Annotated in this window: 43 protein-coding genes; 20 read left to right on the forward strand and 23 right to left on the reverse strand. The window is 45.7% G+C overall.

All coding sequences use genetic code 11. From position 1 onward, the window contains the following. Together QUB56_RS02280 and QUB56_RS02285 are read left to right on the forward strand one after the other, a co-directional pair. The coding region (locus tag QUB56_RS02280; RefSeq protein ID WP_332952797.1) for a HAMP domain-containing sensor histidine kinase at positions 1 to 472 on the forward strand (472 nt) is incomplete at its 5' end. A gap of 43 nt (positions 473 to 515) precedes the next feature. Continuing rightward, positions 516 to 2,045: an ATP-binding protein gene (locus tag QUB56_RS02285; RefSeq protein WP_332952800.1), complete on the forward strand. Its 1,530-nt coding sequence runs from the start codon at positions 516 to 518 to the stop codon at positions 2,043 to 2,045. Positions 2,046 to 2,330: 285 nt separating this feature from the next. Here QUB56_RS02285 and QUB56_RS02290 read toward each other — a convergent pair whose 3' ends face one another. The 7 genes from QUB56_RS02290 to QUB56_RS02320 all read right to left on the reverse strand — a co-directional run bounded on the left by QUB56_RS02290 (position 2,331) and on the right by QUB56_RS02320 (position 7,429). Then, a complete protein-coding gene (locus QUB56_RS02290) occupies positions 2,331 to 2,744 on the reverse strand; it encodes a nuclear transport factor 2 family protein (RefSeq protein WP_332952801.1) in 414 nt (137 codons plus the stop codon). A gap of 76 nt (positions 2,745 to 2,820) precedes the next feature. Next, entirely contained in the window at positions 2,821 to 3,702 is an 882-nt protein-coding gene (locus QUB56_RS02295; protein ID WP_332952803.1) for a Uma2 family endonuclease, read from the reverse strand. A gap of 74 nt (positions 3,703 to 3,776) precedes the next feature. Further along, complete coding sequence (locus QUB56_RS02300) at positions 3,777 to 4,772, reverse strand: AEC family transporter (protein WP_332952806.1); 996 nt, start codon at positions 4,770 to 4,772, stop codon at positions 3,777 to 3,779. Positions 4,773 to 4,967: 195 nt separating this feature from the next. Next, positions 4,968 to 5,261: a hypothetical protein gene (locus QUB56_RS02305; protein ID WP_332952808.1), complete on the reverse strand. Its 294-nt coding sequence runs from the start codon at positions 5,259 to 5,261 to the stop codon at positions 4,968 to 4,970. 3 nt (positions 5,262 to 5,264) lie between these two features. After that, positions 5,265 to 5,471 carry a glycogen debranching protein gene (locus QUB56_RS02310; RefSeq protein WP_332952809.1) on the reverse strand — a complete coding sequence of 69 codons (207 nt, stop codon included), beginning with the start codon at positions 5,469 to 5,471 and terminating at the stop codon, positions 5,265 to 5,267. Positions 5,472 to 5,694: 223 nt separating this feature from the next. Next, a complete protein-coding gene (locus QUB56_RS02315) occupies positions 5,695 to 6,180 on the reverse strand; it encodes a GNAT family N-acetyltransferase (protein WP_332952811.1) in 486 nt (161 codons plus the stop codon). Between the two features lie 175 nt (positions 6,181 to 6,355). Continuing rightward, positions 6,356 to 7,429 carry an RNA polymerase sigma factor, RpoD/SigA family gene (locus QUB56_RS02320; protein ID WP_332952812.1) on the reverse strand — a complete coding sequence of 358 codons (1,074 nt, stop codon included), beginning with the start codon at positions 7,427 to 7,429 and terminating at the stop codon, positions 6,356 to 6,358. Between the two features lie 293 nt (positions 7,430 to 7,722). Between QUB56_RS02320 and QUB56_RS02325 the strand changes: the two genes are divergently transcribed. Beyond that, positions 7,723 to 8,982 carry a transposase gene (locus QUB56_RS02325; protein ID WP_332952814.1) on the forward strand — a complete coding sequence of 420 codons (1,260 nt, stop codon included), beginning with the start codon at positions 7,723 to 7,725 and terminating at the stop codon, positions 8,980 to 8,982. A 57-nt stretch (positions 8,983 to 9,039) separates the two neighbouring features. On the opposite strand, the gene QUB56_RS02330 is transcribed toward QUB56_RS02325, so the two are convergent. The 3 genes from QUB56_RS02330 to patD form a co-directional block, all read right to left on the reverse strand. After that, positions 9,040 to 10,719 carry an ABC transporter ATP-binding protein gene (locus QUB56_RS02330; RefSeq protein ID WP_332952815.1) on the reverse strand — a complete coding sequence of 560 codons (1,680 nt, stop codon included), beginning with the start codon at positions 10,717 to 10,719 and terminating at the stop codon, positions 9,040 to 9,042. Between the two features lie 566 nt (positions 10,720 to 11,285). Further along, positions 11,286 to 11,870 (reverse strand): zf-TFIIB domain-containing protein, encoded by a 585-nt coding sequence (locus tag QUB56_RS02335; protein WP_332952818.1) that lies wholly within the window; start codon positions 11,868 to 11,870, stop codon positions 11,286 to 11,288. A 45-nt stretch (positions 11,871 to 11,915) separates the two neighbouring features. Then, positions 11,916 to 12,314, reverse strand: coding sequence for a heterocyst frequency control protein PatD (patD, locus tag QUB56_RS02340; protein WP_332952819.1), 399 nt, complete (start codon positions 12,312 to 12,314; stop codon positions 11,916 to 11,918). A 113-nt stretch (positions 12,315 to 12,427) separates the two neighbouring features. Here patD and QUB56_RS02345 point away from each other — a divergent pair, with 113 nt between their 5' ends. Together QUB56_RS02345 and QUB56_RS02350 are read left to right on the forward strand one after the other, a co-directional pair. Beyond that, the gene (locus tag QUB56_RS02345) at positions 12,428 to 12,679 is read left to right on the forward strand and encodes a hypothetical protein (protein WP_332952820.1); all 252 of its coding nucleotides are present in this window, start codon (positions 12,428 to 12,430) and stop codon (positions 12,677 to 12,679) included. Positions 12,680 to 12,767: 88 nt separating this feature from the next. After that, positions 12,768 to 15,041, forward strand: a complete 2,274-nt coding sequence (locus tag QUB56_RS02350; protein ID WP_332952821.1) for a bifunctional (p)ppGpp synthetase/guanosine-3',5'-bis(diphosphate) 3'-pyrophosphohydrolase — start codon at positions 12,768 to 12,770, stop codon at positions 15,039 to 15,041. A 98-nt stretch (positions 15,042 to 15,139) separates the two neighbouring features. Here the strand turns inward: QUB56_RS02350 and QUB56_RS02355 are convergent, their stop codons facing one another. The 3 genes from QUB56_RS02355 to QUB56_RS02365 all read right to left on the reverse strand — a co-directional run bounded on the left by QUB56_RS02355 (position 15,140) and on the right by QUB56_RS02365 (position 16,756). Further along, a complete protein-coding gene (locus tag QUB56_RS02355; RefSeq protein ID WP_332952822.1) occupies positions 15,140 to 15,496 on the reverse strand; it encodes a type II toxin-antitoxin system PemK/MazF family toxin in 357 nt (118 codons plus the stop codon). Continuing rightward, a complete protein-coding gene (locus tag QUB56_RS02360; protein WP_332952824.1) occupies positions 15,490 to 15,744 on the reverse strand; it encodes a hypothetical protein in 255 nt (84 codons plus the stop codon). Before QUB56_RS02360 ends, QUB56_RS02355 begins: the two co-directional genes overlap by 7 nt. Positions 15,745 to 15,835: 91 nt before the next feature. Beyond that, positions 15,836 to 16,756 carry a glycine betaine ABC transporter substrate-binding protein gene (locus tag QUB56_RS02365; RefSeq protein ID WP_332952827.1) on the reverse strand — a complete coding sequence of 307 codons (921 nt, stop codon included), beginning with the start codon at positions 16,754 to 16,756 and terminating at the stop codon, positions 15,836 to 15,838. Positions 16,757 to 17,080: 324 nt separating this feature from the next. Between QUB56_RS02365 and QUB56_RS02370 the strand changes: the two genes are divergently transcribed. From QUB56_RS02370 to QUB56_RS02380, 3 genes are all read left to right on the forward strand, one after another. Next, positions 17,081 to 18,448: an aldehyde dehydrogenase gene (locus tag QUB56_RS02370; protein ID WP_332952829.1), complete on the forward strand. Its 1,368-nt coding sequence runs from the start codon at positions 17,081 to 17,083 to the stop codon at positions 18,446 to 18,448. Between the two features lie 202 nt (positions 18,449 to 18,650). After that, on the forward strand, positions 18,651 to 18,971 hold the full coding sequence (locus QUB56_RS02375) for a nucleotidyltransferase domain-containing protein (RefSeq protein WP_332952831.1): 321 nt from the start codon (positions 18,651 to 18,653) through the stop codon (positions 18,969 to 18,971). After that, a complete protein-coding gene (locus tag QUB56_RS02380; RefSeq protein WP_332952832.1) occupies positions 18,968 to 19,360 on the forward strand; it encodes a HEPN domain-containing protein in 393 nt (130 codons plus the stop codon). The genes QUB56_RS02375 and QUB56_RS02380 overlap by 4 nt, the downstream gene beginning before the upstream one ends. A 130-nt stretch (positions 19,361 to 19,490) precedes the next feature. Here QUB56_RS02380 and QUB56_RS02385 read toward each other — a convergent pair whose 3' ends face one another. Next, entirely contained in the window at positions 19,491 to 22,301 is a 2,811-nt protein-coding gene (locus QUB56_RS02385; protein ID WP_332952834.1) for a tetratricopeptide repeat protein, read from the reverse strand. A 59-nt stretch (positions 22,302 to 22,360) separates the two neighbouring features. On the opposite strand from QUB56_RS02385, the gene QUB56_RS02390 reads away from it, so the two are divergent. Further along, positions 22,361 to 22,621, forward strand: coding sequence for a hypothetical protein (locus QUB56_RS02390; protein ID WP_332952835.1), 261 nt, complete (start codon positions 22,361 to 22,363; stop codon positions 22,619 to 22,621). A gap of 223 nt (positions 22,622 to 22,844) precedes the next feature. Then, positions 22,845 to 23,324, forward strand: coding sequence for a 4a-hydroxytetrahydrobiopterin dehydratase (locus QUB56_RS02395; RefSeq protein ID WP_332952836.1), 480 nt, complete (start codon positions 22,845 to 22,847; stop codon positions 23,322 to 23,324). A gap of 70 nt (positions 23,325 to 23,394) precedes the next feature. On the opposite strand, the gene QUB56_RS02400 is transcribed toward QUB56_RS02395, so the two are convergent. Then, the gene (locus tag QUB56_RS02400; protein WP_332952837.1) at positions 23,395 to 24,129 is read right to left on the reverse strand and encodes a response regulator transcription factor; all 735 of its coding nucleotides are present in this window, start codon (positions 24,127 to 24,129) and stop codon (positions 23,395 to 23,397) included. 227 nt (positions 24,130 to 24,356) lie between these two features. Here QUB56_RS02400 and QUB56_RS02405 point away from each other — a divergent pair, with 227 nt between their 5' ends. Both QUB56_RS02405 and QUB56_RS02410 read left to right on the forward strand, forming a co-directional pair. Next, positions 24,357 to 24,581 carry a hypothetical protein gene (locus tag QUB56_RS02405; RefSeq protein ID WP_332952839.1) on the forward strand — a complete coding sequence of 75 codons (225 nt, stop codon included), beginning with the start codon at positions 24,357 to 24,359 and terminating at the stop codon, positions 24,579 to 24,581. A gap of 144 nt (positions 24,582 to 24,725) precedes the next feature. Then, on the forward strand, positions 24,726 to 24,974 hold the full coding sequence (locus QUB56_RS02410) for a DUF6761 family protein (RefSeq protein ID WP_332952841.1): 249 nt from the start codon (positions 24,726 to 24,728) through the stop codon (positions 24,972 to 24,974). Between the two features lie 322 nt (positions 24,975 to 25,296). On the opposite strand, the gene grxD is transcribed toward QUB56_RS02410, so the two are convergent. From grxD to QUB56_RS02425, 3 genes are all read right to left on the reverse strand, one after another. Further along, entirely contained in the window at positions 25,297 to 25,620 is a 324-nt protein-coding gene (gene grxD, locus QUB56_RS02415) for a Grx4 family monothiol glutaredoxin (protein WP_332952843.1), read from the reverse strand. 201 nt (positions 25,621 to 25,821) lie between these two features. After that, on the reverse strand, positions 25,822 to 26,082 hold the full coding sequence (locus QUB56_RS02420; RefSeq protein WP_332952846.1) for a BolA family transcriptional regulator: 261 nt from the start codon (positions 26,080 to 26,082) through the stop codon (positions 25,822 to 25,824). A 42-nt stretch (positions 26,083 to 26,124) separates the two neighbouring features. After that, the gene (locus tag QUB56_RS02425; protein ID WP_332952847.1) at positions 26,125 to 26,748 is read right to left on the reverse strand and encodes a hypothetical protein; all 624 of its coding nucleotides are present in this window, start codon (positions 26,746 to 26,748) and stop codon (positions 26,125 to 26,127) included. 205 nt (positions 26,749 to 26,953) lie between these two features. On the opposite strand from QUB56_RS02425, the gene QUB56_RS02430 reads away from it, so the two are divergent. The 4 genes from QUB56_RS02430 (at position 26,954) to QUB56_RS02440 (ending at position 28,608) form a co-directional block, all read left to right on the forward strand. After that, positions 26,954 to 27,283, forward strand: a complete 330-nt coding sequence (locus QUB56_RS02430; RefSeq protein ID WP_332952849.1) for a type II toxin-antitoxin system HigB family toxin — start codon at positions 26,954 to 26,956, stop codon at positions 27,281 to 27,283. Between the two features lie 100 nt (positions 27,284 to 27,383). After that, a complete protein-coding gene (locus tag QUB56_RS02435; protein ID WP_332952854.1) occupies positions 27,384 to 27,782 on the forward strand; it encodes a transcriptional regulator in 399 nt (132 codons plus the stop codon). Between the two features lie 402 nt (positions 27,783 to 28,184). After that, positions 28,185 to 28,400, forward strand: coding sequence for a zinc ribbon domain-containing protein (locus tag QUB56_RS37080; RefSeq protein WP_445243299.1), 216 nt, complete (start codon positions 28,185 to 28,187; stop codon positions 28,398 to 28,400). A gap of 52 nt (positions 28,401 to 28,452) precedes the next feature. After that, positions 28,453 to 28,608, forward strand: coding sequence for a hypothetical protein (locus tag QUB56_RS02440; RefSeq protein WP_332953123.1), 156 nt, complete (start codon positions 28,453 to 28,455; stop codon positions 28,606 to 28,608). Positions 28,609 to 28,698: 90 nt separating this feature from the next. On the opposite strand, the gene QUB56_RS02445 is transcribed toward QUB56_RS02440, so the two are convergent. Together QUB56_RS02445 and QUB56_RS02450 are read right to left on the reverse strand one after the other, a co-directional pair. Then, the gene (locus QUB56_RS02445) at positions 28,699 to 29,430 is read right to left on the reverse strand and encodes a WecB/TagA/CpsF family glycosyltransferase (protein WP_445243301.1); all 732 of its coding nucleotides are present in this window, start codon (positions 29,428 to 29,430) and stop codon (positions 28,699 to 28,701) included. 200 nt (positions 29,431 to 29,630) lie between these two features. After that, a complete protein-coding gene (locus QUB56_RS02450; protein ID WP_332952857.1) occupies positions 29,631 to 29,768 on the reverse strand; it encodes a hypothetical protein in 138 nt (45 codons plus the stop codon). A 111-nt stretch (positions 29,769 to 29,879) separates the two neighbouring features. Here QUB56_RS02450 and QUB56_RS02455 point away from each other — a divergent pair, with 111 nt between their 5' ends. Together QUB56_RS02455 and QUB56_RS02460 are read left to right on the forward strand one after the other, a co-directional pair. Next, the gene (locus QUB56_RS02455) at positions 29,880 to 33,089 is read left to right on the forward strand and encodes a glycoside hydrolase family 15 protein (RefSeq protein WP_332952858.1); all 3,210 of its coding nucleotides are present in this window, start codon (positions 29,880 to 29,882) and stop codon (positions 33,087 to 33,089) included. A gap of 528 nt (positions 33,090 to 33,617) precedes the next feature. Continuing rightward, complete coding sequence (locus QUB56_RS02460) at positions 33,618 to 34,793, forward strand: DNA cytosine methyltransferase (RefSeq protein ID WP_332952859.1); 1,176 nt, start codon at positions 33,618 to 33,620, stop codon at positions 34,791 to 34,793. Positions 34,794 to 35,150: 357 nt separating this feature from the next. Here QUB56_RS02460 and hisB read toward each other — a convergent pair whose 3' ends face one another. Then, positions 35,151 to 35,789, reverse strand: coding sequence for an imidazoleglycerol-phosphate dehydratase HisB (gene hisB / locus QUB56_RS02465; protein WP_332953108.1), 639 nt, complete (start codon positions 35,787 to 35,789; stop codon positions 35,151 to 35,153). Between the two features lie 207 nt (positions 35,790 to 35,996). After that, entirely contained in the window at positions 35,997 to 36,773 is a 777-nt protein-coding gene (gene fabI, locus QUB56_RS02470; protein ID WP_332952860.1) for an enoyl-ACP reductase FabI, read from the reverse strand. Between the two features lie 329 nt (positions 36,774 to 37,102). On the opposite strand from fabI, the gene ntcA reads away from it, so the two are divergent. Next, entirely contained in the window at positions 37,103 to 37,768 is a 666-nt protein-coding gene (ntcA, locus tag QUB56_RS02475; protein WP_006634020.1) for a global nitrogen regulator NtcA, read from the forward strand. A gap of 77 nt (positions 37,769 to 37,845) precedes the next feature. After that, positions 37,846 to 39,534: a DUF3084 domain-containing protein gene (locus QUB56_RS02480; RefSeq protein ID WP_332952862.1), complete on the forward strand. Its 1,689-nt coding sequence runs from the start codon at positions 37,846 to 37,848 to the stop codon at positions 39,532 to 39,534. 427 nt (positions 39,535 to 39,961) lie between these two features. On the opposite strand, the gene QUB56_RS02485 is transcribed toward QUB56_RS02480, so the two are convergent. Next, on the reverse strand, positions 39,962 to 40,636 hold a 675-nt coding region (locus QUB56_RS02485; RefSeq protein ID WP_332952864.1), incomplete at its 5' end, for a hypothetical protein.

Genomic DNA, 40,636 nt, shown 5'->3' on the forward strand with positions numbered 1-40,636 from the left:
ACGACGAACTTTCCGAGTAAGAGATTATCTCAATGAAATTTTAATCCAATTAAAACCCAAATTGAGAAATAGCAAACATTCGATCGAAATTAAGGGAGACACCAAGATTGCTATAGATTCTTATCCAGGTGCTTTATCCCAAGTGGTCACAAATTTACTGATGAACTCTCTGATTCATGCTTACGAACCGGGCGAATCTGGTCAGCTCGTTTTTGATTGGCAACAAGATGGGGATCAACTTCGCTTGGAATATTCCGATGATGGTAAAGGCATTCCTCCAGAAAATTTAAGTAAAATTTTTGAGCCATTCTTTACTACCAAACGCGGTCAGGGGGGTAGCGGGTTGGGATTGCATATTGTCTACAATTTAGTTACCCAAAAACTTCAGGGTGAACTACAATGTAAAAGTGAGGTGGGAGTGGGAACGAAATTTATTATTACGTTACCCCTACAAATCGATTCACAACCGTAGTTTTCCAACTCAAAGCATCAGTAACAAATAAAGGTGAGCAACAATGGACAATATTTACGGTTTTTTAACTAAAGAATCATCTCACGAAATACTATTTGCTGAAGAATTTAACTCAGATGAGGAGTTATTTTTTGCCGATGAAGTATCTGAAGATACCCCGACTGAAAGCTGGAAAATTTTGATTGTAGATGATGAGCCTCAAGTTCACACAGCTACCGATATTGCCTTAAGAAAATTTGTTTGTGAAAATAAATCCTTAAAGTTTATTAGTGCTTATTCCGCTACTGAAGCTAGGCAGTTAATCCAAGAACATCCTGATGTGGCCATCATCCTGCTTGATGTCATCATGGAAACGGATGATGCTGGCTTAGAGTTTGTTAAATATGTCCGCGAAGTGTTAGGCAATCAGTTAGTGCGAATTATTTTACGCACGGGTCAACCCGGACAAGTACCAGAAAAAAGCATTATTATCAATTACGATATTAATGACTATAAAACTAAAACTGAATTAACGACATCAAAGCTATACACTACAGTGCTAACAGCTTTGAGAAGTTTTTGTCTAGGTCAGAAACTGCAGTCTGAAATAGAGCGGCGCGAACAAGTAGAGAAAGCACTCCGTATCAGTGAAGAACAAGAACGCCAAAAAGCTCTTGCCTTAGAGCATTTTGTCAAAGAACTGCAAGAAACACAACTCCAGCTAGTTCAAAGTGAAAAAATGTCTAGTCTCGGTCAATTGGTTGCAGGTGTCGCTCATGAAATTAACAATCCGGTTAACTTTATTTACGGCAACCTCTCCCACGCCCACGAGTATATTAAAGAACTCATCTATGTGTTGAGTCTTTACCAACGGTATTACCCGCAACCTGAAGCAGAAATTATTGATGAAATAGAAGATAGAGAGTTGCCATTTATCATAGATGATTTACCAAAATTGCTTGCTTCCATGCAGTTAGGCATCGAACGCATTCGCATTATTGTAGAGTCTCTGCGAAATTTTTCGCGCTTAGATGAAACAGAAATCAAATCAGTAGATATCCACGAAGGTATTAATAGCACTTTGATGATTTTACAGCATCGCCTCAAGGCTAAGTCAGATCGTCCTGCTATTAACGTGATTAAAGACTATGGCACCTTGCCACTTGTGACCTGTTATGCAGGTCAGCTTAATCAGGTGTTTATGAACCTTTTAGCGAATGCTATAGATGCTTTGGAAGAGCGGGAAAGTAGAGAAAAGGGTAAAGTTTTTCACCCCCAAATTTTGATTCGTACTGAATTCGTACCGGGCAATTCGCATGACAATATTAGCACTGATTCAGGCATTCGGGTCACAGTTGCTGATAATGGTATTGGCATGACTGAAAAAGTTCGTTCCAAACTTTTCACTCCCTTTTTTACTACTAAGCCAATCGGAAAAGGTACAGGCATGGGATTGTCAATCAGCCGAAAAATTCTGCTAGAAAAACACTGCGCTGAAATACAGTGTTTTTCTACGCCAGAGCAGGGAACGCAGTTTATTATTGAGATGCCGACTATCTGTACAGCAACCAATTTCGCGGTATCTATGGTCTAGGAAACTGATTGGGCCCAATTCATCATATAGCGGTTTTCAGTTGCAGGGGAGAAATCAGCAGTAATTCCGAAAGTTACGCTAGCGGGCCCAGACAAAAACTGAAGCCAAAATGGCTTAAAACCTAGATTGAGAAAGACTTTTACCTCGAATGGGTATGAATCTAATATTTACAATGGTTTCAGGCCTTTTTAGGTCATCGACCTCTTTCCGTTGCGAGGAGAGGTTTTGGACCGCTAAAAAGGTGAGAAAATGTCTAAGTTTCATTAAGTAACTCACAGATAAATCCTATCGAAACTTCCGTTCTGACTCTTGAATGGGAACATCATTAATGCTGGCTTCACGTCTTCGCATTAACCCATTTTCTGCAAATTCCCACTGTTCATTACCATAGGAACGATACCATTCGCCAGAATCATCGTGCCACTCATACTCGAAGCGAACAGAAATCCGATTGTCTGTAAAACTCCACAGTTCTTTCTGCAAACGGTAATCTAGTTCCTTTGCCCATTTTCGTCTTAAAAAAGCCTTGATTTGTTCCCGTCCGCTGAAGAATTCGGCACGGTTTCGCCACTGCGAATCTTCGGTATAAGCTAAGGCTACTCGTTCAGGATCGCGGGTATTCCAGGCATCTTCAGCAGCTTGGACTTTGGCTTTAGCTGTTTCCAAGGTAAAGGGCGGTAGAGGTGGTTTAGTTTCCATAAGCTTTGTTTTTTGTGACTATAAAGGGTAAGGTGCGGGATGCTCGCGCTACAGATAGAGTGTTGGGAATTTGATATCAATCCTCAGCATCGGGATCGATTCCCATTGCTCGCAGTCGCTCGGCTAATTGGGTGACTTTTCGCTCTGCTTGTTCGGCTCTTTCTCGTTTTTGTTCGGCTCTTTCTCGTTCTTGTTCGGCTCTTTCTCGTTCTTGTTCGGCTCTTTCTCGTTCTTGTGCGACTCTTTCCCGTTCTTGTTCGACTAGGGCCCGCTCAATTTCAACTTGTTCGGAGCCAGTTAACAGCAAATTCCCCTGCGAATCCCACCACCGCAGCCAAAGAAGTTCTTGATTTTGATAGCTTCCCTCCCACAGTCCCAATTCTACATCTAGTACAGGAATGGGATAGTGACCGCGTTCGTTTGGCTCCATCTTTCTATACACAAAATCTATTAGGTGATAGACTTCTAAATTGCCCGTTCTCATTTCATAAATGCCGTAGTAAGGAATGCGGATAATTCTCTCGTACACCCAAAACTTACCGGGTTTAGTTGTTGTACCGTCGGCCGCTACAGACAGCGGAGTACCATCGCGCTCTTCCTCTCCATTACCGCTAGCAAATTCTAAAGCAATGAACGGAGCCATGTGTTCGGGCCAAAGTACATAAGAACGGCGAAAACCGTCAAGTGTTGCGGGTACATTCGGGATGTAAAACCAATCTGGTGCTTCTGCACCTCGCTCTGGCGGGTCAGTTTCTCGCCAGTAAATGCCGCAATCTTGCCCGATCGCATATTGTCCGTCTGGATGCAGCCGCTCTACAACCGGCCCGATCGAATCTGTCAGAATGATGCTCTGGGGATGCTCCTGAAAATTTTTAACAAATGTACCGTCTTCGTCTGGCAATTGGGTATGGTCGGGGAATGCAGGAGGCAGACCAGTAGCAGTTATTGTCTCGTCCATCGTCTTTTCCGTGCAGTTATGGTTGATTGTACTGCGAAATTTTAGAGCAATTTGATTTGAAACTTTAGCTAATATTAGCTAAACCCAGCTAACCACAAGGGAAGCATCAGCAGCAAACCGACGGAAGTGAGGGCGATGCTGCTAGCTAACAAATCGCGATCGAGCTCGTAGACTTCTGCTAAAATCAGCACGGTAAGAGCTGTGGGCGTTCCCGACATCAATACCAACACCAACCTCGGATCGCCGCTCAATCCGAAATAACTAGCACCCAATCCGATCAGTACCGGCATAATTACCACTTTTAACAGCGACGGGATTAACCCGAGTTCAAAACTTTCCCATTTCTTAATAGACCTCAGCCGGATGCCAACCAGCAGCAAAGCACTGGCAATTACCGCCCAAACTGCCGCCTGCAATCCCGATTCGACTGTCTCGGGCAGGGGGATGTTTCTCGTAAAAAAACCTATTAAAAATGCCCACAGAGCGGGAACTGTCAGCACGTCCCGGAGCGGAGTCCACCAGTGATTTTTTTTCTCGGAATTCCCGAAATAGCTAGCAATAAATACACCGAAACAATAAGTTCCAATAACGTTGTTAGTGACGCTGTACAACACAGCCCAGTTGTTGTGATCGCTGCTGATGATAAAGGGGGTGATTGCTAATCCGACAAAGCCTGTATTCCCTAACATCGCTGCTAGGATAAAACTGCCTTGGCTCGATCGCTTCAGGGAATTAAAATTAAAAAGAAATAAATTAACCAGAGAATTTTTGCCCTGAAAAGATGGCTTTTTGATGTGGGCTGCACTGAGCCTGCGCAATAATACCCAAGTCAACCAAGCTAAACTCGTACTCACAAATAACACGAATAGGGCGATCGCCGGCGTGAATCCCACAGCACCCGAAAAATCGCTTTGACGCACTAAAATTAGAATTTGCAGCGGTATCCCAATCCAGAAAAGAAAGTGGCTCAGCAGTTTGGGAAAATTAACTGGGATGTACTGAAACAACAGCAGTCCCAAGCCAGTCCAGATAACTAGAGGGCTATAAGCGTGAAATAAGGTTTCAAGCATAAAAATTTAACTTGACAATTTGAAATGCCTTTATGTATTAATTTTAATGCTAAAGCCCGTTTAAGAAATGCGAATTATCGTTAGCGGAGCCCTCGAAGAGGATCGCACTTGCACGCTTTTTCGTCCTAGGGTGTTCGCAGCACTGCCGGCGCGAAAATTTCCGCCCAAATTCCGGCATCTTGCAGGGCACAATCCTCAGACTCGCAGCGCCAAATGATGGCAGCTTTTTACCTTCACATTCACAAAACTTCTGTTAATTTGAGAAATGTGCGATCGAGTTACAGCATTTTTTAGGTAAGTGAGGTACATAGCTTTCGATAGAGGACACGGCGCCGTGCCGTTTCCCGTAAGCTCGCGATCGCTTGACGGGTGTACTTCATCAACGCGGAATCTGCTGTATTTTGCCTTGGACTCACAGACGTGCAACGTTTTCCTGCCGTGGAGATCGAACGGAAATAGGGCGAGACTGAAGCTGCTGATGACTTGCACTAATCAATTCAATTTCAAAGCATTAACAGGCACCTCATCCCAAGAACTAACAGTCCGCAAGGTAGCAACCCAGCCCTGCTGCTTTTGCTCTGGCGTCAAATTCTGCTCAAAAGATTCGTGGCAATCCTGCGCTTGAGTCTCATCGCAACAGGCAATGCAAGAATAAAGAATGCCCGACGGATCGATTTGCTCGTTTACCCAAATAATCACGATCTACTCTCTCAATCAAAATCTACTATTACTTAAATTTTCCTATATTTTTGCCAATTAAGTAGGCCGGTATTAATTAACCGGAGTGCGGCATTTTAGCTTAACAGGCAAGATGCCTGTTCCACGCACAGGCAAGATGCCTGTTCCACGCACAGGCAAGATGCCTGTTCCACAACAGATGAATTTTTTGTGGGGAGTAGGGGTTGGGAACGCGGGCCTTGAATTACTTCGATGCCAAAGTTGCCAAAGACTCGCCCGCCACCCGGCAAATCCGCCAGTCGGGCATCACATCAGCACCGATACCCTTGTAAAATCCGATCGCCAATTCATTCCAATCCAAGACGCTCCATTCCAAACGCCCGCAGCCTTTTTCTACTGCCAACTGGGCTAAATAAACTATCAAAGATTTGCCAATTCCCCGCCCTCGAAACTCAGGCAGCACGAACAAATCTTCCAAATAAATTCCCGGCTGAGTCAAAAAAGTAGAATAATTGTAAAAAAACAGCGCCCAGCCCACCACTCGATTTTCGCACTCTGCTAAAATCGCTTCAGCAAAAGGTCGATCGCCAAACAAATGATGCTCCAAATTAACGGCATTGCCAGTAACGGCATGAGATAATTTTTCGTACTCAGCTAAAGCTTTAATCAAATCAAACAGCACCGGCACGTCGGCGCGGGTAGCGGGGCGCAAAATTACCTCATCAGACATAAATAAGTAAGTAGTACGCGACAATCAACAATTAAAAATACCACATCAAGACATTTTTAATTTGTAATTTTTAATTAAGCTTTTCCACCTTGCACAAGCATATTTACGGCGGCGTCGGAGTGCCGCCCACAATAATTTTAAGATTTTTCAAAATTTAAACTCAATGTTTTTTAGCTTATTTCAACCAGCCCTTCAATCGTTCCGTCACTTGAGGGCGGCGCAACTTTCGCATTGCCTTATTTTGAATTTGACGGACCCGTTCGCGGGACAAATTGAACAAACTGCTAACCTCTTCTAAAGTGTAAGGTTCGCCGGTCAGCAAACCGTAACGCATAGCAACAATCTCTTTTTCCCGCTCAGTCAAAATACTGTCCAACACCTCCAAAATATCTTGGCGCATCATCATCTCATTCATCTGAGCTTCGGGAGATTGCGTCGCGTTATCTTCGAGAACGTCCAAAAGTTCCGAACTTTCTTCAGAGCCGATGCGATGGTTGAGAGACAAAGATTGCCGGCGTACTTGCTGGAGGTAGCGAAGCTGTTGGCAAGTAACTTCCATTTCTGTTGCAAGTTCAGCTTCACTGGGATTGCGTTGAAGAGAACGCCTCAAATCCCGATAAACTCTTTTGAGTTTATTTAACTGTTCGACAATATGAACCGGCAAGCGAATCGTCCGCCCTTGATTGGCAATTGTCCGGGTAATTCCTTGGCGAATCCACCAATAGGCATAGGTAGAAAACTTGTAACCCTTCTCGGGATCGAACTTTTCGGCGGCCCGATTCAAACCCAAAGCTCCTTCCTGAATTAAATCGAGAAAAGGCACGCCCCGATTGAGATAGCGTTTGGCAATCGAAACTACCAAGCGCAAATTCGAGCTGATCATTTTCCGTTTCGCTGACTGACACTGGTGGCGAAGCTGTTGCAGTTGAGTTTCGCTCACCCCCAAAGCCGCCGCGATTTCAGCTTTTGTCGGCACTCTGTCCAATTCCTGCTGCAAACGCTGTTCTAGTTTGTCCAGGGCTACCAATTCTTGAACGCGGCGCGCCAACTCCACTTCTTCGGCGGCAGTCAGTAGAGGATACCGAGCCATTTCCTTGAACAAAGATCCCACGGGATCGTCGGCAGACCAGTTGTTGTATGCTGAGGACCGAGTTACGGTCGGACGATCGATCTCGGTGTCTTCATCTTGTGCGATCGCGAGTGAGGCTTCGGGTGCCACCGCAAAACTGCCTAGGTCAGATTCTGCCATATGGTGCTTGGTATCGGTGGGATGATTTGAAATGTCTGCCTACACTTTAGCGAATTTAACCCGAAATTTCCGAAATCCATCTCGAAGCCCGTGACAGACATTAGATTGCCCCACTTTTATCTTCTTCGCCGGGAAGACCCCCATTATAGCCAGCGAGGATGTATCGAGCCGTAGGCGATTGCCACGCCTGGTTTAACGGTGGGATGAAAGGCGGTCAAAAGGAGGGGCGTCGAACCCCTCCTTTTGACATTTATCTTTTCGTATCCCATGAGTAAACCTGCTACCATGTTGGAATGTTGACACTCACCCACCGCTATCGAATCTATCCAGACATCACTCAAAAACAGATGCTCATTGAGTGGATGGAAATCTGTCGAGGTGCATTTAACTATGCTTTGCGAGAGATCAAAGATTGGTGCAACAGTCGTAAGTGTCCAATTGATAGATGCTCTATTGAAAAAGAGTACATCATTCCTCCTGACTTGAAGTTTCCCAGTGAAATTCAGCAACTTAACAATTTGCCAAAAGCTAAGAAGGAATTTCCTAAATTGGGTGAAGTTCCCTCTCAGGTTCGACCGCATGCGGTTAAACAGTTGCACAGAGGTTGGGAATATTTTCAGAAACGGGGATTTGGCTTTCCTAGGTTCAAGAAGTATGGGCAGTTGAAGTCGTTACTGTTTCCGCAATTTAAGGAGAATCCAGTAACAGATTTGCACGTAAAACTTCCTAAGACTGGAGCAATTCCAATTAATTTGCATCGACCCATCCCTAGTGGTTTTGTGGTTAAGCAGGTGCGAATCTTGAGGAAAGCTGACAAGTGGTATGCAAGTATCTCTCTTCAATGTGATGTTAGTGTTCCAGATCCCACCCCATCTGGTCATCCCATCGGGGTTGATACGGGACTGGAGAAGTTTCTGGCAACCAGTGACGGTGTTCTCGTAAAGCCGCCAAAGTTTTTTAAGAGTCTGCAAAGTAGGCTGAAAGTGCTGCAACGCAGACTCTCTAGAAAAAAGAAGCGGTCTAACAACTACGAGAAACAGCGCATCAAGGTGGCACGACTTCACCACAGAATTGATAACACGCGAAAGGACTTTCACTTCAAACAAGCTCACGCTCTTTGCGATGCTGGCGATATGGTCTTCATGGAAGACCTAGATTACCGAATCAGTGCCAAGGGGATGTTTGGTAAACAGATGCTCGACGCTGCATTTGGACAGTTCCGAACTATTGTCAAGTATGTGTGCTGGAGAAGAGGGAAGTTCTTTGCTGAAGTTGACGCGAGGGGGACTTCTATCGAGTGTCCACTTTGTGGTGGTGAAGTCAAAAAAGACTTGACTGTTAGAGTTCATAACTGTCCTCATTGTAATTACACAACGGACAGGGATGTAGCAGCGGGTCAAAACATTAGAAATCGAGGAATTAAGTTAATTAGTACCGTTGGACAGACGGGAATCGAAAGTGCCTGTGCAGCCGATCTGTCGGGGACTGAGGTCACTCAGTCTAGGCAAGTGGCGAAATCCCGCAAGGGAAAAACCAGGAAACTCAAGAAGTGATTCTTGCGAAGCCTGCGGTATAATCTTTGATTTACCGCAGGAGGATGTCACAGCTTTCTATTGCGTCCGGGCAAGTAAAGGAGCAGCCTGCAACAACTGCTGAGTGTAAGGGTGCTGTGGATTAGTAAAAATATCTCTAGTGTTGCCGATTTCAACTATTTTGCCCGCATTCATTACCGCAATGCGCGAGCAAAAAAATCTCGCCACCCACAAATCGTGCGTAATAAACAGATAAGTCAAATTAAATTCCTGCTTCAATTCCAACATCAGCTCTAAAACTTGAGTCTGCACGCTGGCATCCAGCATACTCACGGGTTCGTCGCAAATTATCAGTTGTGGCTGAGTAATCAAAGCGCGGGCGATCGAAACTCGCTGCTGTTGTCCTCCCGACAATTCCCCCGGATAGCGGCGAAAGAAATCCTCCCCAGGAGTCAAACCCACCCGCTCTAACATTTGGATTACTTGTTTTTTAGCGTCGCTGGCATTAGCTAATTTGTGAATAAACAAAGGGTCAGCAATACTTTGCCCGACAGTCATCATCGGATTCAGGCAAGCATGGGGGTCTTGAAATATCATTTGCATTTCCCGGCGGTGCTTCCTCACCGCATCCCGGCCTGCGGCAGTTATATCTATTCCTTGAAATTCAACTTTGCCGCCTGTGGCGGTAATTAGCTGCAAAATCGTGCGTGACAAGGTACTTTTCCCGCAGCCGGACTCCCCCACCAGCCCTAGGATTTCTCCCCGTTCTAGCTCTAAACTAACGCCGTCTACTGCTTTAATGACCTGGCGATTCCTGGCAAATAACTGATCTAATAAATTGCTTTCTAAACTGTAGTGTTGCTGCAAATTCGTCACTGTCAAAAGAGGCGAATTTGACTGGGATTTAAGCCGAGAATTTTCCTGCTCTCCTGTTCGTTCTTTTTCCTTCCCCGTCTTGGAATCGGCTTGAATGTGCAAAGCTGCTTTGAGGAGCGATCGAGTATATTCGTGCTGCGGCTGTTTAAAAACGTTCTCCACGGGTCCTGTTTCTACGACTTTACCGCCGTACATCACCGCAATGCGATCGCAATACTCGGCCACCATCGCCAAATCGTGAGAAATCAACAAAATAGCTGTTCCCCTGGAAGCGCAAAGTCTGGTTAATTCCTGCAAAATCTGGGCGGCGACAGTTACGTCCAAACTTGTAGTCGGTTCGTCGGCCACAATTAATTTGGGGTCGAGCAAAAGAGCCAAAGCAATAGCTACTCTTTGCCGCATTCCGCCGCTAAATTCGTGGGGAAATTGCGACCAGCGAGACGCCGGAATTTTCACAGCTTCCAGAGTTTCCATCGCCCGTTTCTTAGCTTGCTTGCGATCCAAATTCGGTCTGTGAGCTTGCAAAGTCTCGATGCAGTGTTCCCCCACAGTCATCAAAGGATCGAGACGAGTCATCGGATCTTGAAAAATCAATGCCACAGCTTCGCCCCGAAACCGTCTCAGCCGCGAAGCATTCATGTCAAACACCGACTCTCCAGCAAAACCCACTCGCCCTTCAATCAGCGTCGAATCCGGCAGCAACCGCATCGCCGCCCTTCCCAAAGTTGACTTACCGCACCCAGACTCCCCAACTAATCCGAGCTTTTCCCCCGGTTGCAGCATCAGGGAAACCCCGTCAACGGCCCAACCGGATTGGCCCCGTCGCTGAGGATAAGCTACTCGCAGATTTTCAACGGAAAATAGAGAAGAGTCATTAGTCATTAGTCATTAGTCCTTAGTCTGTTAACTGTTGTCTGTTGTCTGTTGTTTGTTGTCTGTTGACTGTTGTCTGTTGACTGTTGTCTGTTGTTTGTTGTCTGTTGACTGTTGTCTGTTGTTATTTATCAATATACTGGCGGTTAGTTGTTAGTTATTAGTATGGTTCAGGACTTATTAGTTATTGGCAAGAGATCGATATGCTGTTTGTAAATACCAATAGAAATTGCTCCCAACAAATATTTTATCACTACATCATTAACCGACCAACTGCGTACTAACAACAGTCAACCGTCAACAGTCAACCGTCAACCGTCAACTATGCTGTTTGTAAATACCAATAGAAATTGCTCCCAACAAATATTTTATCCCTACATCATTAACCGACCAACCGCTTACTAACAACAGTCAACCGTCAACCGTCAACTATGCTGTTTGTAAATACCAATAGAAATTGCTATCAACAAAAATTTTATCAATACATCATTAACCGACCAACCGCTTACTAACAACAGTCAACCGTTAACAGTCAACCATCAACAGTCAACTGTCAACTGTCAACAGCCAACTGACTAAATTTCCTTTCGCTTCAACTCAGCTCTCCGCAGTATGTAAGTAGCCGCACAATCTGCGTGGGGATGGTCTGCTAAAACTTCCGCGAGTTCCAACACATATCCGGCGATATCCGGCCCCAGCTTCTCAGTAAGCACTTGACGTTCCCGAGAGGCGAGTTCTTGCACGCGGGCCTTAGCTTGCCAATTGGGAGAAAACATCTTGTCAATCTCGGTGTGGAATCCCAGAGTTTCGAGAATGTCCCACTCGCCGTTATCGCACCAAATGCCCCCGCACAACATACAGCGCTCTATGTAAAAGGGCACTCTGCTGAAGGGAACTTTCGCCCGCGACAGATAGTGACCGTCTTCGGGACACAGCGCTGCTTTGCTGTCGTAGGCACTGGGCGTGAATTCTATGCCGAGAGTACCTGTCGCCTGTGGCTTGTCGGATTTGTTGTACCACTGGCGCTGCTCTTTCTGCCAAGCTTCGTATTCTCTGCCTGGAATCCAGATACCGTAGCAGTTGGGACACCATTCCACTGACATACTGCCGGCTAAGGTGCCGCCTTCTAAGTTGGGATGTTTGCATTTTGGACATTCCACCACTTTATTTCTCCTTGCCTTCTCAATTCCCTGTTAATTCAGTTGTTAATTCTGCATCTGGACCGGCCCTGAAGAACCAGAATTTTTTTGCAGTAGCGCGCCACTGTAGCCAATCAGCGTGTTAAGCCGCGCTATCGCCGCAGTTTGCCTCGCTTTTGCTGTCGCTGGCTGGCGCGACGCTTGCAAAAACATGACATCTGTCCCCAATAACCGCAGTTGCTTGTGAATTTCCGTCAAATAGGACTGCTCTGGGGGTGTTTCCGAGGCGTCTAACTCATCGCTTTCGGCTCTCATAATTTGGTTTCCGAAAAATTGTTGCACTTTTCTGTATTCGATCGCCAGCGCAGCCCGATCCAGATTATCCTGTGCAGCAGTTTTTTGTAGTTTTTCTAGTGCTTGCTGTAATTCTTCGTAGCACTGGCGGCGGTCTTCGGACAATATCATGATTTTGTAAACAAATTTGTATTTATAATCAAAGTAGATACTTGGTTAAGGTTTGCTCATATTCAGGAAAGCCGTGCGTTTTTGCCGCAATTCCCTGTTTTTTGAGAACTTTTTTGATTGGCTGCCCTGACTCGACCGTTCAGGAGCCTGCTTTTAGCTTAGCGTTGCCTGATGCAGCCGATCGCCTGCTACCTCAACTGTTACCGCCCAAATATGCTTATTTTACCCGAGTGGCACACCACGGCGGCGGCAGTGGTGTCACTATACTTTCCTACCTGCGACGGGGGGCGAGTCGGGATGAGATAGGTATAGTTAACACACAAATCGACTATTTTTTGGAATTGCAAATTGTGGCCTTCAATTAGCTTAGTATAGCTAAACACATAATTTCGGCAATTCAACCGAAAACCGGCTTTTAACCATTTGTATTTCTAAGTTTTAAAGGTGTACCCCATGAACGCGAACACTCTGACCCCCTCTCCTTCGATCGATCCTGCTGTAGTTCCCGATTGGCTGCAAGAATGCCTGAATGCTCGATCGCAGGCTGATGGAGGCGCTAACTTGAATTGCTCGACTGACAACAGCTTAATTTGTCGCGCCTATGAATTTGCCCGCGACTTGCACGAAGGACAGTACCGCAAATCCGGAGAACCTTACATTTGCCATCCGGTAGCTGTCGCTGGAATACTCCGGTATATGGGCGGCAACAACGTCATGATTGCCGCCGGCTTCCTCCACGACATTGTTGAAGATACAGATATTACTCTCGAAGAAATAGAACAGCGGTTCGGCGCGGAAGTGCGGCAGTTGGTCGAAGGTGTCACCAAGCTTTCTAAGTTTAATTTTTCCAGCAAAACAGAGCGCCTGGCTGAAAATTTCCGCCGAATGTTCCTAGCAATGGCTAAAGATATTCGCGTCATTGTGGTCAAACTGGCAGACAGGCTGCACAACATGAGGACTTTGGAGCATTTGTCCGAAGAAAAGCAGCGCAGTATTGCGCTAGAAACCCGAGATATTTTTGCTCCCCTGGCGAACCGTTTGGGTATCGGGCGCTTTAAGTGGGAATTGGAAGATTTAGCGTTTAAATACCTGGAACCGGAAGCTTACCGCGAAATTCAGGAATTGGTAGCCGAGAAGCGAGGCGATCGAGAAACTCAACTCGCAGAAGTCACAGATTGTTTGCGAGAAAGGCTTGACAATTTAGGCATTAAATGCTACGAAGTTAGCGGCCGTCCCAAACATTTGTACGGGATTTACGGGAAGATGCAGCGCCGCCAAAAAGGGTTTAACCAAGTGTACGATATTTCTGCGGTGCGGATCATAGTAGAAACCAATGATGACTGTTATCGGGCTTTGGCGATCGTGCACGATTCTTTCCGCCCAATTCCCGGCCGCTTTAAAGATTATATCGGTTTACCAAAAGCCAACCGCTATCAATCTTTGCACACCGGAGTAATCGGAACCAGCGGCCGCCCCATCGAAGTGCAAATTCGTACCGTAGCAATGCACCACATTGCAGAATACGGCATTGCCGCGCACTGGAAATACAAAGAAACTGGCGGTTCTAACACAACAGTCGCCGGCGACGACGAAAAATTTACTTGGCTGCGGCAACTCCTAGAATGGCAAAGCGACCTCAAAGACGATCGCGAATATTTACAAAGCATTAAGGACAACTTATTCGATGAAGATATTTACGTTTTTACTCCTAACGGAGACGTGATTGCTCTCAATAGCGGGTCAACTCCCGTAGATTTTGCTTACCGCATTCACACAGAAATTGGCAATCACTGCACCGGTGCGAGAGTCAACGGGCGAATGGTAACACTAGACAAGGTTTTAAAGAATGGCGATATTGTAGAAATCTTGACCCAAAAAAATGGTCATCCGAGTTCCGACTGGCTGAATTTTGTCAAGACAAACGGAGCCAAAAACCGAATTCGCCAGTGGTTGAAGCGATCGCACCGAGATGAAAATCTCGCTCGCGGGCGGGAATTGCTGGAAAAAGAATTAGGTAAAAACGGCTTGGAATCTTTGCTGAAATCGGAACCCATGCAGTCTGTGGCTCAGCGCTGCAATTACCACAGCGTGGAAGATTTAATCGCCGGTTTAGGCTACGGCGAAGTCACCCTAAATCTCGTAGTAAATCGACTGCGAGATTTAGTAAAAGTGCAGCAAAAAATTGAAGCTGCTCCCGCCGGAGGACAGGAATTGCCCCAGCTAATACCTGCATCGACCACACCGAAACCAGTACCGAGTTCGTCTCCGAGCAAATCGCCGATCGCAGGTGTAGAGGGATTGCTCTACCATTTATCCGGCTGTTGTTGTCCGATTCCCGGGGAAGCAATTATTGGAGTTGTGACTCGCACCCGCGGAATTTCGATTCACCGGCAAGGGTGTTCAAATGTTGAGAGCGTACCGGGCGATCGGTTAGTTCCTGTGAGTTGGAATTCGAGCGATCGCAATGCTAGCCGCCCGAATACTTATGCGGTCAACATTCAAATTGAGGCTCTCGATCGAGTAGGAGTTCTCAACGATGTATTGTCGCATTTAAAGGACAACAAAGTCAACGTCCGCAGCGCTCAAGTAAAAACCTATCCCGGTTTGCCCGCATTAATTGACTTGTGCATGGATATTGAGGATAAGGAACAGTTCGAGCGGACTTGTATGCAAATTAAAAAGATGAGCGATATTTTGAATTTGCGGCGGCTGAGTCAAGTGAATTAGGAATGCAGCCTAACTGTATTGTAGGGTGCGCACTGCGCACCTGAGCACTAGCCCAGGAGAGGTTAAGCCCCATAAAATTTAAAAGGCTCAGGAAAGTTTTACTCAGCTTCGCGAGGTTCCACTACCAGCCTAATTCCATCAAGAATTTGACGAACTCGCTCTGCCGAGAGTGTGCCAATTTTCTCACCTAACTGAGATTTATTGATCGTCAAAATCTGCGAGACGTTAACAACACTTTGTTCTGGTAAATCAGCTTCTCCTGCTTCTAACAGAACATTTCCTGGTGAATTAGCCCGTCTGAGATTTGAAGTAAGCACACAAACAACAACCGTATTAATGCGGGAACGATTGAATAAATTGTTCTGAATGATTACATGGGGATGGAGATAACCGGGTTCTGAACCAGAAGGCTCATCAAGTTCTATCCAAAAAATATCACCTTGATTTATTACCATTCGCCTTCCACCAGCCTGCGATGAGAGCGACTCATCTTGCGAAGCAAAACTTGTTCTTCTTCAGAGAGAGGTGCTTCGCAAGCAGCATTAATTTTTTCTAACATTTGTTGATTTTCGCGGCGGCGGATAAATTCTTCAAGGGCTATTTCGATCAAAAAACTCTGCGAAATTTGCATTTCGCCAGCTAATGTTTCGGCTTGTTCAAATAAAGATGCTGGCAATGAGATAGCAGTTTTGACAGTTGTCATAGCTTTATACCTTCATTTATTTATAGGAGTCTAACTAATAGTATAGCTAACCACTATACGGTTCAGCAAACAGGCAGAACAATGAAAGTCTTTATTTCGCCGGAGTTACTGGCTTTGAGTCGCCCAGCTTTTGCTGCAAAAACTCCCGCGCCACTTCTCCCGCTTCCTGCTGTGCCCCGTCAACTTGATAGTTGAGTTTCCGCATATCTTCCTCGGAGATTTTGCCGCCCAATTCTGCGAGCACTTGACGCAATTCGGGGTATTTCTCCAAAATTTGCGATCGCACCACCGGAACAGCTTCGTAGGGCGGAAAATAGTTCTTGTCATCTTTGAGCACTACTAAACCCAAACTTTGAATTAAACCGTCCGTCGTATTACCAGCAATCACATCTACTTCTTTTTGTTGCAGCGCTTGATAAAGCAATCCTAACAGCAATTCCTTCGGTTCTTCCGCAAATTTAATCCCGTAAGTTTTAGCCAATCCGGGAAATCCATCTTCTCTCTGGTTAAATTCTGGCCCGAAACCAGCCCGGAGGTTAGGTGAAGCTTTCCCAAGTTGCGAGAGAGTTTGTAAATTGAGTGTTTTAGCCTGATCGCCCCGGACAATAATCGCAAAACTGTTATTAAATCCCAGCGGTTGGGTCCATTCTGCTTTAAACTGTTTGGGATATTCTTGTTTGAGGTAATCGAGGACTTTTTTGGGGTCAGAAATCGGTTTTTGTTTGAGTATGTTGGCGTAAGCAGTACCCGTATATTCGACGTACAAGTCGATTTTACCTGCTGTTAGGGATTGATGACAAAGCGAACCTCCGAGATTCTGTTCTTGTTCTACTTTGATATCTGTTTTAGCTTCGATGTGCTCTGCTAAAATTTCTGCGAGAATAGCTTGTTCAGTAAAGTCTTTCGAGCAGATGACAACTTGCTTTTGGGGCTTAGAGGTACATCCTGCTACTGCAAACAAACAAAGCAGCCAGCAGGAATAGAAAAAAAAATCGTTCTTAGATATTTTCATAAGCCAACTCCGTTGTCTGTTCCACAATTATCAGCTTCTAATTTATAGCATTTTTCAATGATTTGTAAAGGCAAAATCCGCAACTGCTGCGAAGATTTTAAGATTAGCACCGCTGACATCTCGCAAGATACCTACATCTTCTCTTCCTCTTCCTAACTCTTCCTTCGTGTTCTAGCGCTAACGCGCCGCTTCGCTAACGCGTCTTCGCGGTTCAATCATCCTAATTCTTCCTGTCCGAAACGAGTAAATTTTTTTAACACCCCCACTTTACCCAACTTCCGTTTTCCTGTTGTAACATTTATTTATAGACATGGAGGACAAAAGATGGTAATCAGCGTCAGCGATATTATCCAGAAACAGCGGCAATTTTTTGCGACTGGGAAAACTAAGGATGTGGATTTTCGCATCGAACAACTCAAGAATCTCAAAAGTGCGATCGCCTCCTATCAATCACGGATTGTGGATGCTGTCAAGGCGGATTTAAACAGGCCGGAGTACGAGGCTTATTTTGAAATTGCTGCGATCGCAGAAGTTAATTATGCCATCAAAAACGTTAAATCCTGGGCAAAGCCGAAAAAAGTGCCTACTTCGATCGATCAATTCCCAGCATCGGCCCGCATTTACCCAGAACCTTTAGGCGTTGTTTTAATCATCGGGCCTTGGAATTACCCATTTCAGCTAATGATATCACCCTTGGTCGGGGCGATCGCCGCAGGCAACTGCGCCATCCTCAAACCTTCAGAAATCGCCTCGCACACGTCGGCAGTTGTCGCCGACATGATTACCAAAACCTTCGATCCCGCCTACGTAGCGGCCGTCGAAGGAGGAGTGGAAATCAGCCAACAATTATTAGCAGAAAAATTCGACCACATCTTCTTTACAGGCGGCACAAAAATCGGTAGAATAGTCATGGAAGCCGCCGCCAAACACCTGACACCTGTGACATTAGAATTGGGCGGCAAAACTCCTTGCATTGTAGACTCAGATATTCAAGTTGAATACACTGCTAAACGCATTGCCTGGGGCAAATTCATCAATGCCGGTCAAACTTGTATCGCTCCAGATTACCTGTTAGTTGATAAAAAAGTTAAACCCGCTTTGATGCAGGCAATAAAAACAGCAATTCACGGATTTTACGGCGACGATCCGCAGAAAAGTCCCGACTATTCCCGAATTATCAATCAACATCATTTAGGACGTTTGGCAGAGTTTATCAAAGACGGAGAAGTGGTCGTCGGCGGTCAAACAAACCCCGAAGATAAATATATTGCACCCACGGTTCTCGACAAGGTTTCCTGGGATGCGCCTGTGATGAAGGATGAGATTTTTGGGCCGATTTTGCCAGTTTTGGAGTATGATGATTTCGGGGAGGCGATCGCCCAAATCAACGCCCGTCCCAAACCCCTAGCTTTGTATTTGTTCTCGAAGGATAAAGAGAAACAAGAGCGAGTTTTGCGGGAAACTTCTTCGGGGGGAGTTTGTCTCAACGACACGGTTATGCAAGTCGGAGTAACAAGTTTACCTTTTGGCGGAGTTGGCGACAGCGGCATCGGCACCTATCACGGCAAAGCAAGTTTTGACACTTTTTCGCATCAAAAAAGCGTGCTGCAAAAGTCATTTTTACTTGACTTAAAATGGCGCTACGCTCCCTATTTAGGTAAGTTGGATTTGATTAAAAAGGTGATCGGTTGATGCGTTTTTTACTGGTTCCTAGGCTATGTCTGAGAACCAGTTATATCAATTCCGGTTACACTCCTTATGATATAGAGGAGACGGCAGTGCCGTCTCCCTACCCAAAATAACATTGTAGGGACACGGCACTGCCGTCTCCTCATTTTGGCTGCTAATCATTCCGATGCAACCGGAAACAATATTACAAACATAACAAATCAAAATGAACGATAATTTACCAGAAATTTTAGCAGAACTCCGCCACTACTTTCACAAGTTATATGGCGAAAGACTCGTGCAGTTAATTCTCTACGGTTCCCAAGCTAGAGGAGATGCGAGACAAGATTCTGATATTGACATTTTAGTTATTCTGAATGAGCCCGTTCATGCTGGTCAAGAAATCGCTCGCACCAGTGAATTTATTGCTGCTTTGTGCTTAGATCGTGCGGTCGTCATTTCGCGTGCTTTTGCCTCTGCAACACGTTTTCAGCAAGAAGAAAGTCCTTTCTTTTTAAATGTTCGTAGAGAAGGAGTATTGATTTGAAACCAGAACAAATTGCTCTATTGAGAAAAGCTGCTGAAAGCCTGCGCGCCGCTGAGTTACTAGCAACTAATGAGCTTTTTGATTTTGCAGCGTCACGAGCTTATTACACCATGTTTTATGTTGCCGAAGCTTTCTTGTTGAATGAAGGTTTAACTTTTTCCAGTCATGCTGCTGTGATTTCGGCATTTGGTCGAGATTTTGCTCGTACAGGGCGGGTTCCGGTCGAGTTTCACCGCTACTTAATTGATGCTCAAGATTTGCGAAATCAGGGGGACTATGATATCGATTCGGCAATTACAGAAGCCGAGGCTAATCAATTAATCGCGCAAGCAGAACAGTTTTTAGAATTAGCAGAACGCCTACTGGAAGATTTCCCTGATTCTCGATAGCGATTTCAATCGCCGAGTGATATCAATTCCGCTCTTCATCGGAATTATTCATCTCTCTCTTGTCTCCCTCTGTGTTCTCTGCGTCCTCTGTGGTTAAATCATTCCGATGCCACCGGAAACGATATGATATCTAATCAGATTTGTGCCATTCTCGATCGATTCTCTCCAAATCCTTGGCGGCTCCCAATTGTTGAAAAATTTGATGTGCTGTATCGTAATGTTGTTGAGCAACTTCTGTGTTGCCGCGCTTTCGCTGAAGTCGTGCTAAATCGTAGTTAGTTTCGGGAATACGCCAAGTCATCCCCAGTTTTTGCATTTTTCCTAAAGCTTCTGTTAACAGTTGTTCTGCTGTATCTAGATTGCCTCTAGCGAGCTCATTTTCTCCCAGACAACCGATCAATATTGCTATCCCTTCGCGATCGCCCAATTCTGTCATCATTCCCAAAGATTGCCGGTAGAGTTTCTCAGCTTCATCCCAATTACCGCGATTTTGCTCGATATCTCCCAACAGTCCCCAAGAAGATGCCATCCCTTGGCGATCGCCCAATTCTGTTCTCAATCCCAAAGATTGCCGGTAGAGTTTCTCAGCTTCATCCCAATTGCCGCGATTTCGCTCGATATCTCCCAACAATTCCCAAGAATATGCCATGTTCGATCGTTCGCCCAATTCTGTCATCATTTCCAAAGATTGCCGGCAGAGTTTCTCAGCTTCATCCCAATTACCGCGATTTCGCTCGATATCTCCCAACATCCCTAATGAAGCAGCAATGCCGCTCTTATTATCTTCTTCTTCTTCTGCAATAGACAACGCCTCTTTAAAATATTTTTCTGCTAAATCCCACTTCCCGAAATCCCGATGAATTGCACCTAGAAATATTAAACAATATGAGCGATCGTTATTTTCAACATGAGGTAATATTTTTTCGTACAGCTCTTGGAGTAAAGTCCACTCTCCCCATCTTTTTAGATTTTCATTTAAATTATACACAATTAAAGAATATGCTTCCCTGTAATTGCGCAACCTAAAGGCAAAATGTTGAGCTTCTATAACAGCTTGTAAATCTGCTAAGCTTTGAGGATTTTTCACCTTTTTACCAGTGCAGTAAAACTTATAAACACTTTCTAGCAGCTTTGGCAGTTCATCTCTATATTCCCCTTGCAAAAACTCCTCAATCACCCGGTGCAAATCATAAAAATTCTCACATTTCTCCTCGTCATAACGACTCTGCACCAAACTCGCACCGACTAATCGCTGTAAAATTGCTGCTGTCTCGCTAATTTCTGCGTCTGTCAATTCCGCAGGTTTTGCTAATATTGCTGCTAATTTAAAGCGGCGATTTTTTTCAACATCATCCGTATACAGTCGCAAAAAAGTTAAACCCCTGACATCTATCGGCACTCGCAAAACACACATCCGACGCAGTAAATCTCTTGCCGCTGCACTTTGCCTTGCTAGTTGTTCTCGCAACATCGGTTCTGCATTCTTCGTTACCAATTCGGGATACTTCCGCAGATACCCCCGTTTGTCCTTGCCCAAAGCCGCCAATTGAGTTAATAAAAAAACATTACCTTCAACCCGCTGAGATATCCACTGCAAATCAGCTAATTTATCAGTCAACTTTCGCTGCTGCAAAATCTCCACACCCGCCGCAAAATCCACACCTTGCAACACTTCTATCTGCACCAATTCCGAATCCGGTGCTAATCCCGGATAGCGGGTATCTGCCAAATCCGCAGGCACTTCCCGGCTGGTTAAAATCGTTTGCGATTGGTGCTGCTGATAAACCAAAGCATTCAGCAACTTACCCCAATCCGGTGAAATTGCTCGATGTACCTGCGCCGCAGCCAAACAGTCTGGATTTTCCGCCTCAACAGCAGGATGCAAAATAGATTCCAGGTTGTCGAGTACCAAAAGACAGCGAGTTTGTTGCAAACCAGCCATAATTTTTGCAATCTTTTCATCGGCAGTTTTCAACACTTCCGCAGCCTGAATCCCCAAACCTTCACTTAACAGAAATCGAGCCACATCATCAAAACTCGTTCCCTCCTTTGCCTCGAAATACATCGCGCACTCATAATCGCCACCGGGCAAACTTTCCCCCTTTTGAAAAACAGACTTCTGCCAATTCACTCCCAATGCTTCTGCAAGTTTGACAGCCAAACTCGTTTTGCCCATACCGCCTTGCCCGATAATCGCCAATACTTTCGGCGGCGAAGTTCCATCCGGCAACACCTGTACTAATTTTGCCGTTAAATTTTCCACCAATTCATCCCGCCCTTTCCACACAGGAATAGAGTCAGGTAGTTGAGAGAAAGCCACCCTGATTGCTTTGTCGGGAGGGGCATCTGCGGGCACATCATCATTCTCGCTTTTGCCGTCAGTATTTTGTCCGCTGTTAATCTGACTGCTGATACCGGGTTCGCCGTTAACGGGCCACGCTTCTGCCAACTTTTGCAAATTCTCTGTTTTGTCTCTACTCCACAGCTTCAAAGTAAAATTCCAATCGCTACAACCCCGCTTTGCAGTCTCCGGGCGGTGATCATCCAGAATTTTCAGCTTTTTTCCGAGATAATCAGTCAGTACCTCGCCGATGTTCTTTCTAACTTGCAAGTCAGATGTTGTCTTATTCGGTTTAAACCCCCCTCTATCTTTCACCAAGTGGCGCAGGGCTTCCAGTGTCGCCGTCACTTGCAAGTCTTTATCGTTATCTTTCCAACTGACGCGGAGATTAGAGATGCGATTTGTATCATTCAACGCATAATCTATTAGCGCCTCAACCAAATAACTGACTCGCTGCCAAGACTTTTCGCCTTTTCCCTGCGTTGGCATAGATTCCCAAAGTAAATTGCTAAAAAAAGTTTCGGGAAAGTTTCGGGATTCCCGATACCGAATGACAGTCCCGAATATCCCTAATGCCGATTCTAGCACAGTTCCAGCCATTCTTTGCCTTCGGGTATCCCGAAATTCCACACTCAAATTAGTCGAGTTGGAAATGGTTTATGGGATTATCAAAACAGCAGCAATGGATGATTGGAGAGGCGATTCTCGGTACTGTAGTCGGTGCCATCAACTCTTCGGCGGGGATAGTGTTGACTTTTGGGTTAGTAGGTTTTCACCTCTGCTTTGACAAAAATCAACAGGAAGTGTCGCGTTGCCCTCTCGAACAAACTTTAAACAGCGAGGAAGTATCGAAACTCTATTTTTGTAAGGATTGTCCTTTCAAGAAAGCGGCGATTGATGTAGAAAAAGTTGCAGAATAAAGCCCGATCGTGAATTGATATCATGTCCGATCGATTAACCATAATATCCCGGTCGGGGCGGGTTTTTGAGATGGTCAATTATTGGCAGGTATTGTTGGTGAACCCGCCCCTACAAAAATCGCGGTCGCTCGACCGGACATAATATGAACTTTACCAACAAACTCTTAGTGTAGTAAAATCCATACTCAAAATCCGATTCCCGTATTATAATAACTGGAAACCGGTGCGATCGCTTCCGATCCCAACCGCGATCGCCTCTACCTCTTTTGCTAGTTACGTTGCGCCCTGCGACTTGCTGCGAGTAGAAAATGTCTCTAATATCTTTAAGCATCAGATCGCTAACACCCAATTTATGGAACCATTATCAAACGAACGCTGTGCCGCCTGTCACGCAAACTCTACCCGCGTCACAGCATACGAAATTGTCCAACTCAAACCTCAAGTTCCTGACTGGCATTTAATCGAAAAAAATGGCGTTCCCCAAATAGAACGCACCTACGAATTCCCGGATTTCAAAAGTGCGATCGCCTTTACAAACAGCGTCGGTGAAATTGCAGAAACCGAAGGACATCACCCCGCCTTGTTAACCGAGTGGGGAAAAGTTACCGTTACTTGGTGGACTCACACGATTTCAGGACTGCACCGCAATGACTTTATTATGGCAGCGAAAACCGATGCGATCGCCAATCAATTCTCAACCTGAACAGGATTTGTAGCCTGCGCCCGGCCGCCCACCTTACTACTGGTTTTTTTCCCATAAGCTACTGAATACTCTAGGAAAGCACCGCCTTCGGCACTGGTAAATGGGTTTGATGGCCATTATTCAACAACTCCAGATTTAGTCGGTAGCCGACATTCCGCACAGTTTGAATCAGGCTCGGCTGTCGCGGGTCGATTTCGATTTTTTTACGCAGAGAGAGTACGTGAGTGTCAATGGTCCGGGGGTTATCAATAGCATCGGGCCAGGCGCGACGCAGCAAATCCGAGCGCGACAGCGGCACCCCTCCAGCTTGAGCCAGCACGTACAGCAGGCTAAATTCCTGGGGAGTCAGCTCAATATGTTCCTCGTACAACCTGACTCGGCGCTGCACCAAATCAATTTTCAGCAGCCCGCACTCCAGCGTCGCCGGCGGTATCATCGTGCGGTTGCGGCGCATCAAAGCTTCCACCCTGGCCATAAACTCTTGCATCCCAAAGGGTTTAGTCAGGTAATCGTCAGCGCCCGCCTTCAAACCTTCAACAATATCCGATTCCGAATTTCGCGCCGACAGCATCAAAATCAGCGACTGCTGCTGCTGTTGCAGCCAGTGGCAAAATTCCAAACCGTCCCCATCCGGCAGTTGGGCATCGAGAATGACTAGGGTTGGCTGGCGGCTGAAAAATATTTCCCTAGCGTGACTGATATCCGCTGACTGGTGCACCCAGTGACCGACTTGCTGTAGATGCCAGCCCAAGAGCGATCGCAGGTGCGGATTCCCTTCAACAATTGAAATACTTGCAGATTCCACAGAGGCGAGCTTCCCATATCACTAATTGCTACCAGGTTAACAGAGCTTTTGTCAAGGTTTTGTAACCAGCGCTACTCAAGCATGAGCTGCATTTAAAGCGAAGAATAAACCGATGGGAGGAATTTTAAAGATTTAGTCAAGTTGGGAGGGTCAGCCTGCAGAAAGGTTAAATCATTCTGGCGGTAAGCTTACAATGAAAATAACACAGTGTAAAGCCGATCGAGCCTATGCCCCAACCCCCTGCCACAGCCGAACCCCCTCGCCGGGCCACCACCCATAGGAGGTTGACAAATCGCGCAACTGAAACTAGAATTCCTCCAACCGTTCGCTCGGTAGCTGGAAGACTCACCCACTTTGACCGCAAAATTCAGCAACATCCCGACTCAATTAAACGCACGGCGGATTATCTAGGTGCGGGCAAAAAAGTCGAGCTACTGCAATGCAGCGAGTGAAATTTTTTATGGAGGGTAGCCTGTTGAGCAGGGTTAAAACTTTTATTTAGAAATAGCCTCAAGCTGAGCCAATCAGCATCAATCCAGGCCATTCCTAAATCCCGCCGTCATTATACAAACCACAAAGGATTTCAACCTCACACCATGCTACAAGACACCCAAACAATCAGGCACTACCAAAAACTCACCGACGCCCTCGTCGAAATGTGGAATAGAGGTTATCGCTTCGATGACCTGCGGCTTTACTTAGACGGCTATTTAGCCGCCCTGCGACATTCCAACAGTCTGGAACCCTATCTGATTCACAGACTAGAGGAAGAAGCAGCGCGTTACATTCACGACCCCTCCAATTTTGCCATGCCACAGACACAAACTGAATCAGACTACTATTAAAACCAAATTCCGTTTAATAACCCCCTGATTATTGGGTAATGGGTAATGGCTTTTTTTGATACCAAGAGCTATGACCAGAATGATTGAAGGGATCAGAAAACCCGGTTTTGGTATAAGAGTCCGTCAGAAAGTTGCCAACTGTCGTTTCAAAATTGATGTTTAGCAGGGCGGGCCGTCTCCGCCCTACTGTTGTTAAAGTTAGAAGTTGGGGAAAGTTTTGAGTGCGGAACTAAGATTTTTTTAAGTCTTTAACCCATAATTTAAAACTCAAAATTCCCTACTCCAAACTCAAAACATTCTTTCTCCTTTCCCTTCCTTGTATTTAAGAAGCCAAAGCGACTTCTACAACTTCTTGCAATTCGCCCTTTTGATACATCTCGATCATAATATCCGAGCCGCCGATAAACTCCCCGTTGATATAAACTTGGGGAATGGTCGGCCAGTTGGAATACTCTTTAACGCCTTGACGAATTTCCTGGTCTGCTAAAACATCAACAGTTTCGTAAGGCACTCCCAAAGTATTGAGAATTTGAACCACAGTATTAGAGAAACCGCATTGGGGCATTAACTTATTGCCCTTCATAAACACCATGATTTTGTTTTGCTTAACCAACTCGTCAATTCTTTCATGTGCTGTGGTAGTCATGGTAGCTCCTAATAGTGTTTGAAAAATTTTAAACGTTGACTGAGGCAGAAACCGGGTTTTTTACGAAAATCTCTCGTTACAGCCATAGATTCCGGTGGAAAAACCCGGTTTCTTTGGGTTTTGTGCGTAAGTGTAGTAGTTGTCTCTCAACCAACTATTGACAAAAGCACAAATTTGCGATCGCCAATTGCTACTCAACAATTAAGCAACTTGGCTTTTCGCTTCCCATTCTGCAGGAGTTAAGGTTTCCAAGCCCAAAGCGTGGATGGCTTCACTAGCCATTGCCTGTTTGAGAGCGCCGTAGACCATTTGGTGCTGCTGTACTCGGCTTTTTCCTTCAAAGGCGGCAGAGACTACTCTCGCCTGGTAGTGGTCGCCGCCGCCCGTCAAATCGTCAACTTGTACCTTAGCGTCGGGCAACCCTGCCTTAATCATTTCTGTTACTTGAGACGGTGTAACCATTGGTTTCTGTGATAAACGGCTGTAATTTAGATTTTAGTGGAACTATTTGTTAGACGATCGCGGTTGAGCGCTGGCCGGCCGGGGATAGGGCGCATCAACAAAACCCAATTCCAGTAACTGCTGGTAAGCTTTCTTGCCCAAGTCCCGAGTTGGCTGCTGCGACCGAATAATCTGAATCAGCAGGGGCACAGCCAGTTCGGGTTTATTTTGTGCTCGGTGTACCAACGCCAGTCGGTAGGTAGCTTCGTCGCGCATTTGGGCTGTTTCTACAGCTTTGGTGCGGTGGCTTTCCGCCAAGCGAATGTCAATTCCGGCAAAACTGCTCCCCAGTTGTTGGTAAAAGTTGGACAGTTGATTGAAAATTTGGCGGGATTCTTGGAGCTTTTGAGTAGCGAGTGCGTAATTCTGATCGGAAATAGCACTGCTGGCTTCTGTCATCAAACGCTGACCTCCCTGGATGCTCAGCAGGCTGCTCTCTTGCGTCAGAGGGCGGAGATTGTTGGGGTCTGTGGGGTCGTCTGCGGGTTCAACTTGCGGTTGGTTCTCTGGCGCAGAAGGTTGTTGTGCTTGGACTTGGAGCGGTTGCAACAGAGTAAAAGCTGCGATCGCCCCGATCGTAATCCGGGCAGTGGAGCGAAGCCAGCAAACAGTTCCAGAGTATACCATGAAATTACTTTGCGCCTGTGCGCCTTAAAAAAAATATTTAGCTTGTGCCGATCTTACCATTGGCGATCGCAACCGGCTAAGCGTAAACCAATTTTGTTCAAATGTCAAAGGTGGCACGAAAAAGCCTCTCTTGGAACAATCCAAGTAGGGACTTGACCGAGTGTTCTCGCTGTGAGAACACAGGAGTGTAGTTGAGAAACGATCTATGAGACTGATTTCTAAGAAAAATCTGCTGAGTGCGATCGAATCCTACCCGGATGCCCAAAGTGCGATCGAATCCTGGTACCAGCTAATTAAAGACAACGATTGCCAAGGGCTAGAATTCGTGCGAAACGGATATTCGCGATCGGTCGAGCAAGTCTATGGATATACCATATTTAATATTAAAGGCAATCAGTATCGATTAATTGTACAAATTAACTCTAGAACCAAAATTATATTTTTCAAGAAGTTTTTTACCGAGGCCGAATTTAGCAAAATTAACTGGAACGATCGAGATGAAGTCAAACAAAAACTAGGTGAAATTTTCACCTAAATAGATCCGGAAATTCGCGCAGATTCCCTGATACATTCAACAAATTCCCAAAAATCACAATCCACAATCCACCAATCCAATAATCCACCTCAAACGAACTATGAATATTACAATTGAAAAAACAGCTTACGGCAAACTGCTGGCGAAATCCCAGCCTAAGCCCATCTTGAACGAAGAAGATTATGCTCTCGCCCTCGCCGAAGTCGAATCCCTAATGTCCCAGGAAGAATTAACCCTAGAAGAAGAAACTTTACTCAGCCTCTGGGCGCTTTTGCTCGAAGAATACGAAGCCAAATATTACCCAATTCCCGAAGCTAGTCCCCGGGATATTCTATTACATCTCATCGAAGTTCGCCAACTAAAACAAGCCGATTTAGTGGGGGTGATTGGCTCAAAAGGAGTAGTCTCTGAGGTGGTTAATGGTAAACGGGCGATTAGCAAAGCCCAAGCTAAGGCGCTGGCAGAATTTTTTAATGTTAATCCTGGTGTGTTTATCTGAAAAACTCGCCGCGATCGAATAAAAATCGGCGGTTTCAACCGCTACTAGACAAACTTTCGTCCGAGGAGAGGGGGGCTAATCGAGTTATGTAAGGTGCTTAGGTTGCACCCTACCGCTGTTAGTTACAGCTTCAAACCCCTCACGGTTAAAACCTCCCTGACAGCTTATAAATATGTTGGATAAATCAACATCCAAATTAAACAGGAATATTTCTGATAGTACAACCAAGCCAACCGACCTCGGACACTCTCAAAAATTATCAAGGAATTGGAGTCCCAGATGAAAGTCTGGCACTGATTTTACAACGCGGCGGCGATGAATTGCTGCTGTCAAAAACGGACGATCGCTTTATCGTTCCATCGCCGATGCTAGTTGGTATGCGTTAACCCAAAACTTGAATATGTGGCTGCAAAGTCAGGCAAGAAACTATACAGGGTTGATCCTCGGCCTACCAGTCAGACTTGCAGTAAGTGTATGCACGTCGATCGAGAGAGTCGCAACAGTGAAAAGTTTATTTGTACTAATGGCGGATCTATCGACGATGCTAATTTGCAAACAGCAAGAAATGTACGAAAAAAGGCAAGAGAAACCTATGGGTTAACTATTGCTAAGAGATAGAAAAAGATAAGGCCCGGCTCGTCGGAACCTGTGCAATTGAATCTTTTTGAAATTGAATACCATGAACGCTTGTCAGGTAAACTATGCGGCGCGCGATCGGCTTTCGCCGCTGCGGGACATTACCCGCCCTGAGATTTCGGCTTTGATTTACCAGACATTGGTGGCAATTAATCGGGCTAACGCGATCGATTCTCCTTATATTGTCTGATCGCAATTGGTTCATAGTGAGGACTGAAGTCCGAGGGAATTTTATGATAAATTTAGTCCTCACTACAAACCTATTTTATTGTGACCGGTTTTACCCTCGAAAATCCCCCAAAGCTCTCAATGCAAAGTGCGGCAAAGCTAACATCCTGCGCCACCGCCAAGGTTCTTGATAAAGCCGATACAGCCATTCTAAATGATTGTTGCGAAACCAAGCCGGCGCCCGGGTTTTTGTTCCCGCCCAAATATCGAAACTGCCGCCTACTCCCACCCAAATAGACTGAGGGCAAAGGTGTCGGTGTTTGGCAATCCAAAATTCTTGGCGCGGCACTCCTAAGCCTACAAAAATCAGTTTGGGCTGCATTTTTTTGAGGCTTTCACAGAATTCTTTTTCTTCCTCGGCCGAAACATAGCCGTGTTGAGAAGCAATCGACAATCCGTTAACCTTTTGCTGCCAAGTTTTCGCCGCCGCAGCCGCCACTCCGGGGTAGCTTCCAAAAAAAAATACTGGTTCCGAATCCGGCAATTTTCCGGATTGAATTAGCAGAGATTCTGCTAATTCAATCCCCGGATACCGCTGCACCTGTTGGCCGCGCATTCGCAAGTACATCACCACTCCCGAACCGTCGGGTATCACGAGTTCCGCTTTTCGGATTACATCTGCTAAAGCCGGATTTTCCTCAGCTTGCATTGCCATTTCAGAATTCAGAGTCACGACGTGACTTCCTAACCCTTGATGCAGGCGCTCCATCAGCCAACCTGCATAATCATCTAATATGTGAACTGGTAATCCCAGCACTGAAAATTGCGGGCGCGATCGCTGCATTTTTTTTGGTTTGATATTGCTACACATTTAGTTATTTACATTAGCTTAGATTGGGGAGCAATGTTAGATCAGTTTTGGACGCAAAAACCAGTTTGGGCCACCAATAGTCTGTTAAGTCATCATGGAGCGGGCCAGAAACGGAGTTTTGGGTACGCGGCGTGCTAGTCTCTTAGAGTTTTCCTGTAAAGTGCGATCGAGCTTTAGTGTTCGATTTTTTTTACAGAGCCGTCGGCGTACCATTCCATCGGTACTAGCTCAAATTTACCATTAATCTTCACTCTAGAGTAGACAACTTTCACGAAAGGAACGCTGTTGTTATTTTTGTGGCGGCTAGACATGGCAATTACCTTTTTGTGTTTGCAGAACTTGAAAAATGATCTCATATCGGATATATTTAAAAGTCTATTCACCGCAATTCTGCGCGCATCAGGAAAAAGAAGGAAAACGAAATGGCGATCGCAACAACTCAGCGGCAAAGCAGGTTAGATTATTACTACCAGCAAATCAAAACCATCATCCTCAAGCGCCAGAACCCAATTACCGGTTTGCTGCCGGCGAGTACCGCCGTTAACGCTCACGGCGACTACACCGATGCCTGGGTGCGCGACAACGTGTACAGCATTCTAGCAGTTTGGGGTTTGGGTTTAGCTTACCGCAAAATTGATGGCGATCGGGGCAGAACATTTGAACTCGAACACAGCACAGTCAAACTCATGCGCGGCTTGCTGTTTGCTCAGATGCAGCAATCGAACAAAGTAGAACGTTTTAAAAATACTCAGTCGCCGCTCGATGCCCTGCACGCTAAATACAATACTCAAACTGGAAGTATTGTTGTCGGTGATGACAAGTGGGGACATTTACAGTTAGACGCTACATCTATATACTTATTAATTCTTGCTCAAATGACGGCTTCCGGGTTGCACGTAATTTTTACAATAGATGAAGTCAATTTCGTGCAAAATTTAGTTTACTACATCGGTAGAGCCTACCGCACGCCGGATTACGGAATTTGGGAAAGAGGTCATAAAATCAATCGCGGCAATGCAGAATTGAACGCCAGTTCAGTTGGCATGGCAAAAGCAGCGCTGGAAGCAATAAATGGGTTGGATTTGTTCGGAATTCAAGGTTCTCAAGCATCAGTAATTCACGTTTTGCCAGACGAAATTGCTAGAAGCCGGGTAACTTTGGAATCGCTTTTGCCTCGCGAATCTAGTTCAAAAGAAGTAGATGCCGCTTTATTGAGCGTGATTAGTTTTCCGGCTTTCGCTGTTGAAGATCGAGAATTAATAGAACGGACTCGGAATAAGATTATTGACAAATTGCAAGGAAATTACGGCTGCAAGCGGTTTCTGCGGGACGGACACCAAACAGTTTTGGAAGATGCGGATCGCCTGCACTACGAACCCACAGAATTAAGGCAGTTCGAGCACATTGAATGCGAGTGGCCGCTATTTTTTACTTATTTGTTCTTGGACGGCATATTTCAGGGAAATCAAGCCCAAGTGCAAGAGTACCAGCAGCGTTTGGAATCTCTAGCAGTCGATCGCTCTGGTTTGCCGCTGCTACCCGAATTGTACTACGTTCCCGCCGAAAATATAGAAGCAGAAAAGCTAAATCCCCGCAGCCAGCAGCGCTTACCCAATGAAAATATTCCCTTAGTTTGGGCGCAAAGTTTGTATTTTCTCGGTCAATTGCTAAATGAAGGATTAATCGCAGTGGGCGATATCGACCCCCTGGGAAGGCATTTGTCAGTGGGCCCGCACAGAGAACCTTTAGTGCAAATTGCACTGTTAGCTGAAGACGAAGATTTGCAAGCAGAATTAGCCACTAACGGCATTGCGGCTCAAACCTCAAAACAGGTAGAACCAATTCAAGTCCGCCAGACTAAAGAATTATCAGCTATTTACACGCAAATTGGACGCAACGACCCATTAGGTTTAACCGGCCGCCCCGTGCGGCGTCTGCGGAGTTTAACAACTTCTCGGGTGTTTAAAATTCGCGATGAGGCGATCGTATTTCTCCCCTCCTTTTTGGACAGACAAGAATTTTACCTAACTCTAGATTACCATTTCCTAGTAGCTAAAATCAAAAGCGAAATAGCTCACATTCACCGCCACTGGTATCAGTTGGGACGCCCTACGGTAACGCTGATGCTGACTCACACGATGCTGGAAACTGGCCGGGAAGCGTTGTTAGAATTAATGAAGGAACTCCGGGACGGACACTGCAAAAACACGCCAGTTAAACTCGGAAATCTCAAGCAGTTAATGCTGACTGCTGGCACAGAGAGAATTGATTTCATGCACGATTTTGAATTTACCGAATCTCCGGTGACAGGTGCAGTAGAAACGCGCAGCTATCTAACTTACAATCCTGAAAAAACTTGGCCTTTGGGTCACACGCAAGAATTTAAATTAGAGTGCGAAACTAATACTCAATTCTTGCTAAACAGCCTGCGCGATTCAGAAAACTTGTACGAACAAATTGAGTTGCTGCACACGCTAGTTCGCCTCAAAGGATTAAATTTTGATACAGGATTTGGAGGTGCGGAAGAAACAGTACAAGTTGTGGATTTGCTCAACGAAGTTTATACAAAAGCTGGAGAAAGTTCGCAAGCGAAAATCCAATGGGCAGTCATCCGCCATGCCGCAGGTTTGCTGGACAAGGTTGATATCAGCTTATCCGATGCGGTAACAGACATTTTGGTGCGGCAAAAACAGATTGCTGTGGGGAAAGCTTACAGCGAAGATTCGATAATTTCGAGACCCGGATCTTACACAGAAGTGATGGACAAAATTCGCCAATTCTGCGGAGAAGATATTCGCGATCGAGTCCTAACTCAAGAAGTTCTCATCTACCTAGGCTTGCTAATTAAAGCCGAACCGCAGTTATTTAAAGGCCTGCTGACGCTGAGAGTAAGCTACTTTATTTTGCTCTTAACAAGCGAATTAGCCCGCGAGTTGCAAGTTACGCAAAATGAAGCTTACGAATATTTAATGCAGCTAAGTCCCTTTGAAATCAAAAATCGCCTGCGCCAAGTGTTGGCAGAATACGAGGAAATGAATCAAATCCTCAAACAGCAAGAATCCCTGCGCGTCAAACAGCCGGAAAAAGATATTGAATGGGTAGTAGCCCCAGTTTCAGAAGAACCAACAATGCCTGGGGGAGGATGGCGCCGGAAGCGGCAGATGGAAGGGGCAGTTAATCGCGTACCGAAGGATTTTTATCCGAGTGTGTGGGGACTGCTGCGGCACTGCAAAGGGTTGATAATCGGCGACAAATTAGAGCGCAGAAACCGCTTGGACAGCGATATAATTTTATCGGAAATGACGCCAGGGGAAAAGAATTTTGCGCTACAAATCGAGCATTTGCTGAATAAAATTGTGGCACCAGAATACCGACAAGTCAATATTGAGGCGCTGATGGAGTTGGCCGCAATTACTCAGCGCAACCCCGAATTGAAGGTAGAAGAATACATCGTTTTAGATGTGTTGGTAGGCCACGCAGTGCGGCTGAATTGGCGAGGAAAATACCCGGAAAGAGCGGATAAATACGACGAAGATAAAGCGGCGGCTTGGCAAGCTTTTTACAATACTTCGCCTTACGTTTGCGCGAGTCACGTACTGGATGCTTTCCGATTCTTGACAAAGTTGGGATAGATGGAGTGGGAATTCCGATTTGAGATTTTAGCGGTAAGGTGCTTGTGGCGTACCCTACATATATAGCAATCCTTGCAGGAGTCGTAAATTTTTGACCAAGAATTTCAAAGGTGGTACCCGCCACGTGATTTATCCGTGGAATCAATCCAAAATCGATTTTCGAAAATCCTCAAGAAAGAGCATTTATCCGTGGGGTCAATCTAAAATCTCAAATCTCAAATCTAAAATCGATTGACTCCTGCGTAAGTCCTGTGCTTTATAGCATTTTGTAGGTAAGTGAGGTACATAGCTTTCGATAGAGGACACGGCAGTGCCGTTTCCCTACAGCGATCGCTTCACGGGTGTACTTCATCAACGTGAAATCTGCTTTATCTTCTCTTATTTTCTCTCTTTTTTCTTCCTCTGCGCCTTGTGGGGTTCATTTAAAAAAACCTTCACAAATCAGGCTCCAATTGCTATAGTTAACCAGTCAATTGAATATTTTCAATAAAATAATGCCAGCAATACTTAGTTTTGAGGTTCCCATCTGTGATTAATAACAAACCGATAAGTATTAGCCTCTTTGCTGGAGCATACGGTTTAGATTTAGGTCTAGAAAAAGCAGGAATTCAGACAGTAAGTTTAGTAGAAATAGAACCTGATGCTACCAAAACTATCTCTCTAAATCGTCCTCATTTATCTCGATGTGCTGTACCGAGAGATATTTGCGAAGTCAGCGCCAAAACTCTATTAGAAGAAGGCGGACAAATCTTAGGTTTAGATAGACCTTTGCGTGCCGATCGAGTAGATTTAGTGACTGGTGGCCCGCCGTGCCAATCCTTCAGCACAGCCGGAAAACGCGGGTCTGTAGGCGATCCGCGCGGCAGCTTATTTATGGATTTCATACGCATTGTTGACGAAATCCAACCGCGCTTTTTTATTATGGAAAATGTTAAGGGGTTGCTGTCAGCTCCGATTCGACACCGACCTCACGCTCGCAGAGGTTTAGGTTTCCCGCAATTAGAACCTGATGAGATGCCAGGTGCAGCTTTACAAGTAATTTTGGCAGAGATGAAACGCATTGGTTATGAAGTTGTGTATGATTTGCTCAATACTGCTGATTACGGCGTTCCTCAAGTTAGAGAAAGAGTAATTTTTATTGGTTATAAAGGTGATGATTCAGTTACTTTGCCGCTGCCCAATCACAGCCAGGAATGTAATGCAAAACAACCAAAATGGCTGACTCTTAGAGAGGGATTAAAGGATTTAGTAGATTCTCAGCCAGAATTTGTCCCTTATTCAGAAAGTCGCCTCAAGTATCTGCGCCTGTTAACAGCAGGTCAAAACTGGAGGCATCTACCCAGCGAATTACAGCAGGAAGCAATGGGAGGAGCTTATAAATCTGAAGGCGGTAAAGTTGGTTTTTATCGGCGCTTGGCATGGGATAAACCGTCGCCTACTGTCACAACGAGTCCCCATCAAAAGGCTACAGATATGTGTCATCCCGATGAATTGCGTCCTTTGAGTGTAAGGGAGTGCGCGCGAATTCAGACGTTTCCAGATGACTGGGTTTTTTATGGCTCAACTGCTTCTAAATATCGGCAAATTGGGAATGCAGTTCCGGTATTATTGGGAGAGGCTATAGGTCAATATCTTTACCAGATAATCAAAGGCGATCGAGTCCAAGGGCGAGAAATATTTGAGCAACTTTCCCTGTTGGCATAACTAAGACTTTAATTTAACTTGCAGATATAGCAATCCTCGCATCAGTTTCAATAACTGGTTAACTGGTTACCAGGAAGAGCCTCTTAACCGATTTCACTCTTGCTCTGCCTCGGGCCAGACTATGGAGGCTCTTCCTCCGGATATGCGTTACCAGGAAGAGCCTGGTAACGAGTATAATCAAATCTAAAATCTAAATTTGTACCTCATCTATCTGAGAAAGGCTATATCATAGATCCTGGCTAAACCCGCATCTACAAGATATTGTGGTTTTTTCGTGCAGCCTACTTACAGCGGTTTTGATTTGTAGGAGAGGAGGATAATTCGTAGTAGCGCCCAAACGCTACTACAAACCACATACTACAAAACTCCTTTAGAACTCGGAATCCCAGTAGCGCGCCGCGGGTCGATTTCCACCGCCATCCGCATCGCCCGCGCAAATGCTTTAAACGCCGCTTCCACAATGTGATGAGAATTTCCCCCCTGCAACTGTCGAATATGGAGCGTCATTTGACAGTGGTTCACCACCGCCGAAAAAAACTCTTTCACTAATTCGGTATCGTAAGTGCCGATCCGCTGGTTGGGAATCTGCAAGTTGTAGCTCAAGTGAGGCCGTCCCGAAAAGTCTAGCACTACTTCTATTAAAGCTTCATCCAAAGGTGCGATGAAATGTCCGAAGCGAGAAATGCCCGATCGATCCCCGACAGCTTTTGCTAGGGCTTGGCCTAAGGTAATTCCCACATCTTCGTTCGTGTGGTGGTCGTCAATCTCCAAATCCCCGATCGCCTGCACGTCCAAATCGATCAATCCGTGAGAAGCAATCTGGTGCAACATATGGTCTAAAAACGGAATCCCCGTAGACGCCTTGCAAGTTCCCACACCGTCGAGATTGAGGCTGGCCGTGACATCCGTTTCCAGTGTCGTGCGTTTCACCAAGGCAGCCCTAGCTGGTGGAACTGAACTTGCAGGGGGCACAGAAGGGCGATCTATTATCTCCATAATTCGCAATGGGTCATTCATAAGTTATTGATAATTAGTAATTGAAGATTACAGCTCGATCGGCGCTAATTCTCAAGTGTTTAGGTAAGAGAATTATGCAAAACTCAAATTTCTCGAAAGGGGCCGGTTTTGCATAAAACTTACTTTTTATAGTTAAAGTTTATTGTCTCAACCCGCCCCTACATAACTCAAAATTCTCGACAACTCCTACATTCCCATGATTTCGTAACCGGCATCGACATACAAAACTTGACCGGTAATCCCGCTAGCGAGATTGCTGCACAGAAAAGCCGCAGCATTTCCCACTTCCTGCTGAGTCACCGTCCGCCGCAGCGGCGCCACTTCCTCAACGTGGTGGATCATGTCCAGAATACCGCCAACTGCTGAGGATGCCAGAGTCCGAATCGGGCCAGAAGAAATCGCATTTACCCGAATATTTAACGGGCCCAGTTCAGCAGCCAAATAGCGAACATTCATTTCCAAAGCCGCCTTAGCAATTCCCATCACATTATAATTAGGAACAACCCGGACGCCGCCCAAATAAGTCAGGGTTACAATACTGCCACCCTCGGCCATCAGCGGTTTAGCTGCTGCACAAAGCCGTACCAGCGAGTAAGCGCTAATATCTAAAGCATTGGAGAAACCTTGGCGCGAGGTGTTGGTGAAATCTCCCGAAAGTTCGTCCTTGCCGGCATAGGCCAGACAGTGGATCATGATATCTAACTTGCCCCACTTGTCGGCGATGGTTTGAAAAGTAGACTCAATTTCGCTCTCGTCTTGGACATTGCAGGGCAGATACAGACTGGGATTGAGCGGTTCCACCAGTTCAGCGACTTTGCGCTCGTGCTTGCCTTTCTCGTCCTTCAAATATGTTATGCCGAGATTGGCCCCAGCTTTGTGGAGCTGCTGAGCGATGCCCCAGGCGATCGAGCGATTGTTGGCAATGCCCGTAACAAGAGCATTTTTTCCGGTCAAATCTATCATCTGTATTTCTTCTAGAAGCAACTAGCACCGTTCTCATTGGCTTTATGCGACAACCCCGCCAGTTTAGACACAACTGATTCAGATTTAACTGATTGAGACACAATTGAGACACAATTGAGACACAATTGATATTAATTTGGCTGTGGAGCTACATGGAGGCGGAATTGAAAAAGTTAAGAGAAGGGCTAGATTTAATCATACAGCCTGTGTTTACCTTAATATTAGATGGAAGTAACAGAATCCCAGGATATTGGAGGTTGGACAGTATATTTACTCAATAAGGTTAATCGACAAGTTATAAAGTATTGATTAGTACAAAGGATCTAGTCGTGACGCATGATAGACCGCTAGCAGCCGTGTTCCGCCAAATCAGCGGCGGGGCGTTTCCACCCATTGTGGAAACCTTTGAACGGGGCAAGACAATTTTTTTCCCTGGAGACCCGGCTGAGCGCGTCTACGTTCTCATTAGAGGTGCTGTGAAGCTCTCCCGGGTGTACGAAGCAGGGGAAGAAATTACAGTCGCCCTCCTACGCGAAAATAGCGTATTTGGGGTGCTGTCTCTGATTACGGGACACCGGTCGGACAGGTTTTACCACGCGGTAGCCTTTACGCCGGTGGAATTGATCTCGTTGCCGATCGAACAAGTCGAGAAAGCGCTCAAGGAAGACCCGGAACTGTCGATGGTGATGCTGCGGGGACTGTCGTCTCGGATTTTGCAAACCGAGATGATGATCGAAACGCTGGCTCACCGAGATATGGGTTCGAGACTCGTCAGCTTTTTGCTGATTCTGTGCCGGGACTTTGGCGTACCCGGTACGGAGGGGATTACGATTGATTTGAAGCTGTCCCACCAGGCGATAGCCGAAGCGATCGGCTCGACGCGGGTAACGGTGACTCGTTTGCTCGGGGATCTCAGGCAAGAAACAATGATCTCGATCCACAAGAAAAAGATCACAGTCCACAACCCGGTGGCTTTAAGCCAGCAATTCACTTGATGCCGAGAAAGTATCGGATTTTGGATTTTGGATTTTAGATTCAATCCAAAATCCAAAATCCAAAATCTAAAATCGGAATGACTGCTGGATACATCCTGGTATTTGTAATTTTAGTGTTGGGGGGTGTGATCGCCACTGTCAGCGATCGCCTTGGGACGAAAGTCGGTAAGGCAAGGTTGAGTTTGTTCAAGCTTCGCCCCCGCGATACTGCTGTTGTTGTCACAGTTATGGCCGGCAGCATCTTGTCAGCACTGACTCTGGGCATTTTGTTTGCTACTAGCAAGCCGCTGCGAACGGGAGTTTTTAGAATAGACGAGATTCAAAAAAGACTCAACAACGCCCGCAGAGAAATCGACCAGGCTACTCAAGAAAAAAATCGAGTTGAATCTGAATTAGCTCTTGCTTTGGCCGCTCAAGCGCAAGCTAGAGCCAATTTAGAGCAAATTAATCAATCCCTCCAAGCTGCTAATGCCGAGCAAGCTCGGACGCAAACAAAATTAAACTCGCTGCGGGCCCAGCTTAACAGCGTGCAAGCAGCCAAGTCTAAAACTGAACAGCAGTTAAGTCAGGTAGAAGCGGCTAAATCTCAGACAGAAGAACAGCTCAGCAGTGTGGAAGCGGCTAAATCCCGCACCGAAGCACAATTGAAACTGGTTGAAACGGCCCGATCGACTACAAAAGCTCAGCTCGATCGCACCGAGAACCAATTGAAAACAGTTTCTGCTCAAAAAACGACTTTAGGATCGGAAATCGCCCAACTGCAAGAGGAACGCCAACAGTTAATCGAGCAGCGTGAGCAGGTAAAAACTCAAATTGCCCAGCGCGATCGAGAAATTGCCAAGCGAGAGGCAGAAATTGCCCAGCGGGATAAGGAAATTGTCGATCGCAACGAACTAATTGCCCAGCGGGACAAGGAGATTGCCCAGCGGGTGCAAAATCTCGCCGAGCGCGATCGAATAATTGTCGAGCGCGACAAGGTAATTGCCGAGAGGGAAGCACTCTTAGAAACCTTGGCACAGCAACAAGCTCAACTCGAACAGCAACAAGCTTTATTGCAGCAGCAAGTGCAAGTTTTGGAACGGGACTTTCAGGCAATCCGCGAGGGTACAGTTGCTATCAGGCGCGGTCAAATTTTAGCTGCTGGCGTCGTTCGCATTATCGAACCCGCTATGGCAAGTCGCGCGATCGATCGACTTTTGCAAGAAGCAAATAAAACCACCGTCGGACTGATGCAGCCGGAAAATACAAAGGTTAGAGAGCAGGTTATTCAAATTACTAAAGCAGAAATCGATCAACTAATTAGTCAGATTAAAGATGGTCAAGACTACGTGGTGCGAATTGTTGCGGGCGCTAATTACCTGCGGGAAGAAAAGCTAATTAAGGTATTTGCCGAAGCAGAAATCAATCGAGTTGTGTTCCGGGCTGGAGATGTGATTGCAGGGGTTGCTGTCGATCCGGTGACTTTGACCGACGAACAGGTGCGGCAGCAGTTGCTGCAATTGATAGAAGCTTGTCAATTTCGCGCTCGCCTGATCGGCGTTGTCGGCGGTAGAGTCCAAGTGGCCGACAATCGGGTGGAAACTTTAGCTGGTTTTATCGATCGGTTGCAGCAGTACGATAAACCGCTGGACGTTCAGGCGATCGCCGCAGATGTCACTTACATTGCCGGACCGCTTAAAATAGATTTAGTTGCTCGTGAAAACGGAGCCGTTGTTTTCCGCACCGGAGAACAAAAACAAAGCTCAGGAGATTTGAAACTTAAATAAACTCTGGATCGATATATCGAATTTGAGCAAAAATTTTGGGCGATCGAACCGCAATTTTGCTTGACTTTTTCGCGCCCTTGACATATCATTAAATAATGGGAATCCGTGCGGCCATATAACATCATTCGTAGGGTGCGCCGCCACCAAAAATCGGGAAGCACCACCAACAATCTCACAGCGACGCACCATACCCAATTAGTAGGGTGTGCCGCCACCAAAAATCGGGAAGCACCACCAACAATCTCACAGCGACGCACCGCACCGCTAAGAAGGCAAATAAAGAAACTAAGAATCGAACCCTGAGATATTGACATCACAGAACAAAATTTTGCTCAATTCATAGCATTTGTAATAATTATTGTAACAGTATATTTTTGAGTTTGTCGATCGTACAACTTGCGTACACCTGGGCGCTTGCTCGGAAAGATCATAAGTCGTCGTCCCATGATTCTTGGCTTACTTTTTCATACAATGTTTTGCGCATATCCATCTTTCTTTGATATCTTTCCCAGCGAGCTTTCATGGCATCCTTTCTCTTTTCCTCCATATACTGCTTGTGCTGCTTGTAAAGCGTCGGCAAATTTTCAACTTCTTGATCGGAAAGACCATAAGTAGTTTTCCAATAGTTCTTGGCTTCTTCATGCAATGTTTTGTGGCCAATATTCATCTGTGTTTGATATCTTTTCAAGCAAGCTTTAATAGCATCCTTAAAAGCTCCATCCCTGTCACGATACCATATTGGCAAAAACACACCAAACCCGCGCTCGCTCTTATCTTCACAAAAACGCCCATATATTGATTGAATGTGTAAATGGAACTCCGGGTTGGATTTATCGAATGAGCTAATGTACCGCTCAACATCCTTAATCCAGTCATACAAAATAGCATCACCGAGACTATAAGCGACTACTACGTCACTGCCACCTGGCTCATAAGAAAGCGGGTTTATCCTACTTCCCCTTGGGCATGGTCTAACAATTTTCATTAATTCAGGGGGTAAGCCATGCAGCTCGTTATCAAAAATTGCCACAGCCAATCCTCTCTCGGTACGAAAACGCTCTCTAGCTGATGGAATTTGAAGATTCTTTGCATCATACAGATG

Source organism: Microcoleus sp. AR_TQ3_B6 (assembly GCF_036702785.1).
GTDB lineage: Bacteria > Cyanobacteriota > Cyanobacteriia > Cyanobacteriales > Microcoleaceae > Microcoleus.

What these genes read in the sequence shown, in the direction of transcription:
- QUB56_RS02290 (WP_332952801.1), bottom strand. Translation starts at nt 2,744, where the DNA reads ATGGAAACTAAACCACCTCTACCGCCCTTTACCTTGGAAACAGCTAAA.
- QUB56_RS02370 (WP_332952829.1), top strand. Translation starts at nt 17,081, where the DNA reads ATGGTAATCAGCGTCAGCGATATTATCCAGAAACAGCGGCAATTTTTT.
- QUB56_RS02360 (WP_332952824.1), bottom strand. Translation starts at nt 15,744, where the DNA reads ATGACAACTGTCAAAACTGCTATCTCATTGCCAGCATCTTTATTTGAA.
- QUB56_RS02435 (WP_332952854.1), top strand. Translation starts at nt 27,384, where the DNA reads ATGAATATTACAATTGAAAAAACAGCTTACGGCAAACTGCTGGCGAAA.
- QUB56_RS02320 (WP_332952812.1), bottom strand. Translation starts at nt 7,429, where the DNA reads ATGGCAGAATCTGACCTAGGCAGTTTTGCGGTGGCACCCGAAGCCTCA.
- QUB56_RS02300 (WP_332952806.1), bottom strand. Translation starts at nt 4,772, where the DNA reads ATGCTTGAAACCTTATTTCACGCTTATAGCCCTCTAGTTATCTGGACT.
- QUB56_RS02450 (WP_332952857.1), bottom strand. Translation starts at nt 29,768, where the DNA reads ATGTCTAGCCGCCACAAAAATAACAACAGCGTTCCTTTCGTGAAAGTT.
- QUB56_RS02445 (WP_445243301.1), bottom strand. Translation starts at nt 29,430, where the DNA reads ATGCAGCGATCGCGCCCGCAATTTTCAGTGCTGGGATTACCAGTTCAC.
- patD (WP_332952819.1), bottom strand. Translation starts at nt 12,314, where the DNA reads ATGATATTGTCCGAAGACCGCCGCCAGTGCTACGAAGAATTACAGCAA.
- QUB56_RS02285 (WP_332952800.1), top strand. Translation starts at nt 516, where the DNA reads ATGGACAATATTTACGGTTTTTTAACTAAAGAATCATCTCACGAAATA.
- QUB56_RS02350 (WP_332952821.1), top strand. Translation starts at nt 12,768, where the DNA reads ATGAACGCGAACACTCTGACCCCCTCTCCTTCGATCGATCCTGCTGTA.
- QUB56_RS02455 (WP_332952858.1), top strand. Translation starts at nt 29,880, where the DNA reads ATGGCGATCGCAACAACTCAGCGGCAAAGCAGGTTAGATTATTACTAC.
- QUB56_RS02295 (WP_332952803.1), bottom strand. Translation starts at nt 3,702, where the DNA reads ATGGACGAGACAATAACTGCTACTGGTCTGCCTCCTGCATTCCCCGAC.
- QUB56_RS02405 (WP_332952839.1), top strand. Translation starts at nt 24,357, where the DNA reads ATGCCCCAACCCCCTGCCACAGCCGAACCCCCTCGCCGGGCCACCACC.
- QUB56_RS02410 (WP_332952841.1), top strand. Translation starts at nt 24,726, where the DNA reads ATGCTACAAGACACCCAAACAATCAGGCACTACCAAAAACTCACCGAC.
- QUB56_RS02385 (WP_332952834.1), bottom strand. Translation starts at nt 22,301, where the DNA reads ATGGCTGGAACTGTGCTAGAATCGGCATTAGGGATATTCGGGACTGTC.
- hisB (WP_332953108.1), bottom strand. Translation starts at nt 35,789, where the DNA reads ATGGAGATAATAGATCGCCCTTCTGTGCCCCCTGCAAGTTCAGTTCCA.
- QUB56_RS02425 (WP_332952847.1), bottom strand. Translation starts at nt 26,748, where the DNA reads ATGGTATACTCTGGAACTGTTTGCTGGCTTCGCTCCACTGCCCGGATT.
- QUB56_RS02365 (WP_332952827.1), bottom strand. Translation starts at nt 16,756, where the DNA reads ATGAAAATATCTAAGAACGATTTTTTTTTCTATTCCTGCTGGCTGCTT.
- QUB56_RS02375 (WP_332952831.1), top strand. Translation starts at nt 18,651, where the DNA reads ATGAACGATAATTTACCAGAAATTTTAGCAGAACTCCGCCACTACTTT.
- QUB56_RS02315 (WP_332952811.1), bottom strand. Translation starts at nt 6,180, where the DNA reads ATGTCTGATGAGGTAATTTTGCGCCCCGCTACCCGCGCCGACGTGCCG.
- fabI (WP_332952860.1), bottom strand. Translation starts at nt 36,773, where the DNA reads ATGATAGATTTGACCGGAAAAAATGCTCTTGTTACGGGCATTGCCAAC.
- QUB56_RS02390 (WP_332952835.1), top strand. Translation starts at nt 22,361, where the DNA reads ATGGGATTATCAAAACAGCAGCAATGGATGATTGGAGAGGCGATTCTC.
- QUB56_RS02480 (WP_332952862.1), top strand. Translation starts at nt 37,846, where the DNA reads ATGACTGCTGGATACATCCTGGTATTTGTAATTTTAGTGTTGGGGGGT.
- grxD (WP_332952843.1), bottom strand. Translation starts at nt 25,620, where the DNA reads ATGACTACCACAGCACATGAAAGAATTGACGAGTTGGTTAAGCAAAAC.
- QUB56_RS02325 (WP_332952814.1), top strand. Translation starts at nt 7,723, where the DNA reads ATGTTGACACTCACCCACCGCTATCGAATCTATCCAGACATCACTCAA.
- QUB56_RS02420 (WP_332952846.1), bottom strand. Translation starts at nt 26,082, where the DNA reads ATGGTTACACCGTCTCAAGTAACAGAAATGATTAAGGCAGGGTTGCCC.
- QUB56_RS02330 (WP_332952815.1), bottom strand. Translation starts at nt 10,719, where the DNA reads ATGACTAATGACTCTTCTCTATTTTCCGTTGAAAATCTGCGAGTAGCT.
- QUB56_RS02430 (WP_332952849.1), top strand. Translation starts at nt 26,954, where the DNA reads ATGAGACTGATTTCTAAGAAAAATCTGCTGAGTGCGATCGAATCCTAC.
- QUB56_RS02355 (WP_332952822.1), bottom strand. Translation starts at nt 15,496, where the DNA reads ATGGTAATAAATCAAGGTGATATTTTTTGGATAGAACTTGATGAGCCT.